The organism is Emergencia sp. 1XD21-10, assembly GCF_009936045.1.
Classification (GTDB): domain Bacteria; phylum Bacillota; class Clostridia; order Peptostreptococcales; family Anaerovoracaceae; genus Senimuribacter; species Senimuribacter intestinalis.
This window is the reverse complement of sequence record NZ_QWEQ01000026.1, coordinates 1-50,996: the sequence shown is the minus strand read 5'-3', so window position 1 is coordinate 50,996 and position 50,996 is coordinate 1. Positions and strand designations below refer to the sequence as shown.

General features: G+C 42.5%; 57 protein-coding genes, 1 tRNA gene and 1 pseudogene. 7 read left to right on the top strand and 52 right to left on the bottom strand.

The window, feature by feature from the left end:
• Positions 1 to 607: 607 nt before the first annotated feature.
• From D1151_RS14170 to D1151_RS14150, 5 genes are all read right to left on the bottom strand, one after another.
• The gene (locus D1151_RS14170) at positions 608 to 3,169 is read right to left on the bottom strand and encodes a BspA family leucine-rich repeat surface protein (protein WP_161909330.1); all 2,562 of its coding nucleotides are present in this window, start codon (positions 3,167 to 3,169) and stop codon (positions 608 to 610) included.
• Positions 3,170 to 3,224: 55 nt separating this feature from the next.
• Positions 3,225 to 3,698, bottom strand: a complete 474-nt coding sequence (locus D1151_RS14165) for a hypothetical protein (protein ID WP_160202790.1) — start codon at positions 3,696 to 3,698, stop codon at positions 3,225 to 3,227.
• Positions 3,699 to 3,730: 32 nt separating this feature from the next.
• Positions 3,731 to 4,243 (bottom strand): hypothetical protein, encoded by a 513-nt coding sequence (locus D1151_RS14160; protein ID WP_161909329.1) that lies wholly within the window; start codon positions 4,241 to 4,243, stop codon positions 3,731 to 3,733.
• A gap of 31 nt (positions 4,244 to 4,274) precedes the next feature.
• The gene (locus tag D1151_RS14155) at positions 4,275 to 4,778 is read right to left on the bottom strand and encodes a hypothetical protein (protein ID WP_160202788.1); all 504 of its coding nucleotides are present in this window, start codon (positions 4,776 to 4,778) and stop codon (positions 4,275 to 4,277) included.
• 701 nt (positions 4,779 to 5,479) lie between these two features.
• Entirely contained in the window at positions 5,480 to 5,869 is a 390-nt protein-coding gene (locus D1151_RS14150; RefSeq protein WP_161909328.1) for a thioesterase family protein, read from the bottom strand.
• A gap of 160 nt (positions 5,870 to 6,029) precedes the next feature.
• Here D1151_RS14150 and D1151_RS14145 point away from each other — a divergent pair, with 160 nt between their 5' ends.
• Positions 6,030 to 7,061, top strand: a complete 1,032-nt coding sequence (locus D1151_RS14145; protein ID WP_160202786.1) for a YeiH family protein — start codon at positions 6,030 to 6,032, stop codon at positions 7,059 to 7,061.
• A 63-nt stretch (positions 7,062 to 7,124) separates the two neighbouring features.
• Here the strand turns inward: D1151_RS14145 and D1151_RS14140 are convergent, their stop codons facing one another.
• The 5 genes from D1151_RS14140 to D1151_RS14120 all read right to left on the bottom strand — a co-directional run bounded on the left by D1151_RS14140 (position 7,125) and on the right by D1151_RS14120 (position 11,839).
• Positions 7,125 to 7,838, bottom strand: coding sequence for a B3/4 domain-containing protein (locus D1151_RS14140; RefSeq protein ID WP_161909327.1), 714 nt, complete (start codon positions 7,836 to 7,838; stop codon positions 7,125 to 7,127).
• A gap of 80 nt (positions 7,839 to 7,918) precedes the next feature.
• On the bottom strand, positions 7,919 to 8,803 hold the full coding sequence (locus tag D1151_RS14135) for a LysR family transcriptional regulator (RefSeq protein ID WP_161909326.1): 885 nt from the start codon (positions 8,801 to 8,803) through the stop codon (positions 7,919 to 7,921).
• A gap of 311 nt (positions 8,804 to 9,114) precedes the next feature.
• Positions 9,115 to 10,152, bottom strand: a complete 1,038-nt coding sequence (locus tag D1151_RS14130) for a hypothetical protein (protein ID WP_161909325.1) — start codon at positions 10,150 to 10,152, stop codon at positions 9,115 to 9,117.
• Positions 10,145 to 10,516, bottom strand: a complete 372-nt coding sequence (locus D1151_RS14125) for a hypothetical protein (RefSeq protein WP_161909324.1) — start codon at positions 10,514 to 10,516, stop codon at positions 10,145 to 10,147. The genes D1151_RS14130 and D1151_RS14125 overlap by 8 nt, the downstream gene beginning before the upstream one ends.
• 318 nt (positions 10,517 to 10,834) lie before the next feature.
• Positions 10,835 to 11,839, bottom strand: a complete 1,005-nt coding sequence (locus tag D1151_RS14120; RefSeq protein ID WP_161909323.1) for a hypothetical protein — start codon at positions 11,837 to 11,839, stop codon at positions 10,835 to 10,837.
• 138 nt (positions 11,840 to 11,977) lie between these two features.
• Between D1151_RS14120 and D1151_RS14115 the strand changes: the two genes are divergently transcribed.
• On the top strand, positions 11,978 to 12,700 hold the full coding sequence (locus D1151_RS14115) for a NifB/NifX family molybdenum-iron cluster-binding protein (RefSeq protein WP_161909322.1): 723 nt from the start codon (positions 11,978 to 11,980) through the stop codon (positions 12,698 to 12,700).
• Positions 12,701 to 12,762: 62 nt separating this feature from the next.
• Here the strand turns inward: D1151_RS14115 and D1151_RS14110 are convergent, their stop codons facing one another.
• The 32 genes from D1151_RS14110 to D1151_RS13960 all read right to left on the bottom strand — a co-directional run bounded on the left by D1151_RS14110 (position 12,763) and on the right by D1151_RS13960 (position 38,920).
• Complete coding sequence (locus tag D1151_RS14110) at positions 12,763 to 13,605, bottom strand: DUF5688 family protein (RefSeq protein ID WP_160202780.1); 843 nt, start codon at positions 13,603 to 13,605, stop codon at positions 12,763 to 12,765.
• A 99-nt stretch (positions 13,606 to 13,704) separates the two neighbouring features.
• Positions 13,705 to 14,199: a peptide deformylase gene (locus D1151_RS14105; protein WP_161909321.1), complete on the bottom strand. Its 495-nt coding sequence runs from the start codon at positions 14,197 to 14,199 to the stop codon at positions 13,705 to 13,707.
• 78 nt (positions 14,200 to 14,277) lie between these two features.
• The gene (locus D1151_RS14100) at positions 14,278 to 14,634 is read right to left on the bottom strand and encodes a hypothetical protein (RefSeq protein WP_160202778.1); all 357 of its coding nucleotides are present in this window, start codon (positions 14,632 to 14,634) and stop codon (positions 14,278 to 14,280) included.
• Positions 14,631 to 15,032 (bottom strand): hypothetical protein, encoded by a 402-nt coding sequence (locus tag D1151_RS14095; protein ID WP_161909320.1) that lies wholly within the window; start codon positions 15,030 to 15,032, stop codon positions 14,631 to 14,633. Before D1151_RS14095 ends, D1151_RS14100 begins: the two co-directional genes overlap by 4 nt.
• Positions 15,029 to 15,178 (bottom strand): hypothetical protein, encoded by a 150-nt coding sequence (locus tag D1151_RS16695; protein ID WP_201759595.1) that lies wholly within the window; start codon positions 15,176 to 15,178, stop codon positions 15,029 to 15,031. Before D1151_RS16695 ends, D1151_RS14095 begins: the two co-directional genes overlap by 4 nt.
• A 2-nt stretch (positions 15,179 to 15,180) precedes the next feature.
• Positions 15,181 to 15,339: a hypothetical protein gene (locus D1151_RS14090; protein ID WP_160202776.1), complete on the bottom strand. Its 159-nt coding sequence runs from the start codon at positions 15,337 to 15,339 to the stop codon at positions 15,181 to 15,183.
• Between the two features lie 30 nt (positions 15,340 to 15,369).
• Entirely contained in the window at positions 15,370 to 15,963 is a 594-nt protein-coding gene (locus D1151_RS14085) for a hypothetical protein (protein WP_160202775.1), read from the bottom strand.
• A 14-nt stretch (positions 15,964 to 15,977) separates the two neighbouring features.
• Positions 15,978 to 16,922 carry a hypothetical protein gene (locus D1151_RS14080; protein WP_160202774.1) on the bottom strand — a complete coding sequence of 315 codons (945 nt, stop codon included), beginning with the start codon at positions 16,920 to 16,922 and terminating at the stop codon, positions 15,978 to 15,980.
• Complete coding sequence (locus tag D1151_RS14075) at positions 16,915 to 18,366, bottom strand: ATPase, T2SS/T4P/T4SS family (RefSeq protein WP_160202773.1); 1,452 nt, start codon at positions 18,364 to 18,366, stop codon at positions 16,915 to 16,917. The genes D1151_RS14080 and D1151_RS14075 overlap by 8 nt, the downstream gene beginning before the upstream one ends.
• Positions 18,345 to 19,091, bottom strand: a complete 747-nt coding sequence (locus D1151_RS14070; RefSeq protein WP_160202772.1) for a hypothetical protein — start codon at positions 19,089 to 19,091, stop codon at positions 18,345 to 18,347. The genes D1151_RS14075 and D1151_RS14070 overlap by 22 nt, the downstream gene beginning before the upstream one ends.
• A gap of 12 nt (positions 19,092 to 19,103) precedes the next feature.
• The gene (locus D1151_RS14065) at positions 19,104 to 19,652 is read right to left on the bottom strand and encodes an SAF domain-containing protein (protein WP_161909319.1); all 549 of its coding nucleotides are present in this window, start codon (positions 19,650 to 19,652) and stop codon (positions 19,104 to 19,106) included.
• A gap of 172 nt (positions 19,653 to 19,824) precedes the next feature.
• On the bottom strand, positions 19,825 to 20,226 hold the full coding sequence (locus tag D1151_RS14060) for a hypothetical protein (RefSeq protein ID WP_160202770.1): 402 nt from the start codon (positions 20,224 to 20,226) through the stop codon (positions 19,825 to 19,827).
• Between the two features lie 148 nt (positions 20,227 to 20,374).
• Positions 20,375 to 21,283: a DMT family transporter gene (locus D1151_RS14055; RefSeq protein ID WP_160202769.1), complete on the bottom strand. Its 909-nt coding sequence runs from the start codon at positions 21,281 to 21,283 to the stop codon at positions 20,375 to 20,377.
• 21 nt (positions 21,284 to 21,304) lie between these two features.
• A complete protein-coding gene (locus tag D1151_RS14050) occupies positions 21,305 to 22,339 on the bottom strand; it encodes a hypothetical protein (RefSeq protein ID WP_161909318.1) in 1,035 nt (344 codons plus the stop codon).
• Positions 22,336 to 22,965, bottom strand: coding sequence for a uridine kinase (gene udk / locus D1151_RS14045; RefSeq protein WP_160202767.1), 630 nt, complete (start codon positions 22,963 to 22,965; stop codon positions 22,336 to 22,338). Before udk ends, D1151_RS14050 begins: the two co-directional genes overlap by 4 nt.
• Positions 22,966 to 23,013: 48 nt before the next feature.
• Entirely contained in the window at positions 23,014 to 24,699 is a 1,686-nt protein-coding gene (locus tag D1151_RS14040; RefSeq protein WP_161909317.1) for an MBL fold metallo-hydrolase RNA specificity domain-containing protein, read from the bottom strand.
• Between the two features lie 18 nt (positions 24,700 to 24,717).
• Positions 24,718 to 25,269, bottom strand: a complete 552-nt coding sequence (locus D1151_RS14035; protein ID WP_161909316.1) for a glycerol-3-phosphate responsive antiterminator — start codon at positions 25,267 to 25,269, stop codon at positions 24,718 to 24,720.
• Positions 25,270 to 25,493: 224 nt separating this feature from the next.
• Entirely contained in the window at positions 25,494 to 26,270 is a 777-nt protein-coding gene (locus D1151_RS14030; RefSeq protein WP_161909315.1) for a PHP domain-containing protein, read from the bottom strand.
• A 12-nt stretch (positions 26,271 to 26,282) separates the two neighbouring features.
• The gene (locus D1151_RS14025) at positions 26,283 to 26,825 is read right to left on the bottom strand and encodes a DJ-1 family glyoxalase III (RefSeq protein WP_160202763.1); all 543 of its coding nucleotides are present in this window, start codon (positions 26,823 to 26,825) and stop codon (positions 26,283 to 26,285) included.
• Positions 26,826 to 26,865: 40 nt separating this feature from the next.
• Positions 26,866 to 27,531 carry a DUF1461 domain-containing protein gene (locus D1151_RS14020; protein WP_160202762.1) on the bottom strand — a complete coding sequence of 222 codons (666 nt, stop codon included), beginning with the start codon at positions 27,529 to 27,531 and terminating at the stop codon, positions 26,866 to 26,868.
• A gap of 72 nt (positions 27,532 to 27,603) precedes the next feature.
• A complete protein-coding gene (pduL, locus tag D1151_RS14015) occupies positions 27,604 to 28,176 on the bottom strand; it encodes a phosphate propanoyltransferase (RefSeq protein ID WP_161909314.1) in 573 nt (190 codons plus the stop codon).
• A gap of 47 nt (positions 28,177 to 28,223) precedes the next feature.
• On the bottom strand, positions 28,224 to 28,754 hold the full coding sequence (gene hpt, locus D1151_RS14010; RefSeq protein ID WP_160202760.1) for a hypoxanthine phosphoribosyltransferase: 531 nt from the start codon (positions 28,752 to 28,754) through the stop codon (positions 28,224 to 28,226).
• 3 nt (positions 28,755 to 28,757) lie between these two features.
• Positions 28,758 to 29,081 carry a YkvA family protein gene (locus D1151_RS14005; protein ID WP_160202759.1) on the bottom strand — a complete coding sequence of 108 codons (324 nt, stop codon included), beginning with the start codon at positions 29,079 to 29,081 and terminating at the stop codon, positions 28,758 to 28,760.
• Positions 29,062 to 29,670 carry a ribosome biogenesis GTP-binding protein YihA/YsxC gene (gene yihA, locus D1151_RS14000; RefSeq protein WP_160202758.1) on the bottom strand — a complete coding sequence of 203 codons (609 nt, stop codon included), beginning with the start codon at positions 29,668 to 29,670 and terminating at the stop codon, positions 29,062 to 29,064. The genes D1151_RS14005 and yihA overlap by 20 nt, the downstream gene beginning before the upstream one ends.
• 12 nt (positions 29,671 to 29,682) lie before the next feature.
• Positions 29,683 to 32,007 (bottom strand): endopeptidase La, encoded by a 2,325-nt coding sequence (lon, locus tag D1151_RS13995; RefSeq protein ID WP_161909313.1) that lies wholly within the window; start codon positions 32,005 to 32,007, stop codon positions 29,683 to 29,685.
• Positions 32,008 to 32,321: 314 nt separating this feature from the next.
• Positions 32,322 to 33,602 carry an ATP-dependent Clp protease ATP-binding subunit ClpX gene (gene clpX / locus D1151_RS13990; protein ID WP_161909312.1) on the bottom strand — a complete coding sequence of 427 codons (1,281 nt, stop codon included), beginning with the start codon at positions 33,600 to 33,602 and terminating at the stop codon, positions 32,322 to 32,324.
• A gap of 20 nt (positions 33,603 to 33,622) precedes the next feature.
• Positions 33,623 to 34,204, bottom strand: a complete 582-nt coding sequence (clpP, locus tag D1151_RS13985) for an ATP-dependent Clp endopeptidase proteolytic subunit ClpP (RefSeq protein ID WP_161909311.1) — start codon at positions 34,202 to 34,204, stop codon at positions 33,623 to 33,625.
• A 36-nt stretch (positions 34,205 to 34,240) separates the two neighbouring features.
• Entirely contained in the window at positions 34,241 to 35,551 is a 1,311-nt protein-coding gene (gene tig, locus D1151_RS13980) for a trigger factor (RefSeq protein WP_160202754.1), read from the bottom strand.
• A gap of 142 nt (positions 35,552 to 35,693) precedes the next feature.
• Positions 35,694 to 36,311 (bottom strand): CYTH domain-containing protein, encoded by a 618-nt coding sequence (locus D1151_RS13975; protein WP_161909310.1) that lies wholly within the window; start codon positions 36,309 to 36,311, stop codon positions 35,694 to 35,696.
• Positions 36,312 to 36,373: 62 nt separating this feature from the next.
• The gene (dapB, locus tag D1151_RS13970) at positions 36,374 to 37,087 is read right to left on the bottom strand and encodes a 4-hydroxy-tetrahydrodipicolinate reductase (protein WP_161909309.1); all 714 of its coding nucleotides are present in this window, start codon (positions 37,085 to 37,087) and stop codon (positions 36,374 to 36,376) included.
• Between the two features lie 32 nt (positions 37,088 to 37,119).
• Positions 37,120 to 38,436 carry a Na+/H+ antiporter NhaC family protein gene (locus D1151_RS13965; protein ID WP_161909308.1) on the bottom strand — a complete coding sequence of 439 codons (1,317 nt, stop codon included), beginning with the start codon at positions 38,434 to 38,436 and terminating at the stop codon, positions 37,120 to 37,122.
• 1 nt (position 38,437) lies between these two features.
• Positions 38,438 to 38,920 (bottom strand): hypothetical protein, encoded by a 483-nt coding sequence (locus D1151_RS13960; RefSeq protein WP_161909307.1) that lies wholly within the window; start codon positions 38,918 to 38,920, stop codon positions 38,438 to 38,440.
• Between the two features lie 171 nt (positions 38,921 to 39,091).
• Here D1151_RS13960 and deoC point away from each other — a divergent pair, with 171 nt between their 5' ends.
• Entirely contained in the window at positions 39,092 to 39,757 is a 666-nt protein-coding gene (gene deoC / locus D1151_RS13955; RefSeq protein WP_161909306.1) for a deoxyribose-phosphate aldolase, read from the top strand.
• 59 nt (positions 39,758 to 39,816) lie between these two features.
• Here the strand turns inward: deoC and D1151_RS13950 are convergent, their stop codons facing one another.
• The 10 genes from D1151_RS13950 to D1151_RS13905 all read right to left on the bottom strand — a co-directional run bounded on the left by D1151_RS13950 (position 39,817) and on the right by D1151_RS13905 (position 46,723).
• Positions 39,817 to 40,914: a hypothetical protein gene (locus D1151_RS13950; RefSeq protein ID WP_161909305.1), complete on the bottom strand. Its 1,098-nt coding sequence runs from the start codon at positions 40,912 to 40,914 to the stop codon at positions 39,817 to 39,819.
• A 587-nt stretch (positions 40,915 to 41,501) separates the two neighbouring features.
• Positions 41,502 to 41,577 (bottom strand) — tRNA-Pro (locus D1151_RS13945).
• Between the two features lie 178 nt (positions 41,578 to 41,755).
• On the bottom strand, positions 41,756 to 42,196 hold the full coding sequence (locus D1151_RS13940) for a LytTR family DNA-binding domain-containing protein (RefSeq protein ID WP_160202746.1): 441 nt from the start codon (positions 42,194 to 42,196) through the stop codon (positions 41,756 to 41,758).
• 104 nt (positions 42,197 to 42,300) lie between these two features.
• Positions 42,301 to 42,993: a GNAT family N-acetyltransferase gene (locus D1151_RS13935; protein WP_161909304.1), complete on the bottom strand. Its 693-nt coding sequence runs from the start codon at positions 42,991 to 42,993 to the stop codon at positions 42,301 to 42,303.
• 39 nt (positions 42,994 to 43,032) lie between these two features.
• Positions 43,033 to 43,527, bottom strand: a complete 495-nt coding sequence (locus D1151_RS13930; RefSeq protein WP_160202744.1) for a GNAT family N-acetyltransferase — start codon at positions 43,525 to 43,527, stop codon at positions 43,033 to 43,035.
• A 137-nt stretch (positions 43,528 to 43,664) separates the two neighbouring features.
• Positions 43,665 to 44,156: a flavodoxin gene (locus D1151_RS13925; RefSeq protein ID WP_160202743.1), complete on the bottom strand. Its 492-nt coding sequence runs from the start codon at positions 44,154 to 44,156 to the stop codon at positions 43,665 to 43,667.
• A 25-nt stretch (positions 44,157 to 44,181) separates the two neighbouring features.
• Positions 44,182 to 44,868: a carboxymuconolactone decarboxylase family protein gene (locus D1151_RS13920; protein WP_161909303.1), complete on the bottom strand. Its 687-nt coding sequence runs from the start codon at positions 44,866 to 44,868 to the stop codon at positions 44,182 to 44,184.
• Positions 44,869 to 44,878: 10 nt separating this feature from the next.
• Positions 44,879 to 45,289, bottom strand: a complete 411-nt coding sequence (locus D1151_RS13915) for a cupin domain-containing protein (RefSeq protein ID WP_251632181.1) — start codon at positions 45,287 to 45,289, stop codon at positions 44,879 to 44,881.
• A 47-nt stretch (positions 45,290 to 45,336) separates the two neighbouring features.
• A complete protein-coding gene (locus tag D1151_RS13910; RefSeq protein WP_161909302.1) occupies positions 45,337 to 46,482 on the bottom strand; it encodes an aldo/keto reductase in 1,146 nt (381 codons plus the stop codon).
• Positions 46,472 to 46,723 (bottom strand): hypothetical protein, encoded by a 252-nt coding sequence (locus D1151_RS13905; protein ID WP_160202740.1) that lies wholly within the window; start codon positions 46,721 to 46,723, stop codon positions 46,472 to 46,474. The genes D1151_RS13910 and D1151_RS13905 overlap by 11 nt, the downstream gene beginning before the upstream one ends.
• Positions 46,724 to 46,872: 149 nt before the next feature.
• On the opposite strand from D1151_RS13905, the gene D1151_RS13900 reads away from it, so the two are divergent.
• From D1151_RS13900 to D1151_RS13885, 4 genes and pseudogenes are all read left to right on the top strand, one after another.
• Positions 46,873 to 47,775: a LysR family transcriptional regulator gene (locus tag D1151_RS13900; protein WP_160202739.1), complete on the top strand. Its 903-nt coding sequence runs from the start codon at positions 46,873 to 46,875 to the stop codon at positions 47,773 to 47,775.
• 201 nt (positions 47,776 to 47,976) lie between these two features.
• Positions 47,977 to 48,735 (top strand): hypothetical protein, encoded by a 759-nt coding sequence (locus D1151_RS17075; RefSeq protein WP_306770907.1) that lies wholly within the window; start codon positions 47,977 to 47,979, stop codon positions 48,733 to 48,735.
• Positions 48,736 to 48,754: 19 nt separating this feature from the next.
• Positions 48,755 to 49,828 carry a glycosyltransferase gene (locus D1151_RS13890; RefSeq protein ID WP_161909301.1) on the top strand — a complete coding sequence of 358 codons (1,074 nt, stop codon included), beginning with the start codon at positions 48,755 to 48,757 and terminating at the stop codon, positions 49,826 to 49,828.
• 143 nt (positions 49,829 to 49,971) lie between these two features.
• Positions 49,972 to 50,996: pseudogene (locus D1151_RS13885) on the top strand (hypothetical protein); the annotation flags it as partial.

Below are 50,996 nucleotides of genomic sequence, written 5' to 3'. Positions count from 1 at the left end.
TAAAGTGGCTTTCTCCTAAAGATACTTTATTTAATTTTTTGCATGACGGTGTAACATATGTTTGACAAACCTTCAAAATTATTTCCTACAGTCTTCTGCTTTTTTTTCAAAGTATATTTTGACATTTTATCAAATAATATTTTTTGATAAAATATAGAATGACATAGTGCACGATTTCCGATAAAATCGTATTCTTTATTTTCTACACGACGCATATATCTTTATTTACTTTATGTCTCATGTTTTCTTTGCACGACAAAAAAGAGGGTTCTAATATCTTTATACTACTGCTGAAATATAAACTTCAAAAAATACTACAAGTGCTATGTGGATCCTTCCACACAACCAAGTATTTTCATCACCTCCTTGCTGGTTCCTTTTGGTATATGGCGATGGACTAAATGATTAGCATTTTCATTCCCATGAACTATAGATGGAAATAAAATAGTTTCCACCGTTTTCTCGCACGATGAAGTATCTTTTCAATCACTTCCTAATTCTGAAACTCACTCCCATTATCCACTGTTACAGTTTTAAATATTTTGTAGAAAGAATTAGGGCTTCCGATATGATGAAATAGCTTACTTCTTGGCATCGTCTCCCCTCCTTACACCGCAGCTACGGTTACAATCAAATTTGCTATATGCTGCCTTTTAATTGCTGTGCTGACAACGCCAGTTTTACCAGTCAACTTAAATACCTTTTGCTTATCAGCCGAGATGTTGCCACCTGCAGTATATGGTCCTTTCGACAAGTCAAATTCGCCTATTGCAAACGAAAACTTCTTGCTGTCCTTTGCAAGTGCAGCAAAGTCTGTGGTGTTCGCCGTAAGCATCCACCCATTTACCACATCGTCCACCTGCACGCTGCTGACAGTAATTGTTTTTGATCCAAGATTATTTACGTTCAGGTCAGTGATGTCCAAATCTGTGGAACCCATGGAAGCAGTCATGTCGATAGATTCCGTCACAGTAAAATCAAGCATTTTACGTAGATAAACATGACCCTGCGTAACGCTACCATTGATACCATACTTACCCTCTATATCTTCCGCTTGGCTATATCCCATATCGTCTGGCACAAGATAGAGTGCACCCTTTTCCGGGTTTGTATTTCTGGCAAATCCAGTCCATTCTGTTTCATTGCAGGTCTGGATTCCGTTTATGACAACATCACCATAAATTTCCTCCACGTTGTCAAACATGGCACTGATGTCACACCCCTCTGGTATGATGATGCTTTGAAATTTCACCGCGCCACTGCTCATAAACATTCCCTTTAAATTTGCTCCACTCGAAAACTTCCAGTTTTCAATTCCGATCAGTTCTATTGGGGTTGTTGCACCCATGCAAAGCCAACCAAACATGTTATGTGCGTCCTTTACGTTTGACATATCCCAATTTCCCAATCCTGCAATTTCTTCTACAGTAGTTTCTCCAAACATTTCAACTGTAGCAATTACATTAGACATATCCAGAAGCGATACATTAATTGAAGATACATGCATTCCGAAAAACCAGCGCGAAGTGTTTACAGGCGAAATTTTGCTTCCAACTTCTACAGATGTTATATCATCGAGCCAGCTCCATGGTACGCCATTGCCGTTTATGTTGTAATCATTTTTTGCACCATCCCATGCTGGATATTCCTTTTTTATTGCGCCATGTGTAGCTTCATTAGCACCTTGGTCTTTTAAAAGTTCATTGATGATTAAGGTACCATCTGCGTAAAGAACTGTTCGACCGACAACTTGATTGTCGTTTAAATATATATGGCCCTGTGTCTGGTCGCCAGAAAGACCATACTTGTCAACAGTTTCCTGTGCCCAGGTCAATGTTGCTGTGTTAGTCGGTGCAAGATATAAGGCCCCTCCTGTTCTATTTGTACCCCATGCAAGGTTAATATCTCCTCCATATTCAGAAATAGGCATGCCATTAATTATTAGAGTGCCTTTTACATTATCCGCTGCATAAAACATACTATCGACAATACATCCACCCGGAACAGTTAAAATACCAATGTTATATTCAGAGATAGTTGGAGAAGTTCCGGACATTCCCATCATCTGAAACATACCGGACAGATTTGCATGATTATTGATTTTCCACTTATCAAAGCCTAAAAATGTGACTTTGCTTGCTGACATTCTAAAACAAGAAAACATATTATTCATATTTTCGATTTTGGATACATTCCACTTTGATACATCAAGAGCAAATTCGCATTTGTCTGCACTTGCGCAACTTTCAAACATACTTACTGCGGTTTTAACATTTTCAAAATTTAAGTTTTCTAAACCGGAAATCGTAACAGCTTCAGCTTCATATCCAAGCATATAGAACATTTTCTGTGTCGTTGTAACATTTCTTGTATCCCATCCATCCAAACCCGAAATCATAATAGATTCAGCACGATATCCGATTGAATCAAACATCTCTGACATATCTGTAACATTTGAAACATTCCAGTCTTCCATTCCTAAAATGGCTATGTTACCAGCGTTTTGTCCTACCCACTGGAATGTACCATGCATGTTTTTCACATTTGACATATCCCAAGTTTCAAGCCCGGAAATTGTTACGCTCAAAGTCTGACTTCCAAAGCTATAGAACATTCCGTCAGTAGAGGTTACGTTTGACATATCCAGATTTGAAAGTTCTGCTGAAGAAGCATTGGTGCAGTTAAAGAACCATTTTGAAGTATCTGTTGGCGAAATTTTACTGCCTATTTCAACACGTTTTATATTATATCTTGAATTAAACCATGGAACCCCGGTATCTCCAAAGGCATAGTCGTTTTCTGTCCCATCCCAAGCTGGAAATTCCTTGCTGGCCGCACCATGCTTTGCTTCGTTGTTCTCTTGATCTGAATCAAGTTCATTTAGAATGAGAGTACCATCTTCATATAAAACAGTCCTTGTTCCATCAACTACCACAACTTTCGCAACTGCCTTTTTCAGCTTCTCTATAGAAACTTGTTGAGAATTCTGAATCTCAGAATCCTCCAAACCAGAAGCATCTACACCTTCTATATCAGCTTCTCGCACTTCATCAATCGGAATTTGCTCAATAGAACTATCCGGTTCTTCTGCAAAAACCGGGACCGCCATAGTCAAAAGCATAGCCATTATTAGTAATATTGACAACCATCGCTTAGATCTCTTTTTCACATCTTCCTCCCTCATTTCTTTAAAAAAGAACGTCTCAATGGGGACGTCCTGCTCATTAGTCGTTCAGATAAAGGTCGATAATCGTGTTAGTCTGACCAATCAACTCATTATCCATGTCGTAATTGTAAATTTCAGCAATTGCTTGATTCTTCCCTTGTTTAAGGGTGGATGTATCTACAATATCCGCCTGTATTGCATCTCCGGATTTAACAAGTCCGGAATCATATACGTAGGAATCCCCTACTTTAATTCTACATTGTAGCTGCCTTCCTTCATTGAGATTTGCAAAAGCAAGATCCTGCATGGTATCCTCATAAATCTGCACCGCAGAATTGATGCGAATTCTCACCTGCCCGCCGCTTGTATCGCTTAGTTTTTCATCAGTATGCACGATAACAGCTGTTTTGCTGGTTTCAAGCCTGTTCGAGTTTAGGACATAAAACAGTCCTGCTCCCATGAAAGCAACTGCAATCAGTAAAATGATAATCAGTATTTTTTGCTTCTTGTTTTTTTCATTTTTAGTTTCCATTACGTCCTCCTATCTGTCTAAGTAATACTGAATTATATCAGACTTAAGGTAACCACGATACTAGCTGCCTGTTCATGGTTTACAGCTGTTGTTACAACGCCGGTTTTTCCTGTAAAGGTAATATTTTTTGATGCTCCAGCTGCAACACTACTTTCATCCTTTGCAAAGGTCGGACAGGTCTTGATAATATCCCAGGTGGAACTGCCCAATGTCGAAGTCAGCGACAACTTCTTCGCATTTGCATTTAATAACTTAAAGTTGGTAGTTTCGTCAACAAAAGACCATCCGGTTGCAGCAGTAGCAGTAACCTTGTCAATGTTAATAACTCCAGCTGTACCGTTATTGGTGATAGTTACTTTATCAACAATCAAATCAACAGAATTTGCAGAGCCAGTCATATCAATGGATTCTGTCACTGATACATCGATTGCCGTTGCCGGCACAGTCATATATGCTACCACATTGCTTTCATCAGCAAAGGCAGCGACAGAAGTGCTAACCATCATAAGCAGCACACATAGAATAGATAAAATCCTCTTTTTCATTTCATGTACCTCCTTGTGCTTTTACTTACGATTATTTCACTACAGAAACGGTTGTAACGAAGTTAGCAACCTTAGTCTTTTCCTGTGCAGTAGTTACTCTACCAGTCTTGCCTGATAAAGCTACTGTAACTTTTTCGGTTGGGTCAATATTTCCTGCACCAGTGTATGCGCTAGTGGACATATCGTGGTCTCCAGCGACCATAATGCTAATCTTTTTCGCATTAGCTCCCAATCTTGTAAAGTCAGTGGAATCTGCAACTACAGTCCATCCATTATCGCCAGTTACTTCAATGCTTGCTGTCAGCACACCAATTTTGCTATTGTTGATGACTTCCAGGTCATTTGCAACTAAATCAGCGGAATCTGCAGTACCAGTGAAGATGATTTCCTCAGTTACACTAAAATCGATTGCTGTAGCAGGTACATTGATGTAAGCCTGTGTTGTCTGCGGATTAGTTTCGACTGCAAAGCAGTTAACAGCGGTTCCGAGAGTTAACGTTAGTGCGCAAAGCGCAGTGATCATTTTCTTTTTCATTTTTGTTTTTCCTTTCGTTTTTTAAATTTTAATGGTTAAATATATTTTTTCGTGCCAGATTAAGCGACACGTAATGGACTTTCAGTATTGCCAAGAACGTTTTCCATTAGAAACAGATATGTCGTTGACGCCTTTTTCTCTAGTCTTTCTGGTTCTTTAATGAGGATGTTAATGCACTCAGCAAGCCATTCATCCGCATTACTCATATAGTACGAACCGAGCTGTAATCTCCCATTCTCTTTGATTAGCTATTCCAGTTTCTTAATGCTTTGTCCTGGCCATAAATGCCAACTTATACTCCAAATTATATGACGAAGTTTCTTTCACATAGATTGTTGCTTTTACTATGGTGGATGTGATATAGCCACCATTACCATTCGTTTAAAAAGCCCGTCTCACATATAGGATGGCAAGAGTGCGTATTCATATAAATTCTTGACTTCACCGATGGTGTAAACGCTTGTCTCGTTATTTCCTTCCTTTAAAAAACCAGCCACGCATCGAACACGTGGCTGGTTTTTACAAAAAAAGTATTTCGACAAGAGTTTATATCTCTTGTCGAAATACTTTCTACAATGAATCACTTCTGACATCAAAACGCGCTTCAACTCTTTGGGCAATCCTATCAAAGCGCCGCTCGATTTTCAAGCTTTCTCCAATGATAATAGCTGAAACATCTGTAACTACTACAATCATGTTTCTTATTTGGCCTTTTTGCTATTGGCTTTTGTCTGGAATTTCTCATTTTTTATGATAAATCTCTCGTGGGTGCCTTCTCCAATCAAACCCGCTTCATCATAAGCTGCCACTTTAAATACCAGTTTACGTCCATCAATTTCCACAAGTTCGCTTTCGCAGCGAACCACCATATTAAGTGGTGTTGCGGAAAGATGTGCTACGTTAAGCAGGGTTCCGACAGTGCCTTCGTCTTCTCCGAGGTATGGTGCCACACTCTCCCATGCAGTTTTTTCCATCAGTGCAATCATAGACGGTGTTGCAAAAACCTCCAACGTGCCGCTTCCCATAGTAAGTGCTGTATTTTCAGCAGTTACCTTTATTTCCTGCGAGCCTTTAATTCCCTTTTCCAGCATGTTTAATATCCTCCTATTATTTGGTACAAGTCCCTATTTATTTCTATTAGTATATCTTAATTGCTTGCTGACTGCAACAATATACCAAAGATTCTCATTTACATTTTTTCGCTTTTAAGGTATAATTGCTTAGCTAATGACATCTACAAGGAGGATTTATATGAACTTCTATACAAAGAACGGAAAAGGTTTACTACTGTGTATTGCACTCGCTATCCCATCTTGGTTTGCCGGCAAAGCATTCCCGATTATTGGCGGTGCAGTAATTGCTATTTTAGCCGGCATGGTCGTCACACTTTTCTTCAAAGAAAAAGGCAGCTTCGAACCCGGTATTAAGTTCACCTCTAAAAAAATTCTGCAGTGGGCAGTAATTCTTTTAGGCTTCGGGCTGAATCTTAACGTAATTGTTGAAACTGGCAAGCAGTCTTTGCCAATTATCGTATGCACCATTGCAACCTCGTTAATTATCTCCTATACTTTGCACAAGATCATGAAAACGCCAGCTAATATTTCTACTTTAGTCGGCGTTGGCTCTTCAATCTGCGGCGGATCTGCCATTGCAGCAACCGCTCCAGTTATTGAAGCAGATGACGAAGAGGTTGCTCAGGCTATTTCCATCATATTCTTTTTTAATGTCCTTGCTGCAATTATTTTCCCTACTTTCGGAAATGCTATTGGCTTTGATACTACTTCAGGAGAAGCTTTTGGCATTTTTGCAGGAACTGCAGTCAATGACACCTCCTCAGTTACAGCCTGTGCTGCAACCTGGGACAGCATGTGGAGCCTCGGTTCTGCTACTCTCGACAAAGCTGTCACCGTAAAACTGACGCGTACTCTTGCAATCATCCCAATCACTTTAGTACTTGCCTTTATGCGCACGAAAAGGGGACAATCTGCCGATGGAAAAAGTGTTAGCATCAAGAGCATCTTCCCGTTCTTTATCCTTTATTTTATCGGCGCGTCCATCATTACTACGCTTGCAATATCCGCGGGTATCTCCGCAGAGTTCTTTGCTCCAATCAAAGAACTTTCTAAGTTCTTTATTGTCCTTGCCATGGCAGCAATCGGGCTGAATACTGATATCGTAAAGCTCATCAAAACCGGTGGTAAACCACTGATTATGGGACTTTGCTGCTGGGTTAGTATTACCGGAGTCAGCTTGATTTTACAGCATATGATGGGTATTTGGTAAATATATAAAAAGTAAAAGCACGCCTACATGCAGCCAATCTGCAAAGACGTGCTTTTTTAATACTCATTCTTCCAGAATTGCCTCCGGATGCTCTCTATCTAAAATCATAATTTCACATACGCCTCCCAGTCTTGACTCTACTTCTCGTTTCAAGTCAGTCAACACTTCCATCAATTCTTCATACCGTTCTAAATCTATAAGTTCGCAGCATAGCATCGCATTCTTTGTTTTTTCTGTCAGCATGGTGCGCTCAGCCTCTCTCCAGGTCCAGCATCTGCAAACAGCACCAGCGTCGTCTTTGTAGATTAGTTCTTCTGTAAGCGGAGGTTCATTGTTTTCGCCACCGATGACATAAAACATTTCATCGCCATCAGCTTTCGTCAGCAGCAAATTTCCTTCCAAGCAGTCTATGTCCTCGCCGCCACAAGGCATCGCATGGCTCAGAGATACACTGTTATAAATATCCACAATCGGATTAATTGTTCCGAGATGATTTTCCTTGGAAATACGTTTCATCAAAGCTTCGATGGCACATCTTGCGCCCTTCTTGGTCTTAAACTTCATGTAAGCTTCTCTCCAGACTTTAATCACTCTGTTATCTGTGAAGTTAGGTTCTGTCAAAAACGTCAAAGCTTTCCGTTCTCCTTCTCGAATCAGCTCCTCATACTTTACCTCATCATTATGATATTCGTTGGTAATGCCCTTACAGATTACAATTCCAATTTTACAGTCCGGAAATAATCCCCAGAAATCATCTTTACAAATTAGCTTTTTCATCGTTGGTAAACCTTCCTTTCATTCTGTTGATTCAAGTATATTTTACCTGAACCGACCTGTCAAGACTCCCAGTTGCGAACTTACTGCACCATCCATTCCTCAAGCCAAGCTTCTGCAGTTTCCTGAAAACTTTTTATTGCACTGGATGCTGGACCTGCCGCCCTAATCGCAAATCCGATTTTACGGCTTTCCGGTGGATTAAAAGACTTCGCCAAAATGGGAAAATTTAAGTGTCTAAGCAACAGCTCTGGAAAAATCGCAAATCCAAACCCGCTACTAATCATAGACAACATAGTAAAGTCGTTATCTACTCGATATGCAACATCTGCTTTCTTGCCATAACGTTCAAAGATGTCATCTACTTCTCGCTCCGAACTTACCAAAGACTGAATATATGGATACTGATCCAGCTTGCTGGCAGGAAAGCAAGGCTCATCTGCTAAAGGATGATTCTCTCCGACGACTGCAACCACCGGGTCTTCATAAAATTCCGTCACTTTCATCTTTTTCTTTGCAGGAAGGACTACAAAGCCACAATCTACTTCACCTGAGCAAATCATTTCCTCCAGTCTATCATAATCGTCACAGCATTTCATCTCGACCTCTACTCCCGGATAGTGCTTCTGATACTCTTTTACCATGGCAGGCAGCCAATTAGTATGAACACTGCTGAAGCTCCCAATTCGCAGCAACCCAGAACTCAAATTCTTTATCTCATGGACCTTGTTCATCAGAAGGTTTTCACAATTGCATACACTGCGAATATATGGTAGCAGCAGTTTTCCTTCTGCAGTAAGCACTGTACCTCCATAATTGCGAACAAACAACTCTACACCAAGTTCTTCCTCCAAAGAATTAATCAGATAGCTGACACCGGTTTGTGTGTAGCCTAAACTCTCAGCTGCCTTTTTCAAACTGCCCATTTCTACTACAGCTAAAGCCGCTTCATATTTCGGATTCGGCATGTTCGTCCTCCTTTCTCCCCACAAGCAAAAGAGGGGGGGTATAAGTTTTTCTTCAAATTCAGTGAACAATTTCTCGTTTTACATTTACCCTATTTTCGATTATACTATTCTCGAAGAACAAGTGCAAGAGAAAATCCAAGCTCTCTATGTGCTTTAATCGTCATAGCAAGTCAAACACTTCTGTCATGTTTTACTATGCCGACGATGTCTACCCATAAGCGAGATCAAAATAGGGAAGTTGGTCTCGTTTTTTCTTTTTAAATATTTTAATCCTCTCCTCGTATGTCTAGGCTTCAATATTATTTCTGCCTTTATTTTTTACAAATAGAATCAATATAAGCATAGCTGCGCGGGGCGGCAATTGACAGCCAGTCCGGCTTCATCATATAAATCGCAAAGAGTTCTGCTGCATACTCTGTCTGCGTCTGATAGTGTTCTCCCAAATTCAGTCTTCTTCTCTCTGAGAAACAAGAGAAAAATGATTTACCTGTACCATCTAACAGCTCTGGCTGCAGTCTCGTCATGACATGTCCCACCTCATGAAAAAAACTGCCTTCCAACAAATAAGGTCTCTCTGTTTCCTTCAAATAAATTCTTGGTCTTTTTTGTCGACTAGTTGTATACCCACTATAACCAGCTTCTTCAAAAGCATCATTTGGTAATTTCTGTGTTATGGTAATTTGTAACCTTCGCAGATTGCAATGTTTCCTCACTTTCTGCGGAAGCATTGCATATTGATACCTCACACGATTTCTAACATTTTTTTCTTTCTCCATAGGCTGCTTTATTTTCAAAGGAAATTCCACAGCTCGTACATCAATAATAGCTTTCTCTGCCTTAGAAATAAAACCTGTCTTTCCATTCACAAATACTTTATACCAGTTCTTCGTTTGCCCAATAGTACAAATGGCATTTTCTTGATATTCTCTGCCACTACTGTTTCTACAGGGGCTATCATAAACCATCACCCCATCATCAAAGATTAGTTCTTTAAAATATGTACTGCTTGTATAACTCAGTTCTGGCTTTATATTGGTTAAAAATTTCCCGTCAATATATGTTTTTTCTCCAAAAAAGCGGGTTTCATAATAGGTGCGTATCTTTCCATCTTTATCTTTGTGCCTGCTTCTCCCATATACTGCCACACCTTCACCTTCTCCATAAACACCCAGGATATTGCTATACTGGGTACCTTTGTAATAACTACTAAAGCCTGCTTTCTTGAAATACATCTTCTCTGCTGTTCCTGCATAGCTTATCTTGGCCTGCAGACAGAATAAAACACATATAGTAAGTACTATGATAACTACTCTGACACCTAAATTTTTCTGTAATGCACCTTTAATCATCCTGCTCTTTTCTCCTTTTGTAAATCGTTACGAAAACATCACCTGCCCCAAACAAAACCAAAAGGTAAATTCCCAAGGACTGTAAGTCTCCTGTTTCTGGAATTATTATTCTACCTAATTGCTTTGTTCTTTGTTCTGAGTTAATCATGCTTTCTTCTTTTTCAGATTCATTCTTTGGAATCTCTTCCGGCTGAATTTCCACCGTATCCTGTATATAAACACTTTTACTTTCCGGAAGATTAAGATATCCTCCGGTCTCTGTCTGCATATTTTTTTCTACTGCACAAACCGGGGCAGCCATCGTTAAAATAAACAACAGTATACTAAACAGGAAGCAATCCATTCTTAAGATTTTTATTCTCACTCTATCCTCCTACTCTGCCTCCACAGTTACAGCCAAACTTGCAACATGTTTCCTGCTAAGCGGCACACTGACCATACCAGTTTTCCCTTTAGTTTAAACTTTCTCTGCTGTCTCTTTACCCTCCCTTCTCTGCTTGTATAGTTTTTTCTAGCTAAGTTTATGTACTCTGCACGCTTCCTTCCGTCACAAAACTGCTTGAAGTAGCCCCCATCGTTAATACAAGTGCGCAAAGCGCAGTCATCATTTTCTTTTCCTTTCATTATTTAAAATTATATATAGCTTTCGTGTCTCCCGTTTCTTAGGCAACATGCAACGGATTTAATATACGTTCAGCACCTGTCGCATTAAAAACAAATAGGATCTAGGGGCCTTTTCTTTCAATTCTTTTGGAGATTTCACCAGTACTCGCAAAATTTCAGCCGCCCATTCTGACATGGACTTTGCATAATATGGCTCTAACTTCAATTTCCTTTGCTCCAGCAGCAGTTTATCCAAGTCCTTATCTTCATTCAATAAATACCTGGTGACAGCATGTCCTACTTCATGGATAAAGCTGAACTCAATCCCTTCATCTTTCAAATAGATTACAGCCTTGTGAGGTCGACTTTCTGTATATCCCAAACTTCCGTTTCCTTCAAAAGGCTCTATAAAATGTTCCCTGCAATAAATTTCCACATTTCGCTGCATCAATCTCTCGCGAATTTTCTGAGATAATTGTGCATACTGCAAATAAATTCTTTCTTTCATATTGGTTCGCTCTGCTGTATCAGGATACTCTTTGTCAGAAATCCTAATCGGAATATAATCAGGTTTTCTGACATTTTTGATGGAATCCGAATTTTTTCGAATATAACCGATTTTTCCTTCAATATAAACAACATACCAATTTCCAGCCTGTCCGATAGTATAAATGCTGCGGTCCTTTGTCTTTAAAACTTTGCCTAAAATGCTTGGTCTGTCATGAATTTTTATTTTATCGTCTACTTTCAATTCTTTAAAAAGATATCGAATTGATACAGGTTTAGCTGGTTTTCTGGAACTCACCTTAGATCGAGGAATATAAAGAATTTGTCCCAAACATTCCACCTCATAATAGTAGACCTTTCTACCGCCAGATAAAATCGCCTTTACAAGACCTTTTGTGGCTACTTTTTGGTTTTTTCCAATGGGCACTACCGCATATCTTGCAGTTTCATGCCCACTACTATATAGCCAGGTCTGTTCTTTGGCATACATGATTTTTTCTGTGTCTCCAAAAGAAACTCTGCTGTTTCCCAAAAGCAACAATCCAATAAAAAATACACTGATTACTTTTCTTTTCATATCTTCCCTCTTATTTCATTTGAATTTAAACTAATACCAACTGCTAACAGGTTCGCATTTTATTGACATATGTTCAAAACCCTGTTATAATACTTTTATAAATAACATATGCTAATAATGATGACAGAAGGAGCTTCCATGCCGAGACCCAGAAAAAACAGAATGGTAAACACCATGCCGACAAGCGAAGGCTTTATTCCGGCAGGCTATGAACCAGAATGCTGCAGCAGTCTTTCCTGCGTTACCATGACCGTAGATGAATACGAAACCATTAGACTCATCGATTATCTGGGTATGACCCAGGAAGAGTGCGCCGCTTCTATGCAGGTATCAAGACCTACGGTGACTAACATTTACGAGTCCGCACGATACAAGCTAGCAGATGCGCTGATTCATGAAAAACCACTGCTCATCAGCGGAGGCAACTATGATATCTGTCATAAAAACAAAAAAACAGCAACTATTACAAAGGAGACTACCACGATGAAAATTGCAATTACTTACGAAAACGGGGAAATCTATCAGCACTTCGGTCACTGCGAAAACTTCAAAATCTATCAAGTCGAAGACGGCAAAATCCTCTCTTCTTCCATTGAAAATGCTGCTGGGAGCGGTCACGGCGCTCTGGCTGGATTTTTGAAAAATCTCGGTGTCGATGTACTGATTTGCGGCGGCATCGGCGGTGGCGCACAAAATGCGCTGGCACAAGCTGGAATCAGACTTTACGGCGGCGTATCTGGCTCTGCTGACGAAGCTGTCCAGGCACTGGTCGACGGTACTTTGGTATATAATGCCAACGTACAGTGTAGCCATCACGGCGAAGGTCACACCTGCGGCGGCGGAAATTCCTGCCATCACTAAGGTTTACTTATTACAATTCACACAAAAGGACTGCTTTCGGCATAATACCCCAAAGCAGTCCTTTATTCTTCTGCAATATCTAATTTTCCTTCCTCCCTACGATAAATATAAACCGAATCAGACAAGTATTCATCCCTGTCTACAAATCTTCCATTAACCCTCAAAACCGTTTCTTTCAGGTCATCGACTTTCTGTCCCATGTCCCTAACAAGCATCACTTCGTGAATAGAAGAAGGTAGCACATAAATATCTGACTGAAATCCCTCCGCCATGCTTTCCAAAACACCTGGATACAAAATCACAGAAGCGCCCATGGTCTTCTTATGATTGGTCAGCATATAAAGTATATCCGGAATACCTGAAATCCGAAGTTCCATTCGATATTTTGTATTTTCTGAAGCTATTTTGTATAGTTCCTCTTCGCATAGCCGCATGTTCTGCGCCAAATTATTCGTAATAACTGCGCTGTTAAAAGTACCGTCAGGTAAATCCACCATAAGCCTGTAAATAACAGAAAGGTTTAAAAAGTGTCTGTGAGGCACACGAGCCAAAAGTTCCGCGTTCTTCTCCGTATTAATCAGCTCGTAAATGATATTTTCCTTTTTTTCTCCTTCGTCTACAAAAGAGCTCATTTCATCTACATGGGCAAGCCCGTTAAGATATTCAAGTGCAATCATTCTAAGAACACTGTCAAAGGGCTGTCCGCTTTGATAGTATTTGTAAAATCTGTACAGATACAGCATGGTCGATGCGCCTTTCTCTCCTCTTGGGAAAATCATCAGTGCTTCCAAAGGCTCGTTGACTTTATAAACCATCTCTGTTTTAAGCTCCCATTCGCAGTATTTTTCCGGTAAATATCCTTTAATATTTTTGATAACTTCTTCTTTAAATTGCATATAATTCATTTTTATTCTCCTTTTCCACGAAAAAACTGCCCGAATTCAAATGAATTTCAAGGCAGTTACTCGTCTCATAAACTGTGTATTGCTGTATATTGCTATACCTTATCTGTAATTGTTAATATTCCCATAAAAGAAGGATTTTTCATCTATGGCTCGCATCGTTGCAAGAACTCCGTCGAGATGATCAAACTCGTGCTGAATCAGTTCTGATAAATCTCCTTTCAAGTGCATTTCCTGTCTTTTCCAGTTCATATCGTAATATGAAATGATACACTCTTTATGCCGTTCAACTTTGACTAAAAGACCCGGAAATGACATACAGTCGTCCATAACTGTCATCTTTTCCTCTGTAGGAAAATGCAATACTGGATTGATGAACACCTGTGGGTTATCCACATACATATATAAAAGTCTTTTCTGTATGCCAATCTGCGGCGCCGCAATGGCACGTCCGGCTCCATGGGTTCTCTTGTACTCCATCATCGTGTCATGCAAGTCGGAAACGACAGTTTCGATGTCTTTCAAGTTCTCTTTTCGATACTCTGTACAGGTCACATAAAGCCGCGGATCACCCAAAAGCAAAATATCTTTTATCATGTTCTTCACCTCTTTTACATTATTTTCAGATTTCTTTGATACATATTTTACCATACTGCATCTGTAAATGCAATCTGCCTACTCTGCCCCACCTGCAGAGCTGGCACTCCTTCTAACCGCGCTGACACGCAAATCCTCAAACTGAAGTAAAACTATCACCCTGCATTCTCCGGCTGCAGTTTTACTGCATTCGATATGCCACTTTGCCTGTTCAGACTTCTGCCGCAGATTCTTCTCAATGACACTCACCGCTGCAGACTTCGCCGAAATCTTTGATGCGCCCTGCTTCAAAGCGTATTGCCCCGCAAAAGCCGCCTCTGCTGAGACTTCACTTAAATATGCCTTGGTTCTCAGAATGTGGTTACACTGCTGCTGATATCCGAGGATCGTGAAAACAAAGAGTAAAATCGACATGGTTATCATCATATTTTTCATGGACTATCGACCTCACGCTCGCTTACTACCGTTCTATCAAGCCGATATTCAAAATAATTTCTTTCACTGTCAATATTCCAAAATTTTGCCATGATGATAACAGGTTTCACTTTCACCTCCACCTGATACGAAGTCAGCTGTCCTCTTCCTACAGGTGTTCTTGTCCCCCTAAGTGTAATTTCTTCCTGCGCGCAGTGAAAAACCTTTGCCAGCTCTTGACGCAGCCAGCTTTCACTGGTATCAGTAATGCAGCCGTCCACCTTCACCATATCCCGAAAAGCGGCGGCTGCCTGATCTGCTGCAGTCATCTTGACATAGAGAAGCTGGCTTTGTGTAAATTCCATGAGAACTGCCAGAAGCAACAGCATACTCGCCACCGATGTTATTAAATTCTTCACACGCCGCACTCCTCTTGATACAATTCTATGTTCCTTTCCATAACCGCACTGCCGGCGCTTTTCAAACTGTCCTTATCCCCTGCAATCATTGAAAAAAGGAAGAATCCCAGCACCATAGTTCCTACAATAATCAGTAAATCCTTCATTGCTATTCTCCGATTTCCATGGACTCAATGCTTTCAACACCCTGCTCCACCACTCCTTGGGCTGCTTCCTTCAAAGACACTTCGCCTTCGCCTAAAACCATAGTGTTGACAATGATAACACCCAATAAAATTGTTCCAATAATAATAATTAAATTTTTCATCTCTCTCCTTTCTGACTAACTTGCTCTTCCTCAATAAAACATCTGGTCGATCATCTGCAGCGTATTCATAAACACAACTACAATAGTAAAATTCAACAAAATCGAAAAAATGGTCGCAGTCGCTGCCATGGTGGTAATCAGACTTTTTCTTTCTGCCTTGCTCATACCTTTGGTCATACGCTCTCCCATCAGGGCTTCCTCAAAAGCGGTCATATGCACAATCAGTTCCGCCGGATTGATTTTATCGATTTTAGAAAGAACAGCAGCAAAGTTTGCTGCAATTTTTAGCGGCACCTGCTCAGTAAGAATACGAAAGGCTTCCTCCCCCTGTCCAAGACGATATGCCGACAGAATATCCGCATAAGTATTTTGAAGCGCTCCGCTGCACTCCATTAATTGTTCCAAAATAAAATCAGCAGACATGGGAAGATCCTTATGCACCATAGCCAGGTTTTTCAGTACAATGCAGCTGCTATAAATCTCTCGCTCCATCTTCTGGCTCTGAAACAGTCGCCACCTGGCTAAAATTTGCTGTTTTCCCTTGGTTTCTAGCTCCGGCAACATCTTGCTTGTATATGCTGCCAGTCTTCGCGCCTTAAATAAAGGCGTTGTCTTTATCTTCATCGTAACCGCCTTTCCTAAATGTCCATCTTCTCTCTAGACAAAAATACATTGAGTAGCAGGCTAGCCAAATACATCATGGTCATAATTAAAAACCACTGCAGTCCCAACACTGTGCCAAACTGATACCGGATAAATTTTGTCGGCGTAAAGCCAAAATACCTGCACGCACCCACCACGGTCAAAAGAAAGCTAACCGGTGCTAAGTACTTCAAAATCAGCTTAGCCTCATTATTTTCCCTTTTTCCATGCTCGATTACCTTACGGCTTTTTATCATCGAGGCGAGCAAATCCTCCAATGCGTTATCGACTCGAACACCGTATAGATAGGCGAAGAAGATATTGGTAGAAAGGGCATTACCCCATGCCGTATCAATTCCATAGCGGAAAGCTGTAAGATGTTGATCCACTTCCTCCTTAGTGACAGACTTCTGCAATCCCTTTGCCAGCTGCAGCAAAAGCTTTCTGGACTCTGGCGCTTTATCCAGCTCCGCCGCTGTCACTTCGATGGCTTCTTTGATATTAAAATCATGAATTTTGTAGTTGTTGAGAAGTTCCTGCAAAAGTACGTCTCCTTCCTTTGAGCGGGAAACCCGACGCCCGTAAAGCCTTGCCATGAGAATAGTATAGGGTAGCAGCCCCATAAAAATCCCACAAAGCAGCGCCATAAAAGGACCTGTTGCAAGATAAGCAGCTAATCCGCTCCCTGCCCCAAGAATAAGGCTAATCAGATAGAAATTTTCTAAACTTGTGAAAAATTTTTCTGTCTCCGCTCCTTCAATGACCAGCGCAAGATGCTGTCCCAAAGGGCTTCTTTTCAGAAAAAGATTTTCGCTTGTAACTTTCTTTAGATTTCTCCTAATATATACTCTGCTGCGAAAAGTCATGTACAGGCTATGTAATGCTGGCAGCTGCCAAATACAAATCCCTGTTAAGAACAGCACATACAAAATCTTATCCACAGGTGCCTCCTTCTGTCTGGTAATAAGCAGGAAACAGCGTTTCTGCCTCCGATTCTGCCATCGGCATATTCGCTGCCAGCTGCGCCAGCAAAAGGTTCATCTCTTTGATTTCTTTTGCAAGCTGTGGATATTTCTCTGCTTTCTCAAGACAAGGATTTGGATTCCAACGCCATACTTTCTCAAAAAAATCGTAGCTACACAGCTTTTTTGCAGCAACTTTATCCTGTTTCACATCATAGGAATATTGCCAAATTCCCTTCAGCACCTTCTTCGATTTGTCCTCAGGCACCTGAGAAAGTTCCAACACATAGTCAAAATTTTTGTATACCTGCGCAATCACCTCTCTCATATCGCCGCCATAACTTTGACAAATCTTGGATGCCATTTTATACGGTACATTGACTGCGTCGTTATCGTGAATGGTTCCCTTACTTCTGGTCGTTCCCGTCGATGTAATATCCAGTGCCAAATAAAAGGCTGGCCCATCGCGCATTTCCTCCAGCAATATATAATCATTGTCACCACGAAGAAGTGATTTTGTAATGGAAGAAAGGCGCTCTCCATCAGCAACCAGCTGCATAATCGGCGCCTTCGGCATAATCTCATGCCACGGTGTTTCCGGATCAGTGGCGATAGCAAGTCCCTCCAAATTCGGATCTTCATACTTCTGCCAAACCTGCATAAAAGTAGTCTTCCCCGACCTGACCTGTCCGGAAAACAGCACATTAAATCCAATTTCTATCATCTTGTAAAACAGTGAAATTGCTGCTTTGGGGATGGTGCCAATCTTTGCTAAATGTTCAAAGGAAAGCTCCGGCAGAATATATTTACGAAAGACCATAATATCCTGCCCCTCCTTGGTTCTATCTCCGGAATAAATGGTAATCCTGATTCCGTTGTTCAAGTACACCTCATGAAAGCCGTATTCCAGTCTCTCATAAGGAGTCGCTAAAAGCAGAGTTCTTTTTAGCTGCTCTCTTCTCCTTCCGGGAATCCTTTGAGGCTGCAGCTGGGATTTTCCGTCAATGAGGCAGTAAAGTCTATCTCCAATCAGTTTTGCTGATGAAGACTGCCTGTACTTTTCATCCATGTCGTAAGCCCAAGGCGCAAGACCGGAAAGACCATAAGTTTCTGCAAAAATCCCTTCCGCCAAATCCGGATACCACGGCGGATACCAGCTATCTGTCAGTTTTTTCTCTCTCAAAATCTCCTTAATTTTTTCCTTATAAAAAGCAGTCTCTGCTGAAAATCCCATCATAGCCCGTTTCTCCCTCTCCAGCTTTCTGTTCTTTGCCATATCGTCAGTTTCGTCCCATTCCTTGTCAAATTCTGCCTCCACAATGGAACAAATTTGACGAAATCGCGCTAGCGGCTCTATCTCATCCGACTCCTCCTTGTGCAAAACTTTGCTCAAATACGCTTCTAAAGAAAATGCTTTTTCCATATCCCCTCCTTCTTCCCTGCCGGTTCAAAGACATCCGCTAAAGTTTCAACTCCTCGTGCAAACTTTCCATAGCGCAGCAGGCTTTTATTTTCCATCTCTGCTTGCCAGCCGTATTCCACATAAGGCACCGTAAAAGCCTCCTCTATTTCACACAGCGACAAAATATCGTTTTTCAAAAGTAGCGCCGGATCTTTCAAATATTTATTGATTACTAAATCTCCTCCCTTCCCGAGAGGCTGCACGATATTCTTCTGTAGCAGAATCAGTCTACGAATAGATTTGGACTGCTGGGTTGTCATAAAAAATCTGTGGTCCGCTGTATTTAGAGCTGAAATGGTAATACCAAGATTTGCGTCACTGCCACCATCGATAACTGTATAATCAAAATCATCTCCTATCTCAGAGAGGAGTACTTCGAAGGTGTTCTCAGTAAAATACCCGGCAGCGAGCTGGTTTCTCACGCCGGGCAGTACCCATAATCCTCTGACCTCTTCCAAATTCTGATACATATCCTCTGCAGTCACCTTTCCACTTCGAATCGAAGCTTTTAAATCATCGATGGAATGCCTGCTGCTCAATGGCAAAAATTCCTCGCCAAACTTGCCGCTTCCCATCAGATAGAGCACTTTGTTTCCCCTCTGCTGCAGCACTTCTGCAAAAGACTGCGCAATCATGGTCGTTCCCACCTGATTATCACCGCCAAAAAATCCAATTATTTTTTTCATCTGTCCTCCTTTCTAATGATATACCAGTACCATCTTTTCCCCGCTTTCTGCCGCTTTAGACAGCTGCTGCGCCTGTTTATCAGTGACTACAATTTCTACACTGTGATTCTCTTTATCGACAAGGCGCACCGGTGCAGATGTTACAAGTCCGTTGCCAAGAAAAAAATACGCATCGTCTCCTCGTCGAAGTGATGAAGGTAATGCATAAAGCCACTCTTCGGGTACTGTCAAAACGTATTTTCCTTCTTTTGCGCCGGACACAAGTTCTACCTGAATAAAATATTCCTGAAACAGGGGCAGACCTTTATGAATAAAGGCTGCCGCCTCTTTTCCAACCAGCGAATTCTTCTCCCCCGGTGTTATAAAATCTTTTTCTGATACTTTCATCTTCACAGTCTGAAACATATCCTCTCGCAAAATGGTGCCTTTTGCCACATTCTTACTGCACACTAGCACCTCATCGTAAAGAAACTGCGCTTTGCCCCACTTTTCCCAGGTAACCAGCGCTGCTATGCTAACCGCAATAAGCACGATACCGATGATTCGTTTTCCTCTGTCCAAAGGAAACCTCCTTTCTTTTCAAAATAAAAAAGGATAGAAAAAGGACCGCCCTATGGGCGGCCCTCGGTCTATTTCCATTCACCTCTATCTATCCGTAATATCATAATAGCACATTTTTTCTCCCCTTACAATACTTTTTATTAACATTTTTTAAATTTTTTTCCAAAACATCTTACATCATAGATAAATTCTTTGCGACCGTATACAGAAACCTCTGTTTCCAGTACCTCCACAGTTTGTTCGGAAATGCCTTTCCGGTATTTTTGAGAATCAGATTGCTCAGAATAAACGAACGATATTCCTCTGGCACCATGCTCAGCGCCGCATGAATGCCGCGAATCCTTTCTCGCAGCACAGCCCTCTCTACGGCTTTTTCCTCCGTTGGCCGATATAAAACAAAATTGCTTGTTCTATCACTGACAATACTTCTGCCTCCGGCTATTTCCTCCTGTTCAAGCTCTGCCAATCTGTTTTCCATTCTCTCCAAATCTCTGACTGCCCAAACGCTCTGATAATACACTGCATCAGGCATAACATACTCCTTATACTTTGTCTGTTGCCATTCTCTTGACATAATCACCTCTTTCCGAAACCTCTGCTTATTTTTTACCATAATTTACAGATTATGTCAATACATTTCCATCAAAAATGACAAAGAAAAAGACACCCTGCATCAAAAACTGACAAAGTGTCTTACCATTATAAAATTGATAAATTGTTTTCTAATCCGGATTACCTGTAGAAGCAAGACACACGCCTGTAATGGTCAGGGCTACCCCCACAACAGTATACCAGCCAAAAGGATCGCCTGCAAAAAGACAACCCGACAGCACACCTACTGCAGTGACTGAATTAGCAACTAAATTGGTGCCGATTGTTGCCGGCAGCTTTCCAAGGACGTAGTTAAAAATCAAATAGCTCAGACAAGAACAGCAAATACCAAGAAACAATACGCCACCTAAGACAGTCATATCGTTTAAGCAAAGTGCATATCCGCGTACACCATTGCCCATAGCAAAACTAATTGCATTAAAACAGATTGCGCCCATAACAGAAATAGAAAAAGTAACCTCCAGTGCGTCGAACTCTTCCGAAGCTTTGCTGCTGCTAAGAGAATATAGCGCACCAGAAATAATCGCTGCCAGAAGGAATAGGTAACCGATTCCTTTTCCACCTACAGAAAACTCCGGTGAAAAATATACGCAAACAACCACACCGACGAAAGCCAGAATAATAGCACCAATAATTTTCTTACTGGTTTTCTGATGCAAGACAATTGCACTGATAAGGAGAACCATCAATGGAATCGTCGCAATGAAGATTGAAGATTCCGATGTACTGGTATATTTTACCCCCAGCGTTTCAAACGTTGCATAAATACAGGGCTGTAAAATTCCAACCAATATCAACAGCTTAATATTTTTCCCTTTAAATTTCACCTTCACTATGCGAAGTGCAATCAAAACCAGAAATACCACAGTTGATACTGTCCAGCGAAGTGCCAAAAGTTCCATCACTTCCAGATGATTTAATGTAACCGATGTACCTAAATAAGACATTCCCCACATCAGCGCACAAACAGGCACCAGTGCATACAGGAACCATTTCTTTTCTGTAATCTTTTCTTTCAAATCAATCGCATCCTTTTTTGTTTATTTCTCTGTATCCAATACCCTTATCACATCACCGAAAATACCGTATGCAGTCTGCTCGATTTCAGGTGCATGCTCAATCACAGACAGTTTACCCATCAAATCTGTTGTAATCGATATCACGGAAGTAGTACTGTCGATAGTTGCAAGCATATCCTGCATCTCAACCTCCACCGGTTTTACGCTGGCATACACCCTGCCGTCTTTCCGCCAGCCTCTGCAAAGAAGTTTAATGACCCTTCCCCGTGACGCCGCTTCTTTGATATCGGAAACAGTAATATTCTCAATTCCGGTCCGATCTACCTCCGAAGGTGTAAGCCCTGCATCCATCAGAACATTTAAAAGCGCCGTAATCTTTGCTGCTGCATCATATCCCTCGATATCCATAGCCGGATTTGCTTCAATAAATCCTTTTTTCTTGCCCGCAACAATAACATCATCGTAAGGCTTTCCCTGTGCCAGTCCCTCCAAAATATAATTAGTGGTACTGTTTAGAATTCCGGAAACCTCTGTCACCTGACAGAATTTCAGTGTATGCTCCACCAGATTAAATACTGGTGTTCCATCCATTACCGTCGTTTCATAGAAAAAGCACAGACCTTTCTCTTTTGCCAGCGATTTCAGCTCGTCAAAAGCCCATGCAACCGGTCCTTTATTAGCCGTAATCACATGCTTACCACACGCAAAAGCCATTTTGATATGATCGATAGCAGGCTGTCCTGTAAAAATCTCCAGCGGCGTCAGCTCACACACTACATCACAGTCAGCTTCTTCAATAACTGCCAGCGCATCCTTATGACAAAGTCCAAGTCTATCATCTGCAAACTTTCCAAAATGCTCTATATCTGCACAGACCTGTAAAAGATCAATACCACCTGAATCGATAATCGTTCCCTTGGAGGCTGTTGCAATGGCGGTAACCTTTACACTTCTGCCATAAATCCTTTGAATCTCCGGAAGTTTCTCTGAAAGCATCTTTACAAATGCCTGTCCGGCATTTCCAAAGCCCAATAAAGCCAGCTTCAGATCGTTCATACTTTATCTTCCTCCTGCAATAACGCCCGGATCCTGTGATTGAGCATATCCAGCGCCACCACATTGAATCCTCCTTCTGGAACAATAATATCTGCTTTTTTCTTACTCGGCTCTACAAACTGCTCATGCATCAGCTTTACTGTCGTCAGATACTGAGCTACCACTGAATCCAGTGTTCTTCCCCGCTCCTTCACATCGCGCAGAATCCTTCTGATGATCCGCACATCTGCATCGGTATCTACGAAAACTTTAATATCACAAAGATCTAAAAGCGCCTGATTTTCAAAGATTAAAATACCTTCCACTACGACGACTTTAGAAGGAGTAACCGGCACAGTTTCAGCTACCCTGTTATGAATAGTAAAATCATACACTGGTCTCTCAATTTTTTTCCACTGTTTCAGCATTTTCACATGATCAACCATCATATCTGTATCAAATGCGTCCGGATGGTCGTAATTCAGCTGGCACCGCTCTTCATAGGTCATATCATCATGGGCTTTATAGTAAAAATCATGACTGAGAATGGTGATCTCATCACTGAACTGTTCTTTAATCTTGTGAATCAGCGTGCTCTTTCCTGATCCGGTACCGCCTGCAATTCCTATTACGATTACATTCTTCATCTATTTTCTGCAAACCTTTCTTCTATGAACTAAGCTCTCTGCTATGCTTTATTTCGGATCTACAACAGGTTCTTCTCTTGAGCGATCCTCTTCGGTCACAGCAGAACCCAGCACCATTGTCGCCTTTGCAAGTTCCTGGACAATATTATTAATCTTTACCAATTTTTCCTGGGAAATATTTCTTCCCATTGCCAGGTCTGTATTGTATAAAATGCTTTCAATTCCACTATGAATATCTGAAATTTTCCGTCTGACTGCCTGAATTTCCTCATCTTCCACTGCTTCTTGCTCTGCCTGCTCATAGTTGAGTATCTGTGCAGTATTCATGTCCAGTTCAAATTCTGAATTTCCCAGCACCACCACGGGTTCATAGCCCAGTTTATCGTGAATCAGTTTGCCAAAATCTTTCTTGGAATCTTCTTCACCGTGTACCAAAAATATCTGTTTCGGCTTCTGTCTAAAGCCTGCAAGCCAGGAGAAAAGGCCATTCTGATCGGCATGACCAGAGAATCCTTCCAAGTTATAAATCTCAGCATTAACGTGAACTTCTTCGCCAAAGAGAACGATATCTTTAACTCCTTCTACCAGCAGTTTTCCCAGCGTGCCTTCTGCCTGATAACCCACAAAGATTACGCTGGATCTTGCATCCCATAGATTATGCTTCAGGTGATGACGAATCCTGCCCGCCTCACACATCCCGCTGGCAGAAATAATAATTTTAGGATTTCGATCCAAGTTCAGCGCCTGAGACTCTGCCGTACTTCTTGTAAATTTCAGGTTCTTAAAGTCCAGCGGATTATCCCCACGCAAAATATAGTCTCTGGTTTCGTCATCAAACACTTGTGCATTCTTTCGGAAAACCTCTGTAGCTGTGGTCGCCATCGGACTATCCACATAGACCATCAACTGATCCAGTTCATCCTTATATTCGCTATCTTCTTCATAAAACTTGTTAAATTCGTAAACTAGTTCCTGAGTTCTGCCTACTGCAAAGGATGGAATCACCACCGTACCACCTCTTCTCGTTGTGTTCAGCACGATATCGAGAAGTTCTTTAATACTGGTGATGTTTGCCGGGTGATTTCTATTACCGTAGGTCGTTTCCATAATCACGTAATCCGCTTTTTTAATGATGGTCGGATCCTTCAAAATGGGACGGTTCACCATGCCAAGGTCACCAGAAAAGACAATTTTAGACTCCTTACTGTCCTCGCAAACCCAGATTTCTGTAATTGCCGAGCCCAAAATATGTCCGGCATCATTAAAGACGATTTTCATATGATCGTTAATCTTAATCTGCTGATCATAGAGTATTGGCTCCACATACTCCAAGGCCTTCAACGCATCATCATAGGTATAAAGCGGCTCTACTGGCGGTTTTCCCGCACGGGCTGCCCGCTTGCTTTTCCATTCCGCATCCTTTTCATGAATAAAACCGCTGTCCTTAAGCATGACATCAAGAAGATCTGCTGTCGCATCGGTGCAGTAGATTTTTCCTGTAAATCCTCGTTTAACAAGAAGCGGAATCCTGCCGCAGTGATCGATATGAGCATGGCTTAAAATGACACACTCTATCTCTTTTGGATCAAAAGGAAACGGCTCGTAGTTCAGCGCCTCCTGTGCTTTTCCCCCTTGAAACTGCCCGCAGTCAAGCAGTACCTTATGATTTGCTGTTGTTAACAAATGGCAAGATCCTGTCACGCCCGAAGACGCTCCACAAAATTTAATTTTCATATGTTCCCTCGCTTTCAGCTATACCTTCGTAGTCCAAAGCTGCGCCTCTCCAGTAGAAACGACGGTGGCGCCTGCCGCAAGTGCAGCCCTGACTTCTTCCATGGTTTCAACAATCCCTCCTGCAATGATGGGCATATCGACCTTCTCCGAAAATTCCCGGATCTTCTTGGTGATAATCCCCGGCATGATTTCTATGATATCAGGTTTTGATATCTTGATGGATTCAACCGATGTTCCCACCGAATGAGAATCTACCATAAAGAAACGCTGTACTGTAATCAGGTCGAACTCTTTTGCCAACTTGACAATGTTGGTTCTGGTGGTCAGCACGCCATCCACCCCCTGTTTTGCCAAAAACTCAAGTCCTGCTCTATCCTTTCCGATTCCTTCTGCAAAATCCACATGGATAAATGCCTTTTTTCCTGCACTATGTATTTCCTTTACACACTGATTTACTGTCATAATGTTGGAATGAAGTAAAAACACCATATCCACATCTGAGCGCAGAGCCTTACTGAAATCTTTCTCTGTACGAATCGCTGCAGCGATGGGCTTTTTCATGAAATCCATAACCATATTTCTCTCCTCTTCTCTCATGGTCAGACGCAAGAACGGTGAGACCCCCTATTCTTGTATATCCAATTATTACTATTATAATACGTTCCGCCCGGTTTTTGAATAGTTTTTTTGGAATTTGAAATTGTGTACAAAAGCTATAAGATTTTAGCTGAATTTAAAACAAAAAGACACCTCGGGACTTTCAACCCGAAAGTGTCTTCACTTTATAATAAATTTTATTCCTCATCTCCATGAAAATCCGAGCCCTCGGTAATATGCAGGTGATATTGGCCTGCCATGACTACCAGCTTCAACGCCTGCTCATGACTAGCAGAAGGATGATAGCATTCCATACCCTTTAAACCATGCTTTTTCAAATCCGCCACAATGAGGTCCAGATTCTTCCAAAATACTTCACTGCTCGAATCGCCGATTTTCTTTGTCTTCAGAGGATGCGCCAAAACCGCCATGCCGCCAGCCTCTTTGATGATATCGATGGCCTCATAGGCGCTAATCCGCTCCCGCGGCACTTCATCAAACAAATCCCACATGTTTTCCGGCGCGCAGCCCTTCCGTTTCAGGGCTCTGGCAAAATTAGGCTTTCCGATGTAGTCTTGTCCGGGACGCTCGATTAAATCCTCGTACACAAGATTATACCCTAAACCCTGCAGGTGCGCAAGCAGTCTTTCGTTGCGATCCCTGCGGGATATCCTCAACTTCTCGATACATGCTTTCAGCGCCGCGTTTTCCGTATCAATATGATAGCCAAGGATGTGCAGTTCTATTTCCTGCCCTTCAAAATCATAGCTACTGCCGATTTCAATGCCCGGTATCACCTTTAGTTCCAGCGCTTCTCCTGCGATAACCGCCTCATATACGCCGTCCACGCCGTCGTGGTCCGTCAGGGCAATCACATCGTAATCTCTTCCCTTGTACATTTTCACAAGCTCCGTCGGCTTCATGGTGCCGTCCGAAAACCAGGAATGCATATGATAATCAACCTTATAGTTCATCTCTCACCTCTATTACTTGTACAAAAGCTCCGCAGAAGTTTCCCTCGCAGCTTCCGCACCTTTCAGATAAGCAACCAGCGAAAGAGCAAAATCCATCGCCGTGCCGGGCCCCTTGGAGGTAATGATATTTTTTGAAACAACGACCCTGTCGCTGCGCACAACAGCACCGGCAAGTTCTTCCTCCATACCATCATAAATCGTGGCTTCGTGTCCGGAAAGAAGACCTGCTCGTCCCAGCACCATCGGCGCCGCACAGATTGCCGCAATTGGCTTTCCCGCTTCATAAAAAAGCTTTAGTTCCTCGTTCAGTTCCCCGTGATTGCACAGATTTATCGTTCCCGGCATACCGCCCGGCAAAATCAGCATCGCGCATCTGTCGTACAGTCCTTCCTTAAAAAGGATGTCCGCTTCTACGCCAATTCCATGAGAACCGTAAACCAATTTATCTTCCATAATAGAAACCGTTTTTACCTGAATATCCGCACGACGCAGTAAATCTACTGCAGTCAGAGCTTCCACTTCTTCAAAGCCGGTTGCTAAAAATACATAAACCATAATTCTTTCTTCCGCCTTTCCTTTCAAAGTCCATCTTCCGTCAATAAAATATCCGTTCCGGCTTTGTCAAATGATAGTTGATATACGTCAAAAGGGCCAAAATCGCTGCGCCAAAAATGGACGCAAAAATTACATACGTTTTAAAAAAGGGATCTCCCAAAATCGTTACCAGCGTTGTCGATTCTTTCGGCAGCTCAATTCCAACCAGAAAATTGTAAGTCCACAGTCGAAATCCCTTGCTGTACCAGCATACGCCCTGTCCTATTAACAGTAGTGCGCTGAGCACGGCCCCCGTTCGATACCTGTTTCTAAGTGCCTCCCTAAAGTCGTTTTTCCACAAATAGATATACACAGCTAACGCAATCGCAAAACAAAACAGTCCAAAGGCAAGCTCAATATTGAGAACCGTCTTTACTCGTCCCATAATCCTCTGCTCCGTCTTATCAAAGATTGGATCCTGGTAGACGCCGTTATCCTCATATACCTGAAAAGATTCTCCGCTAAAAGAAGACCAATAGGAAGATATGCCTGCCGCCATATCCCGTTCCGTCACATTATAGGGAATTTCTCTAATAACTTGACTGTCATTGAAATGAAATACGTAAATTTCCGATACGCGAAGTACCAAATTTGAAGTTAAAATCACAATCATCAGCGGTAGCAGTACCGCTAAAATCATGGAACATAAATAATTAAATTTGTGCATTTTGACTCCTAGCCTACATGAAAAGCGGGGATAGACACCTGTTTGCCTATCCCTGTTTTGCTTCTTATTGTGTTATTTAATGATTTCACACACTGCATCAGGTCCGCAGCCTGCTGCATTTCCTTCATCTGTGTCAAGATGAACTTCTTTCTCGTGTTTTGCGCCAGCTCTAACCAGTACGTTATCAAAGATCAGACCTCTTTCGCCTTCGATTTTGATGCTGACCCAGTCGCCGTCCTTTACGCCTGCTTCTTCTGCCTGCGCGTCGTTTAAGTGTACGTGTCTGAGCGCTGCGATTACACCGTGATCAAGTTCAACTTCACCGCAAGGTCCAACCAGCTTACATCCTGGTGTTCCTTCCAATTTACCGGATTCTCTGATCGGCGCCTTGATACCGATGGTTCTTGCATCAGTCAATGCCAGTTCGACCTGTGTTTCTGGACGAACTGGTCCCAGCACTCTAATTCCTGTTAAAGTCTTCTTAGGTCCTACAATATCAACCTTCTCTTCAGAAGCGAACTGACCCGGCTGTACCAAATCTTTGGTAGGAGTCAGCTGATGTCCTTCTCCAAAGAGAACGTCTAAATCCTTCTGACTTAAGTGTACATGTTTGTTGGATAAACCAATATTTACTTTGTAACCCATTTTTATATATCTCCTTTTTATGTAAAAATTATTATAAACAATTTATGTTACTCTTCCAAATAACTGATATATGGAAGATTTCGATACTTTTGATCAAAGTCCAGACCGTATCCTACAATAAACAGGTCAGGCACCTCAAACCCAATATAGTCCCCTTTAACATCTGCAGTTCTTCTGGACGGTTTGTCCAAAAGCGTGCAGATTTTTACACTGTTTGGCTTTTTGATGTAGAAATAGTCTTTAAGCGCCTTCAGGGTATTGCCAGTGTCGATAATATCTTCAATGATCAGTACTTCTTTTCCGGAAATCTCAAGTTCAATATCTTTTTTAATTTTCACTTCACCGCTGCTGATGGTTCCGCTTCCATAACTGGATGCCGATACAAAGTCAATTTCAAGATCCAAATCGATATGTTTCATAATATCTGCCATCCACGGAACTGCACCGCGTAAAGTTCCAATCAGAATCAGCTCTTTACCTGCATAATCACAGGTGATCTGCTCACCCAATTCTTTTGCTCTTTTCCAAATGTCTTCCTGGGTAAAAAGTATCTTTCCTTTGATTTCCTTTACTGCCATGTTTTACTCCTTATCTTCTACATCAAATTCTACACCCTCAACGATTGTTTTGTCACGAAATTTTTTAGATAAATCTTCAGTTTTTTCTCCCAGCCAGTAGGCATCCAGTTCATCTTTTAGAGTCCAAAGGATATAAATCCACAGAATCAAATCGTCTAAAAGAGCAAAAGGAAACAGAACTGCCGGAATAATATCAATCGGTGTGATCAAATATACAATACCGAAAATTACCAGAGCCTTTTTTCTCAGCGGAACAGTTTTGTCTCGCAGAAGGCTTGTAATGGCCGCAATTCTTCGCAGCAAAACTCTAATCGTGATAAACTGCATCTTCTTCCTCCAGAATCTTCTCTATTTCGCAAAGCAGTTCTTCATAGCCTGTCTTTTTCAGCGCCGAAACTGCAATAACCCTATCTTCTTTAGACAGCTGCAGCGTTTTACGAATTAGAGCAATATTCTTCTGCATTTCGTTTCTAGATACCTTGTCTGCCTTGGTCGCAACTACAATACCATCAAGCCCATAGTGGCGCAAATATTCATACATCTGCACATCTTGAGCGCTTGGTTTATGTCTGATATCGACAAGCTGCACCACCTTCCGCAGTCCATCTCTGTTTTTAAAATAGGTTTCCATCATGTCGCCCCAGTTTTCGGTCGTGCTCTTGGAAACCTTCGCATAGCCGTAGCCCGGCAAATCCACAATTCTGAATGCGTCGTTGACAATGTAAAAGTTGATGGTTCTCGTTTTACCCGGGCTCCCGCTGACTCTCGCCAGCTTCTTCCTGTTCGTCAGCAGATTCAAAAGAGAAGACTTGCCCACGTTAGATCGCCCTGCAAAGGCAATCTCCGGCATGTTGTCCGGCGGATACTGGCTCGGCTTTACCGCCACAGTATCCAAATCTGATTTAATAATTCTCATGATTTACCTGCTTTATTTTACCAGTGCTTCAGAAAGCGCACTGCTTACATGATCGATTAGTACAAATTCCATCTTTCTGCGAACGGTATTTGGAATTTCATCAATGTCCGGTGCATTATCCTTTGGAAGCAGCACTTTCTTAATGCCTGCTCTATGCGCCGCCAGCACCTTTTCTCTAATACCGCCAACCGGAAGAACTTTTCCGCGAAGGGTCACCTCACCGGTCATAGCAACGTCTCTTCTCACTGGTATGCCCGTCAAAGTGGAAATGACTGCGGTGCACATAGTTACACCTGCAGACGGACCGTCCTTCGGCACTGCTCCTTCCGGCACATGGACGTGCAAATCGTATTTCTTGTAAAAATCTTCTTCAATGCCCAGCTCATCTGCAACAGAGCGAATATAACTGATACCTGCCTTTGCGGATTCCTGCATCACATCGCCCAACTGACCGGTCAGAACCAGCTTGCCGCTGCCGGCAACTGCAGTGGTTTCAATCTGCAGGGTATCGCCTCCTACTGCAGTCCACGCAAGTCCTGTGGTAACACCTACCTGATTCTCACCTTCTACCATATCGAAGTGGAATCTGTGTTTTCCCAGATACTTTTCCAGATTGGACGGCGTAATGCTGTAGGATTTTGCCTTTGCAGAGACAATCTTACGGGCAACCTTTCGACAGAGGTTTGCAACCTCCCGTTCCAGATTTCTGACACCGGACTCTCTGGTGTAATAATTAATCAAATCGTGGACTGCTTTCTCGGAAATCTTGAAGTTATCCTTCTTCAGTCCGTGTTCCTTCACCTTCTTTGGAATCAGATATCTCTGAGCAATCTTTACCTTTTCTTCCTCGGTGTAGCCAGGTACTTCTACGATTTCCATTCTGTCAAGAAGCGGTCTTGGAATAGTATCGGTTGAATTTGCCGTCGTAATAAACATAACCTTAGAAAGATCAAAAGGTACTTCCAGGAAATGATCTGTAAAAGTGTTGTTCTGTTCCGGATCCAGCACTTCAAGCAGCGCAGACGCCGGATCACCTTTAAAATCAGCACCGATTTTGTCTACTTCGTCGAAAAGGAATACCGGATTGTTAGTACCTGCGTCTTTCAGGCAGGAAATCACTCTGCCCGGAATTGCACCGATATAGGTTCTTCTGTGGCCTCTAATCTCAGCTTCATCGCGCACACCGCCCAGGGACATTCTGACAAATTCTCTGCCGGATGCCTTTGCAATGGACCTTGCAATAGAAGTTTTTCCTACTCCCGGAGGTCCCACAAGGCACAGGATCGGTCCTTTTATTGCTTTGGACAAATGAATAACAGCCAGATACTCCAGCACTCTTTCTTTCACCTTGTCCAGCCCATAGTGATCTTCATTGAGAATTTTTTCAGCCTTTTTCAAGTTTACATTTACCTTAGATGCTTTATTCCAAGGTAACGCCAAAATAGTCTCCACATAGTTTCTGATTACCGTTGCCTCAGCAGAAGACGGCATCATCTTGGAAAACTTGTTAATTTCTTTTTTAATTTTTTCTTCAACCTTTTCAGACAGATGTAGCTCCTCCAGTTCTTTCAGCCAGTCTGCGGCTTCCAAACCTGCGTCCTCGTTGACGCCCAGTTCTTCTTGAATCGCCTTCATCTTTTCTCTGAGGAAGTACTCTTTCTGATTGTGGTCGATATTTTCCTTTACTTTCTTAGAAAGTTCTTTTTCAATTACTGCTATTTCATTTTCCTCAGCAATGATTGTAGTCAGCACCCGGATTCTCTCTGAGAAATCCATGGTCTCCAGTACTTTCTGTTTACGGCTTGTGCGAATCAAAAGTTCGTTTGCAATTTTATCTGCTACAACGATAGGATTCTCACTGGAAATCGCCTTATCAACCAGATCATCACTGACCTGACCGGTCAAAGCTGCATACTCAATAAATGCCTCCGTCAGTATTTTCATTGCCGCTTTATCTTCCGGCGACATCTGCTGCAGGTCAAGTTCTTCTGCAATCTGCTTTACCGTACAGGACATGAAGTCTTCTTCCTCAAGAGGCTGTATCAGCTGTGCTCTGCAGACGCCTTCCACCAGCACTCTGACAGCATCACCCTGAATTTTCAGCATCTGTTTGATTCTGACAATCGTACCGAGGGTATAAATATCGTCAAATGTAGGAATCAAGACATTATCATCTTTCTGTGTTGATACAAAGAGCAGTTTATCATCCGCCATTGCCTTTTCTAGTGCATGAATGGACTTTTCCCTTCCCACATCGAAATGAATTACAGTATTTGGAAAAATAGATACACCCCTAAGCGGAATACAAGGGAAAATCACTTTGTTTTCTTCTATCATCTGTTTCCTCCTAATGGTTCGTTCCTAGAACGCAAGTGATTGGCTAAACGAACCTTATGCTTTAGCGTCCCAAGAGCAAATGCGATTGGCTAGACGCTAGTCGTATAATGGTTCGTTCCTAGAACGCAAGTGATTGGTTAAACGAACCTTATGCTTTGGGAGACCTAACTCAATAAGCGAAGCGAATTGTAGTAGGTCCCCTGTCAGGAGTGCAGTGCTTTAGCACGTGGCACTCTACGACCAGTTCCCAAGAGCAAATGCGATTGGCTAGGCTGGTCGTATCACTATACGAAAGGCGGCCGTCGCCGCCTGTTTTATGAGGCATCAGCCTCGTTATTCGCATCTTTACTTTCGTCAACAATCAGCGTCGGTTCCTGACCGTTTTCGATGGTCTCCTTGGTTATGATACACTTTACGATATCATCTCTTGAAGGAATTTCAAACATGATATCATTCATCGCTTTCTCAAAAATGCTGCGCAGACCTCTTGCGCCAGTTTTTCTCTCGATTGCTTTCCTGGCAATTGCACTGACAGCCGCATCTTCAATTTCCAGTTCTACCTGATCCATTTCAAACAGCTTCTTGTACTGCTTAATCAGTGCATTCTTAGGTTCACGCATAATCCGTACGAGAGCTTCCTCGTCCAACTCCTGCAAAGCAACCAGCACAGGCAGTCTTCCAATAAATTCCGGAATCAAACCAAATTTCAAAAGATCCTCCGGCTGAATTTCGGAAAGCAGCTTGCTGTCTTCTTTCTTTACAGAAGTCGTCGTCTGGTTAAATCCAATGACTCTCTCGCCCATTCTTCTCTGAATAATATTGCTGAGACCGTCAAAAGCGCCGCCGCAAATAAAGAGTACGTTACTGGTATCAAACTGAATAAACTCCTGATGCGGATGCTTACGTCCACCCTGAGGCGGTACATTAGCAACAGTGCCTTCCAGAATTTTCAACAACGCCTGCTGCACGCCCTCGCCGCTGACATCTCTAGTAATCGACGGATTGTCTGATTTTCTGGCAATCTTATCAATTTCGTCAACATAAATAATGCCCTTTTGAGCCTTTTCTATATCAAAATCTGCCGCCTGCAACAGGCGAAGCAGGATGTTTTCTACATCTTCACCAACATATCCAGCTTCCGTCAATGCTGTTGCATCAGCAATGGCAAAAGGTACGTTTAGCAGCTTTGCCAATGTCTGGGCAAGCAGTGTCTTACCAGAACCTGTCGGTCCTATCATGACGATATTACTCTTCTGCAGGTCAATATCCCTATCTCTATCGTCAGTTCTGTTAATTCTCTTATAATGATTGTATACTGCTACGGCCAGAGTCTTCTTTGCAGAATCCTGTCCAATGACATAATCAGACAGGGTATCAAAGATTTCTTTTGGTTTTGGCAGCCGATATCCCACGTGCTGGACTGGCGTCGTCATCTGTTCCTCACGCTCAGCTTGTTCTATAATGCCCAGACACATATCTACGCATTCATCACATATATAAAGACCCGGTCCTGCCACAAGACGTCTGACCTGGCTCTGCGGCTTTCCGCAAAAAGAACATCTCGCTTCTTTTTTTTCGCCAAATATTTCTGACATAAATATCCCCCTCTACTTATTTATTTGGATGAAATTACTTTATCAATCAATCCATAGGAGGCAGCGTCCTCTGCACTCATAAAGTTGTCTCTGTCGGTATCTCTTTCAATGATAGCTAAATCCTGACCTGTATTCTCGCTGAGAATTCTGTTAAGTTTCTCCCTTGTCTTCAAAATCCAATCAGCATGAATCTTGATATCAGAAGCCTGCCCTTTTGCTCCGCCCAGCGGCTGATGAATCATCACCTCCGCATTAGGAAGCGCAAATCTCTTACCTTTTTTCCCTGAGGACAGAAGGAATGCACCCATGCTGGCTGCAAGACCCACACAAATGGTGGAAACGTCGCATTTAATATACTGCATGGTGTCATAAATAGCCATGCCGGCGGTTACAGAACCGCCGGGGCTATTAATGTAAATACAAATATCTTTCTCAGGGTCCTCTGCTTCTAAGAACAGCAGCTGTGCTACCACCAGACTGGCGATTTGGTCGTTAATCTCGTCTGCCAGAAAAATAATTCTGTCCTTTAACAGTCTTGAATAAATGTCGTAAGAGCGCTCTCCTCTACCAGTCTGTTCAATTACATATGGTACTAAAGCCATTCTTTTGTGTCCCCCTTATTTCTGTTTGTTTATATTTTAAGCTTCTTCAGCTTTCTTCTCAACCTTGTTTACTTTTGCCTTATCATACAGCATGTCGATCACTTTTTTCAACTGGATGTCCTTTTTGAAGAAGGTCAGGTTATCAGTGCCGATCATCTCTCTGATCTGCGCTACATCTACATTGTATGCGTTAGCCATGTCTTTCAGTTCAGTTTCCATTTCTTCTTCGGAAACTTCTACCTTTTCGGCTTCAACGATAGACATCAGAACTAATCTGGTTCCAACCTTCTTAGCTGCGTCTTCTCTCAATTCTTCTCTGAAATCCTTAGGCTCTTTCTGTAAGAACTGCAGATACTGTTCTAAAGAAAGTCCCTGATATCTCAGCTGGTGATCCAGTTCCTGCGCCATTCTGTCGATTTCGTCCTCTACCATAACAGCCGGCACTTCCGGTTTGTTTGCTTCGTAAACTTTTTCGATGACAGCGTCTTTTGCAGCGTTCAGAGCCATTGCATCAGCGTTTGTCTGTAGTCTTTCCTCAGTTGCTTTCTTTAATTCATCCAAAGTATCATATTCACTGACATCTTTTGCGAACTCATCATCAAGCTCAGGAAGTTCTTCCACTTTGATTTCGTGGATATGGCAGTGGAAGACTGCTTCTTTTCCTGCAAGATCAGGCGCGTGATACTCTTCAGGGAACGTTACTGTTACATCCTTGTCCTCTCCTGCGTTAACGCCAACCAGCTGTTCTTCAAATCCCGGAATAAACATACCGGAGCCAATCTTCAGTTCCTGTCTTTCTGCAGTGCCGCCTTCAAACTGTTCTTCGCCTACAAAGCCAGAGTAATCTAAAATTACAGTGTCACCATCTTCAACGGGTCTTTCAGCTACGACCATTCTTGCGTTTCTCTTCTGCAGCATTTCGATTTCTCTATCCACATCTTCTGCTGCAACAGTCTGAATGACTTCTTCTACCTCTACACCCAGATAATCTTTTACATCTACTACTGGATATACTGCTACAGTAATAGTGATAGTGAGCGGCTTTCCTTTTCCGATTTCGGAAAATTCAGCAGCAGGACTGTCGATGACTTCCAGCTGCAGCTCACGGATCGCTTCTGGATAGTTTTCCTGGAACATGTTGTTAATTGCATCCTCAAAGAATACGCCTTCGCCATAGTGCTTCTCGATGATACTTCTAGGCGCTTTGCCCTTTCTGAAACCATCTATCATAAACTGATTTTTAGATGCCTGATAAGCCTTAACGACTGCAGCCTCAAATTCTTCCGCAGTAAAATCCATAGTAAACTTTACCTGGTTATTCTCTTTGGAAATAAAAGTTGTTTTCATTGATATATATCCTCCTAAAATTATAGCAAGTTCATTAGCTCTATATTCAATTCTGAACATAGAATGCATATTATTATACACTTTTTGGCGCATAAAGTAAAGGATTCTAACAAAAATGACTGCTAAAAACAGTCATTTTTCTTTAAATGAGGTCTAATCCTCTCTTATATTTGCTTCTATCTTCCGCCAAAAGGTCATATTTTGCAGAAATTCTTTCTCCCAAAGCAATCATATCCTCTTCATCACCGGAATAAAGCTCAATTTCCATTTCAGAAATCGGTGCAGTGTTTTCTCCACAAATAATCTTACCTACATCGATGGAAAGCTCGCTGATAGATCTTCCAGTATCAATTCTCACCTGTCTGCGCACAAAGTATATATCCATCAATGGAACCAGAGTTCTCTTTCCAACCAAATCTACCAGCACCTGACACATCTCGCTCTGATCGAAAATCTGAATATCCGGTATAGTCAGCTTAGACTCATCATCTACCGGCACGTTGATTTCTTCTCTCTTGTGCATACCTTCATCACTGGAACCGTTCCATTTCAATGTCGCAATCAGCTTGCTTCCTTCTTTTCTAACGCGAAAAGCGATTCCTTCCCTGAAAAGCCTTCTATCTTCAGTATCGAAATATACTGCATGCATTTCAAGTTCTTCTTCTGTATCCTTATCTTTAATGCTTTCCAGATAAGGGTCATGCAAAATTTTTTTAATGACTTCCTCATCTTTTACCGCATATTTCAGTTCAATTTCCATAGTTTCCTCTCATCTCACGGATTTTGTCACAACCTATGTTCTACCACAAATCTCATCGAAAGTCAATAGAATACCTCTTCGATAAAATACAGACCCGGCTTTCTGCCTGTCAGCCACTGTGCCGCTTCAATAGCACCTTTGGCAAAAATCGTTTTTGAAAAAGCAGTATGTTTAATCTCTATCACTTCGTCTTTCATAGCAAAAATAACGGTATGTTCTCCAAAAATTGTACCGCCGCGAACGCTGTGAATACCTATTTCGTTTCTTCTCTTCTCCTCGCCGCAGCGACCGTATTTGCGTTCCCGTTCTCCCAAGGGATCGCAGACCTCAGCTAGCGCAAGCGCCGTGCCGCTGGGCGAATCCACTTTCTGATTGTGATGTTTCTCGATGATCTCCATATCGGAACAGTCCGACAAAAGCGGCACCGCATAGCCTACAATCTTTTTTAAAGAATTGATGCCATAAGAAAAGTTAGAACTTTTAATAATCGGCGCAGATTCTGCCAAACGCCGAATTTTCTCCTCTTCTTCCTCTGTATAGCCTGTTGTTGCAAAAACTGCACCAACACGACCTTGTCGCTCTTCAATATAACGGTAAATTCCATCCAAAGCACCAGGGTGACTAAAATCAATGACAACATCTGGTTCTTTAATATCCTCTAGTCTCTCTCCCAATGCAGGTTCAATATTATACACCTTATCGATACCAGGATTCTGCAGTGCCATATCTCTGACGATACGCCCCATAGTACCGGTTCCTACGATTGCAAGATTCATAGGTTCATCTCCTTTCACGTATAATATCCAGTTTATTCTTTTGTGAAAGGATTTGATACTTTTTTCTGGATTCCATAACAAATCGGCACCAGATACAAATAAAAGCTAAAGGTAATTGCTCCAATCCCCACCTGCATAAATCCAAGAGGTACGGTACAGGCAATCGCCCATGGAACAGTCCCCGCCAGCAAAATCACCGAATTTTCAAGGTCGATGGCAAGTTCTTCTTTTGTTGCAGAAAGCGCCTCATATGGTTTCTTCAAAAAATCGCAGCACATCATCGATGCGATAGTTTGATTGCAGAAAATCCCAAGAAAGCCATAAGAAATCAGCACCATAGTAGGAAATCTTCCAATTTTCTTTGCAACGAAGAGAATTTTCTCCTGCAGCACACCCAGCATGTCCGTTCCCGTAAAGATACCCGAATAGGTACTGGAAAGCGACACGATACACACAATCTCTATCATGGAAAGCATGCCACCGCCATCTAATATTTTTCCAAGGCCGCCTTCGCCGGTATATCCAAAAATCAACGTGTGAAGCAGAGTCTGCAAAGACATATCCTCACAAAACAGACTGACCACACTGCCGCTTGCAATACTGACAAGCATAGCATAAATGACTGGAACCTTCAAAAGTGGCAGTACCAACATACAAAGCGCCGGCACTACAGCCCATATGGAAAGGCTAAATTCACTTTCCATATTATGTAAAAAACTTTGATCCACTGTCTGAATCGGATTTGTAAAGGAAAGCACGCTATAAATCCCCAAAGTTAGAACCAGCGGCATCCATGCGGTCTTTGCCATCCTCTTTACATTAGCAAGCAACTCCGTTTCCGTGATGGTAGCCACCAGAATTGCACTGGACGATACAGGAGAACCTCTGTCCCCAAAGTAAATACCGCTCATCACCGCTCCAGCAGTCAAAAACTCGTCGACACCGCCCGCCCTTGCCAAAGCAATAAAAATGACGCCAACCGTGCCTGCCACGCCAAAAGATGTGCCCAAAGCATAGGAAAGCAGACAGCACAATGCAAAGGTGATAATCAAAAAAATCGCCGGCGTAATCATCTTAATTCCATAATAAACAAAAAAGGAAATAGTTCCTGCTGAGCGCCAGACCGCCGTAATAAAGCCGATGATAAACATAATCTCAATAACTATCAGCGCATCCTTCAAACCATCCGCTCCCATCTTAGCGATTTCGCTAAGAGCAAAGCCCTTCCTTTTTCCTACAATCGTAAAAGCAATCAGCCCAATAAAAAGAGCAATTACCATGGTGTACCCCGTAATGATACACCAGACCATCGCTCCAATAAATACGATAAAGCCAATCAGTAAATCCATCCTAGTCTCTATCTCCTTTGCGTCTTCTTAGCAGTTCATCGATAAGCTGTTCGTTGAGTTTCTTTTGCATTTCGCGAAGAGAAGCAGCCTCCGGCATATCTGTCATTTGCATAACCCATAGGTACTTCTTCAAATCACACTGCTCAATACGTCTTGCAATAGCGCTGTGAATTGCCATCGCTCTTTCCTTCGCATTGATTAAATAAACTCGCGCAATAATACCGCCGCGCATTCTCTTAATCTCAATAAAACTGTCTACATTTCCCGCTGTGGAAATTGCCTCTTTGATTTCTCTCGCAATAGTCTGCCCAATAATCCTGGACTGTTCCTTTTGCATGAGTACCCAAAAAGACACTGCCGCAATGGTACCCAAGCAAATACCCGCTATGTCTCCAAAGCTTTCCCTGGTCGCAAAGAGCATAATATATCCGAGCGGAAGGCCAAGCCATTTCATCATTCCAATTATTTTAACTGCTTTTTCCATACTAACCCTCTTGTCTTTTCATTTTCAATTTCCTCATTATTATATGCCCTATCGACATCAATGTCAAAGAAAAATACAAAAGTTATCATATCCAGTTTTTTTGTCTTAATGTAAGAGAAAAAATGTGGTAAAATAAGGACATAGAAAATCGAAATTTTGGAGGCTCCCTGTATGAAACTTAATCAATATTTTGACCATACACAACTAAAACCGGATGCAACTGAAGATCTGATTGCTGCCCTTTGCCGTGAAGCAAAAGACTACGGCTTTTATTCCGTCTGCGTCAACTCTTCTTACGTTTCCTTTGCTGCCAGCCAGCTTTCTGACAGCGATGTAAAAATCGCAGCTGTCGTAGGGTTTCCGCTCGGCGCCTGCACCACTGCTTCTAAGGTCTTTGAAACGGAAGAATCCTGCAAAGCTGGTGCAAAGGAAATTGATATGGTCCTCCATGTAGGCATGCTAAAATCAGGAAAATACGATTACGTCAGAGATGATATAGCCGCAGTGGTTTCTGCCGCTGCCGCATATGAGGCTGCCGTAAAAGTAATTTTAGAAACCTGCCTTCTAACCGACGAAAAAATCATCACAGCCTGCCATCTGGCGCAAGCTGCCGGTGCAGCCTTTGTAAAAACGTCGACGGGATTTGCAGGCGGCGGCGCTACCCCGTATCACGTGAGGCTGATGAAAAAAACCGTAGGTGATACGATGCAGGTCAAAGCCTCCGGCGGTATCAGAACCTATACTGATGTGCAAAAAATGATTGCTGCCGGCGCAGATAGAATCGGCGCAAGTGCCAGTGTTTCTATTATGAAAGAGGCTGCCTTAGAAACAAAATAACCCCATACGATTTCGCCGATTTCGTACGGATTGACCGCGTATAGACAAAAACAGGAGCCTTACGACTCCTGTTCTTCTTTGTAATAACGGTTTAAATATAACAAATATCCGGTTCTATTTTTAATACTTTTTCCCGTATACGGGTTGATATATCCGATTACTTCGTTCACAGACGGAAACTGATAATACTCTAGTACCGCCTCAACCTGAGAAAATATGTCATCGCTGTCGCTTACATAAAATGAGTCGACTCTCCCATACAAATTCCTGCACAAATCCGCTATCGTACTGTAATCTGTGTAGCGCTCTGCAAACTTATCTGCTGCTTTCTGCAGTCTCTCCTCATCATCGTCAACCTCTACGATGTCATCAGTAATTTCCAAGTCGTAAAAGATAACACTGCGTACACTTTCTGCAATACTCTGTACTTCCCAGTCTTCGTCACTGTAATCTGATGTCGAATAGACCGTATCCCAGTTATCATCGTAGTAGTTTGTATCGCTTCCATCACACATACTGAATAATGAAACTGCGATGATTAAAAGGATACCTGCGATTACTTTCAGTCCGGAGCCGTCAAAGTTACCTTCAGCATGCCCGCTGCTATTCTGACTCCTGGCAGCCGCATCTCCAAGAGACGGCGGCTGCGTCGCATCTTCCTGCGATGCATTTGCTTCTCCGAAGTTTTCTTTTAGATTTTCTTTTATACTATCTCGAAATTCCTCCGCCTTTGTCTTGAAAGCAGATAAGTCCGGCGTCTTAAATTCTCGCTTTTCACTACTGTTAGAGTTTACCTCTTCCCGTTCCAGTCTCAGCTTCTGCAGCGGATGAAATTCTTCCCCTTCCATCTCCTGCCATCTTTTCTCATACTGCTGTTCCTTTGCTTTTCTGCGGTCTCTTCGCGCTTTATCTTCGTCCGCCTCCCGCATTCTGGTCAGCGTTCTTTCCGAAAGATCAGTGCCCCCTGGACTTCCACCGGCTCTTTGATATGCTCTGGCATACGCTTCGTTCAGTTCCGCAATCTTTCTTCTGACATACTCCGGATCGTCCTCATAATCAGCGCTTTTATATTTTGTCAGCCGCTTCGCGTAGGCCGCCTTTACCTGCTCCTTCGTAGCGTCCTCTCTCAGTCCTAATAATGCAAAATTTCTATCCATCACTTACCTCTTTTGCTTCTGGGAAAACTTGCTTCGTTTAGTCGTATTATATAATAATTTCTTCATCGCTGCAATAGCTTTCACCGTTCATTGCACGGCAAACACACGAAAAATATAACATTGACAAAATCCTTATTATTGCAACATACTGTTGAGCGCCAACTTCAACATTTTTTATCTAAATTCTTGCGTTCGCTCTCATGAAAATGCCAACTCCGCCAAGAAAATTTTTGATTCTTGCGTTAATCGGGCGGTTTGCTTCTTTTCATTTTGAAAAAACGCCAACCGTATTTCAATTTTTGCGAAATATTGCGTGCAAACGCAAGAATCTCGAAAAAAAACTTTGATGTTGGCGCTACGCTTCCGCATTCCGGTCAGCCAGGGATTTCGCTAACAAAAGCTGGTACACTTTGACCTTGCTGCGTGAGTTCAGATGGTGGATTTTTGACAGCTAACGCAATCTTTCATGCGTTTGCAATGCCGCAGTCAAGGATAAAAATATGCGAATGATAGATTTGCACAACGCATTTCCGACATAAAAAAACTGCCGACCATACTGATTACTCAATATCTTCGGCAGTTTACATTGGTCGGAGTAGTCAGGCTCGAACTGACGGCCTCTGCGTCCCGAACACAGCGCGCTACCAACTGCGCCATACCCCGTCGCCAACATATAATATTATAACATAGTTTTTCAAAAAGAAAAGAGGGAAATTTATAATTCTCATAAATTTCCCCGTTCACGTCTGCACCATTATCAGCATTTTTGCCCTAAATGGTGCAATCTATTATTTCATTTTGCAGTAGCCTCTTTGCATTTTCGATATCTTCTGGCATGAATCTAAATACCCAAAATTCGTTTAATATGCGCTACATTGCGCCTCGACGCGAAAACATTTTCTCCATTGGTCAGCGTCATGCAAATGGTGCCGCTAAAGCTTAAATCCAGCTTTGCGATATGCTTTAGGTTTACAATTTCTGAATTGGAAATACGCAGAAACAACTTCTGATCCAGCCTTCCCTCAAGTTCATAAAGTCTCAGCCTGATTACAAATTCCCCCTCCAAAGTCTGCGCGAAGACCTTTTGTTCCAGTGCGTAAAATCTAACGATATCTTTCGGATCAAGCAAATAAACCATGTCGTCCAAAAATCCCGCCAGCAGATTCTGCTTTGCACTGGACAACCTTTGAATCAGTTCGTGAATTTCTTCCGTCATACAGCTGGTTCTAATGGTGACTTCTGATTCGGTGCAAACTTCGTCTATTTCTATTTTAATCTCCACCTGTGCAACCTCCTTATTCTGCTAATCGGTATATTTTAGCATTTTCTCTATCAAAGCTCTCCCGATTTTTGATAAGTGGTCGCTTTTCCCCTACAATTGGCATTTTATAGTAGCCAAGTGATAGTCTCCTTTGAAATTTCAAATCCTAGCTTTCTTTGCAATGCTTCAGAAGCTTCATTGCCGATGACGATTTCTCCATAAGGGATGTCGCCTTTGTCAATCATGTAGTTGATCATAAACCGTTCCAGCGCCTCGCCATAGCCGCGTCTCTGATATGTCGGAAAAATATCCAAAAGGCCCAGACTGCCATCCAGGTGATTTCCCGAAAATCCTACAAAGTCCTCGCCTGCAAAGGCGCAGAATAAATTGCCGCGGCGGCTGATTTCGTCTACTTCTTCCGGTGGAATGGTATGATAAACTTCTTTAATTTTCGCAATATATTCCGCGTTTGCGCGCTCAATACGCAGGTCTGTCTCAAGTTCCACTTTTTCCTTAGAAAAGCGCACGACCTTCTTGCATGGAAAAAAAGTGTACAATCCAAACTTCTCTGAAGCGTAAGGTACCAGTTCCTCCTGGCACAAAACAAGCTGATAGCAGTCTGTAATGCAGTCTATCAGGTCTTTCCCCTTTTCTAAACTTGCGGCTGCCAGCATGTGAACATTACTACTTTGATCCAAAAGCAGCACCCCATCCTCTGAGGCGTCTAAAAACTCAGCTGTACCCCTGCGAATGGATTCTAGCATGGCAATATGCAGCAATCTATTTTTTTCCAAATATTGAATCGCTTTATCCTTCATAGTTTTACCTCTCTTATATATTGTTACCACAAACTAAGGTTACTGCAGTCTATATCGATATCGAATTTCGCGCAGGTTTTTACCGCCAATACAATCCTCAAAAACATCATCCGTCTGCTGAAAACCGAACTTCTCATAAAAACGCCTCGCACTGACATTTTCCTCAAGAACCCACAAAAATGCTTCTTCATATCCCTGTGCCTTCAACTCCATAACAACGGATTCTAAAAGAATCTTTCCATAACCCTTTCCCATATAATCGGGCAACAGATAGATTGAGATGATCTCTCCCTGCTCTGCAAACTGTTCAAAACGAGACTTACAGAAGCTACTGGTTCCCATAATTTCTCCATATTCTATTAAAACCATTGTCTCCCATCCCTCACAATCCAGATTTTGCGCCCACTTTCCTGTAGGAATCGAATCCAAATAGTCCTGCGGGATTATGCCGCGATAGGTATACTTCCAGCTTTCCTCGTATACTTTACTGATTGCCACTCTGTCATCGTCTGCTTTGATGTAGCGTACTTCCATACAATTCCTCCTCTGTTTTTTTATTTTATCATAAACAGATTCCTGATTCAAGCAGGATACCGTACCTATTCACAGCGAAGCAATATAAAATCCCTATCTGCACACTCTTTCCGCATCGATAGGGATTTCTTTTTCAATTACTTTTTTTCGAGATTGATCTCAGAAAGCCACGCTGCGACCTCTGCTTCTCTTACTCTGCCCGGCAAAAGCCTGCCTGGCAGCCATTTTGCAGAGCCTTTGCAAACAGCTTGTAAATCAGCCTCAGTTCCGCCCAGACCACTGCCGCCGGATGTAGCAAATACAGCAATCTGCTTTCCTGAAAAGTCATAACTTTCCAAAAATGTTTCGATAATTCTTGGCGCTGTATACCACCAAATTGGAAAGCCTATCAGCACTGTATCGTAGCCTTCCATGCCGCTGACCATGTCCGCAATGGCAGGTCTTGCAGCTTTGTCGTTCATTTCCACGGTACTGCGGGATTTTTTATCCATCCAGTTTAAATCTGCAGAGGTGTACGGCACTTCCGGCTTAATTTCATATAAATCACCGCCGCAAGCTTCTGCAGTCTTCTTTGCAACGCCTGCAGTCACTCCACTGGCAGAAAAATACGCAACTAAAGTTTTACTCATTATTAATTACTCCTTTTATCTTCTTTTATTTACATACCTCTTCAATGCATGTAAGAGCATTGAGGGTTCTCGGATAGCCGATATACGGCAGACATGTGGTTACCGTCTCAATCAAAAGCTTCTTAGTATTTCCCACAGATAAATTTCCTGCGGCATGGGCTTTTGCCTGAGGATCGCAGCCACCGATAGAAATGATTGCCGTAAAAGTAAGGAGCTCGCGAACCTTTAAATCCAAATATCCCCGCGTATAATAGTCACCAAAGCAGTTAGCAGACAGGCAGTCCTGTATATGTTTTGTTTCTGCAGGAGCACTTTCTCTCATCCTACGAATTTGATCGCCGAAAATACTAATCTGCACAGCCAGCCCTTTCTCAAATCGTGTATCTGCCGTTGTCTCAGACATATCTTCCCCCTGCGGCTCTATACCAAGCGCGCAAAGAGTCTCATTGACTACTGCAAGGGCTGCACTGACTCTTGGATATCCGATGTACGGCGCTGCCTGATACATCGCCTCTTTGATTTCTGTCACAGATACTCCTGCAGCAATACACGCCTGCACCTTTTCGGGAGTCTCCTGTAAGGTCTGAATTGCTGTCAAACAAACCAACCCAACCATGCCTCGGAGTTTGCCATCCGCTAAACCATACTCTGCAATTTCATTTTCTAAAAAAGCTTTTTGTATTTCATAAAAGCTGCTATCGTACTCCTTCATAATGCGTCTCCTATTTCAGTTTTCCATACTCCTCATCGGAAACCGGTTCCAGCCACTCATTGCTACCGTTTTCAGCAGGCACCTCGATAGCAAGATGCGCAAACCAGCTGTCCTTTGCCGCACCGTGCCAATGTTTTACACCCCTTGGAATATTCACCACATCGCCGGGATGAAGCTCTCTTGCTTCTTCGCCCCACGCCTGATAATAACCGCGCCCTGCCGTTACCAGCAAAATCTGTCCGCCTCCTTTATCGGCATGGTGAATATGCCAGTTGTTGCGGCAACCCGGCTCAAAGGTCACATTACCGATGACAACCTGCTTCAACGACAGCATATTCAAATAGCTCTGTCCCGTAAAATACTGTGCAAAACCATCATTTGTATTTCCCATAGGAAATATGGATAACTCTTTTCTTTCCACTTTCTTAACCTCCGTCTATTCTTTTCAGCCCAATCTTCTGCCTGCTCTTACATGCCCAAAGCGCCTACGAATTCTTTCATTGCCTGGGAAATTTTGATCTGCTGCGGACATACAGCCTCGCAGCTTCCGCATCCGATACATGCACTCGGCTGTTTTTCCTTTTCCACAGCAGAAAGCGCCATCGGCGCGATGAAACTCATACCTCCTGCCAAAGTGGTTGAACGATGCTCATTATACAGAGAAAGCAGATACGGAATATCAAGACCCTGCGGGCAGTGAGTCGTACAGTAACGACATTCAGTGCAAGGTAGCGCCACCTTTGCCGCCATCTCATCTGCAATTTTCTGCAGTACTCTCTGCTCATTCTGATTCAAAGACTTTTCAGTCTCAAAAGTTTCGATATTTGCAAGAAGCTGCTCCATGTTTGACATGCCGGAAAGGATCATCGTAACCTCCGGAATGGATTGCAGGAATCTGAAAGCCCAAGATACCGCAGTTTCGTCAGGACGAAGTGCAGCTAATTTGGCAATTTCCTCTTCGGTGAGGTTTGCAAGTCTACCACCGCGCAGAGGTTCCATCACCCATACGGGAATTTCATATTCTTTCAAAAGTTCCAGCTTTGCCTGCGCATCCTGGAACTTCAAATCCAGATAGTTCAGCTGAATCTGACAAAACTCCATCTCTTTGCCGTACTTTTCCAAAAATCGTCTCATTACAGGAGCTTCTCCGTGAGCAGAAAATCCCAGATGTTTAATTCGTCCATTTTTCTTCTGCTCCATCAAATATTCAAAGATGCCATGACTTTCGTCCAAATATGCGTCAATATTCATCTCGCACACATTGTGGAATAAATAAAAATCGAAATGGTCAGCCCTGCACTTTTCCAGCTGCTTCTCAAAAATCTCTTCGACTTTATCCATGTTAGAAAGGTCGTAGCCGGGAAACTTTGTCGCAAGGTAGAAGCTGTCTCTCGGATATTCTGAAAGAATTTCTCCCATAATCAGTTCAGAGTTTCCCTCGTGATAGCCCCATGCTGTATCGTAATAGTTGATTCCTTTTTTCATCGCCTCGCTGACCATAGCAGATGCTGCCTGTTTGTCAATTTCAGCATCCTTTCCGTCCACGGTCGGAAGCCGCATAGCGCCAAAGCCTAAAGCTGACAATTTTAAGTCCTGAAAATCTTTATAAATCATGTTCCTTCTCCTTTTTCTGTTTTTTTATGGTGTAAATGAGATAATCGAGGCAATCCAATTTCTTCTGCTCTTCATGAACCTGCTCTAAAAGCTGGCACCTGTATCTGCATAAAATCTGCAGCCGTCTGTCGTATTCTCTTTCTCCACAGCATGCCAAAACCTGTTCGATGGTCGCATTGCTACATCCTGCATCTTCCAGATTTTGAAGCAGCCCTGTATCACATGCCCTCTGCTCTTTCATTTGTTCGCCTCCTTCATTTCCATTATACTTACGCATCTTTCTAATAACAAATACTTATAAAGAATACTCTCATATAGACAAAAAGCATGGTTGACAATATAGTAAATGTCTGCTTATAATAGATTCAACATGAAAAAGGAGGTTCTTCAATGGAATTAAGAGTGTTACGGTATTTTCTGGCAGTTGCCAGAGAAGAAAGTATTACAGCCGCCGCCCAGCAGCTTCATGTGACGCAGCCCACCTTATCACGACAACTAATGGATTTAGAAGAAGAACTTGGAAGTCCTCTCTTTATTCGTGGTAATCGAAAAATCACCTTAACGGAAGAAGGTCGTTTTCTGCGTAAACGAGCCCAGGAAATTATCGATTTGACTGATAAGACACAAGCTGAGTTTAACAGTGTAGAAGATATGATTACAGGTAATGTCCATATCGGTGCAGGAGAGACCCAGGCGATTCGTCTCTTAGCAAAAGCTGCCTGTCGCCTTGGCGATGAGCAGCCGCATATACATTATCAATTGTTCAGCGGCAATGCCGATGATGTCATGGAAAAACTGGATAAGGGACTTTTAGATTTTGGTATTGTCATTCAGCCTGTGGATATCAGCAAATATGACAGTTTACAGCTACCTTATCAAGATGTCTGGGGTGTCCTAATGCGGCGTGATGCCCCTTTAGCAAACAAGGATTATATAGAACCTGCAGATTTAAAAGATTTGCCGCTTCTGTGTTCCAGACAGAGTCTGCTCAAATCAGATCTGAGCGACTGGTATGGTTCAGACTTTGAACAACTAAATATCATTATTCGCTATAATCTCATCTACAACGCAGCTCTGATGGTAGAGGAAGGTCTCGGCTATGCCATCACCCTTGATGGTCTCATCAATACCACAGGCGACAGCACATTGTGTTTCAGACCACTTGCACCAAAACTGACTGCAAACCTTTATCTCATTTGGAAAAAATATCAGGTATTTTCTAAAGCCTCGGAAAAATTTTTAGCGTATTTGAAAGACGATCTTTCTACAGCAATGCCTCCGCCCCTTTATTAGCGTAGGCTAACTGCATTATCAATCTATACTTTCGTCTTCATTTTGTCAAAATATACTACGATAAATTTGACAAAGCAGTGACAAGCTTTTTATCTTTACGCAGTATGATTCATCTTTTATATCTTAAATGTATCCCCAAACCAGTTTTACTGCATATAATGTATCATAATACAACAAAAAATAATAACGAGGTGGTTTCAATTGGATAACCATAACCATAATCTGTGGTTTCATTCGCACGACTTATTTTGTATGAAAAGTCGTCCCAGCAAAGAAAATCGTCAAAATATATTACAAAACTCACCAGATTTTAAGCCCGAAGAAAACACATCTAAACCCGATGCTTCTCAGTATACAAACATGCCATCCCCTTACTATTGCGAACCTGGACCAATGGGTCAAAGAGGCGAGCCCGGCCCTTGCGGTCCTCAGGGAGAACGCGGTAAAACCGGTCCACAAGGCGTTACCGGTCCGCAAGGGCCGCAAGGTGCAACCGGACCGATGGGACCAAAAGGCGATCCTGGAGCACAAGGTCCGCAAGGTCCTCCCGGCTATCCACAAAACAGTGTGTTTGCATCATTCATTAATGCAGAAACTCTTTTACCAGAAGAGATTCTCCTTCCATTAAATACACACATACCAGATCCAAGTGGAAATATTTCTCTCCATGACTCCTGTTCCATTATTTTAAAACCAGGATATTACACAATTTATTATCATCTATCTACAACAGCAAAATCGTCTGGCGCCATAGAATTGATGCCGTTTTTTAATGACTCTAATCAGTCGTTATATGCAGAATGCATCAATGTTGAAAAACGAAATGAATTGGTAAAATTGTCAAGATATTTTATCGTTGAAACTCATGATGACACTTCTTTGCAATTTACATGGTCTTCTTCTGTCAATACCGCCAGAACGACTATGAATATCATTATACAAAAACTCAACAGACAATAAAACTATAGGAGGACCAAATATGATCACAATAAGTCTTTGTATGATTGTTAAAAATGAGGAAAAACACCTTGCCCGCTGCCTTGATCATATCGCAAATCTTGTAGACGAAATAATTATTGTAGATACTGGTTCAACTGACCAGACATTAGAAATAGCATCCCAGTACACATCGAAGATTTATACCCATCCTTGGATAGACGATTTTTCTGATGCCCGCAACTACGCTTTTTCCAAAGCATCTATGGACTATTGCATGTGGATAGATGCAGACGATGTTCTGGAAAAAACAGAATCCCCAAAATTCCTACAGCTCAAACAGACACTAACATTAGATACCGATATCGTAATGATGAAATATCATACAGCCTTTGATGAAGCTGGCAATCCTTCTTTTTCCTATTTTAGAGAACGTTGGATAAAAAACTCTCCAGACCACCGTTGGGTCGGTGCCGTTCACGAAGTAATTCCGCTAAATGGCAAGATAATTTATTCTAACATTGCAGTCTGTCACAGAAAGATCGGTACAGGAGACCCTGATCGCAACTTGAAAATATACCAAAAACAACTGTCCACAGGAAGGCCTATGGATCCAAGGCAACAATATTATTATGGAAGAGAACTATACTATCATCAAAAATATGAAGAAGCAATTTCAGTTTTTGAACGTTTTATGTCATCATCGGAAGGATGGATTGAAAATAAAATAGAAGCATGTTCTATCTGTGCCGACTGCTATTACCAATTAAATCAAGAGACCTCTGCTCTTCTGACTCTATTTCGCAGTCTCTCTTTCGATTTACCAAGAGCTGAATTATGCTGCCAGATTGGGAAACATTTCTTAGAGCGCAAAAACTACCAAAATGCTATCTATTGGTATAAAAATGCACTGCAGGCAAATCGAAATGAGTATGCTGGTGGTTTTATTTTGCCTGATTGCTATGATTACGTTCCTTTTTTACAGTTATGCGTGTGCTATGACAAATTAGGAGATAGACAAAAAGCAAAAGAATATAATGAGCGTGCTGGAATTTGTAAGCCTCATTCAAAAGCATACCTTTATAATAAACAGTATTTTGATGACCTGAACGTATAACCTGTGCCTTCTATGATTAATGAGAAAAACTTTGCGCTGCGTATTGTAACCAACATATAAAAATATCATATAATATATATGTCAAAAGTTTTTCGATTTTCAAGAAAACCTTTTGTTAATAATATAGAAAGGATATGTTTGATATGAATTCAAATAATTCATATAATTATAATACAAATCAGTACGACAACCCATATTTTTCTCCTTGCTGTAATCATGAACAGGATTGTCCAAAAGGTGATCAGGGACCGCAAGGTCCTCAGGGAGAAAAAGGTGACCCTGGCTGCCCTGGTCCAAAAGGTGACAGAGGAGAACAGGGACCGATGGGACCACAGGGTATTCCTGGCGCACCTGGTGCAAGAGGACCCAGGGGAAACACGGGACCGGTTGGACCTACTGGCAATACCGGACCAAGAGGTCTTGAAGGTCCAAGAGGATACGCAGGGCCACAGGGTATCCAGGGGATTCAGGGAGTTCGCGGTGATGTCGGACCAAAAGGTGATCCCGGCTGCGAAGGACCGAAAGGTGATATTGGACCACAAGGTCCAGTAGGAAATACCGGACCAACTGGTCCCATCGGTCCACAGGGCGATATAGGGCCGCAGGGTCCAAGAGGCATCCCTGGCATCACAGGACCAACTGGTCCTACTGGTCCAATGGGACCACAAGGTGTTACTGGTGCACAAGGTATTCAAGGTGTTACTGGTCCAATGGGACCACAAGGTCCAAAAGGCTGCCCAGGAGATGACGGACCAACCGGACCAACTGGCTCTATCGGTCCAACTGGCGCTAACGGTGTAACTGGTCCTACCGGTCCTACTGGCGCTGACGGTGCAACTGGCCCTACCGGTCCTGGTGGCGCTGACGGCATTACTGGCCCTACCGGTCCTACTGGCGCTGACGGTGCTACTGGTCCTACCGGTCCTGCTGGTGCAGATGGTATTACTGGTCCTACCGGTCCTGCTGGCGCTGACGGCATTACTGGCCCTACCGGTCCTGCTGGCGCTGACGGTGTTACTGGTCCTACTGGCCCTGCCGGTCCTGCTGGTGCCGACGGCGTTACTGGTCCCGCCGGCCCTGCTGGTGCAGACGGTGCTACTGGTCCCGCTGGCCCTACCGGTCCTGCTGGTGCAGATGGCGTTACTGGTCCTACCGGTCCTGCTGGCGC

What these genes read in the sequence shown, in the direction of transcription:
- D1151_RS13920 (WP_161909303.1), bottom strand. Translation starts at nt 44,868, where the DNA reads ATGAAGGAGTACGATAGCAGCTTTTATGAAATACAAAAAGCTTTTTTA.
- D1151_RS14020 (WP_160202762.1), bottom strand. Translation starts at nt 27,531, where the DNA reads ATGCACAAATTTAATTATTTATGTTCCATGATTTTAGCGGTACTGCTA.
- tig (WP_160202754.1), bottom strand. Translation starts at nt 35,551, where the DNA reads ATGAAAACAACTTTTATTTCCAAAGAGAATAACCAGGTAAAGTTTACT.
- D1151_RS14110 (WP_160202780.1), bottom strand. Translation starts at nt 13,605, where the DNA reads ATGAATTATATGCAATTTAAAGAAGAAGTTATCAAAAATATTAAAGGA.
- D1151_RS14100 (WP_160202778.1), bottom strand. Translation starts at nt 14,634, where the DNA reads ATGAAAAATATGATGATAACCATGTCGATTTTACTCTTTGTTTTCACG.
- D1151_RS13935 (WP_161909304.1), bottom strand. Translation starts at nt 42,993, where the DNA reads ATGAAGGATAAAGCGATTCAATATTTGGAAAAAAATAGATTGCTGCAT.
- D1151_RS13965 (WP_161909308.1), bottom strand. Translation starts at nt 38,436, where the DNA reads ATGGATTTACTGATTGGCTTTATCGTATTTATTGGAGCGATGGTCTGG.
- D1151_RS14150 (WP_161909328.1), bottom strand. Translation starts at nt 5,869, where the DNA reads ATGCTGGAAAAGGGAATTAAAGGCTCGCAGGAAATAAAGGTAACTGCT.
- D1151_RS14165 (WP_160202790.1), bottom strand. Translation starts at nt 3,698, where the DNA reads ATGGAAACTAAAAATGAAAAAAACAAGAAGCAAAAAATACTGATTATC.
- D1151_RS13930 (WP_160202744.1), bottom strand. Translation starts at nt 43,527, where the DNA reads ATGGAAGTACGCTACATCAAAGCAGACGATGACAGAGTGGCAATCAGT.
- D1151_RS14035 (WP_161909316.1), bottom strand. Translation starts at nt 25,269, where the DNA reads ATGGATTTCATGAAAAAGCCCATCGCTGCAGCGATTCGTACAGAGAAA.
- D1151_RS14120 (WP_161909323.1), bottom strand. Translation starts at nt 11,839, where the DNA reads ATGAAAAGAAAAGTAATCAGTGTATTTTTTATTGGATTGTTGCTTTTG.
- D1151_RS14060 (WP_160202770.1), bottom strand. Translation starts at nt 20,226, where the DNA reads ATGTCAAGAGAATGGCAACAGACAAAGTATAAGGAGTATGTTATGCCT.
- yihA (WP_160202758.1), bottom strand. Translation starts at nt 29,670, where the DNA reads ATGAGAATTATTAAATCAGATTTGGATACTGTGGCGGTAAAGCCGAGC.
- D1151_RS14090 (WP_160202776.1), bottom strand. Translation starts at nt 15,339, where the DNA reads ATGAAAAATTTAATTATTATTATTGGAACAATTTTATTGGGTGTTATC.
- clpX (WP_161909312.1), bottom strand. Translation starts at nt 33,602, where the DNA reads ATGTCAGAAATATTTGGCGAAAAAAAAGAAGCGAGATGTTCTTTTTGC.
- D1151_RS13950 (WP_161909305.1), bottom strand. Translation starts at nt 40,914, where the DNA reads ATGGATAGAAATTTTGCATTATTAGGACTGAGAGAGGACGCTACGAAG.
- D1151_RS14115 (WP_161909322.1), top strand. Translation starts at nt 11,978, where the DNA reads ATGCCGAGACCCAGAAAAAACAGAATGGTAAACACCATGCCGACAAGC.
- deoC (WP_161909306.1), top strand. Translation starts at nt 39,092, where the DNA reads ATGAAACTTAATCAATATTTTGACCATACACAACTAAAACCGGATGCA.
- udk (WP_160202767.1), bottom strand. Translation starts at nt 22,965, where the DNA reads ATGAAGAATGTAATCGTAATAGGAATTGCAGGCGGTACCGGATCAGGA.
- D1151_RS14025 (WP_160202763.1), bottom strand. Translation starts at nt 26,825, where the DNA reads ATGGTTTATGTATTTTTAGCAACCGGCTTTGAAGAAGTGGAAGCTCTG.
- D1151_RS13905 (WP_160202740.1), bottom strand. Translation starts at nt 46,723, where the DNA reads ATGAAAGAGCAGAGGGCATGTGATACAGGGCTGCTTCAAAATCTGGAA.
- D1151_RS14040 (WP_161909317.1), bottom strand. Translation starts at nt 24,699, where the DNA reads ATGAAAATTAAATTTTGTGGAGCGTCTTCGGGCGTGACAGGATCTTGC.
- D1151_RS13960 (WP_161909307.1), bottom strand. Translation starts at nt 38,920, where the DNA reads ATGGAAAAAGCAGTTAAAATAATTGGAATGATGAAATGGCTTGGCCTT.
- D1151_RS14075 (WP_160202773.1), bottom strand. Translation starts at nt 18,366, where the DNA reads ATGGAAAAAGCATTTTCTTTAGAAGCGTATTTGAGCAAAGTTTTGCAC.
- D1151_RS14160 (WP_161909329.1), bottom strand. Translation starts at nt 4,243, where the DNA reads ATGAAAAAGAGGATTTTATCTATTCTATGTGTGCTGCTTATGATGGTT.
- D1151_RS14030 (WP_161909315.1), bottom strand. Translation starts at nt 26,270, where the DNA reads ATGAACTATAAGGTTGATTATCATATGCATTCCTGGTTTTCGGACGGC.
- D1151_RS14135 (WP_161909326.1), bottom strand. Translation starts at nt 8,803, where the DNA reads ATGCCGAATCCGAAATATGAAGCGGCTTTAGCTGTAGTAGAAATGGGC.
- D1151_RS14085 (WP_160202775.1), bottom strand. Translation starts at nt 15,963, where the DNA reads ATGAAGATAAAGACAACGCCTTTATTTAAGGCGCGAAGACTGGCAGCA.
- D1151_RS13925 (WP_160202743.1), bottom strand. Translation starts at nt 44,156, where the DNA reads ATGAGTAAAACTTTAGTTGCGTATTTTTCTGCCAGTGGAGTGACTGCA.
- D1151_RS13910 (WP_161909302.1), bottom strand. Translation starts at nt 46,482, where the DNA reads ATGATTTATAAAGATTTTCAGGACTTAAAATTGTCAGCTTTAGGCTTT.
- D1151_RS13900 (WP_160202739.1), top strand. Translation starts at nt 46,873, where the DNA reads ATGGAATTAAGAGTGTTACGGTATTTTCTGGCAGTTGCCAGAGAAGAA.
- clpP (WP_161909311.1), bottom strand. Translation starts at nt 34,204, where the DNA reads ATGGCTTTAGTACCATATGTAATTGAACAGACTGGTAGAGGAGAGCGC.
- pduL (WP_161909314.1), bottom strand. Translation starts at nt 28,176, where the DNA reads ATGGGTTACAAAGTAAATATTGGTTTATCCAACAAACATGTACACTTA.
- D1151_RS16695 (WP_201759595.1), bottom strand. Translation starts at nt 15,178, where the DNA reads ATGAAGGATTTACTGATTATTGTAGGAACTATGGTGCTGGGATTCTTC.
- D1151_RS14155 (WP_160202788.1), bottom strand. Translation starts at nt 4,778, where the DNA reads ATGAAAAAGAAAATGATCACTGCGCTTTGCGCACTAACGTTAACTCTC.
- D1151_RS14005 (WP_160202759.1), bottom strand. Translation starts at nt 29,081, where the DNA reads ATGCAGTTTATCACGATTAGAGTTTTGCTGCGAAGAATTGCGGCCATT.
- D1151_RS14145 (WP_160202786.1), top strand. Translation starts at nt 6,030, where the DNA reads ATGAACTTCTATACAAAGAACGGAAAAGGTTTACTACTGTGTATTGCA.
- D1151_RS14130 (WP_161909325.1), bottom strand. Translation starts at nt 10,152, where the DNA reads ATGATTAAAGGTGCATTACAGAAAAATTTAGGTGTCAGAGTAGTTATC.
- hpt (WP_160202760.1), bottom strand. Translation starts at nt 28,754, where the DNA reads ATGGCAGTAAAGGAAATCAAAGGAAAGATACTTTTTACCCAGGAAGAC.
- dapB (WP_161909309.1), bottom strand. Translation starts at nt 37,087, where the DNA reads ATGAATCTTGCAATCGTAGGAACCGGTACTATGGGGCGTATCGTCAGA.
- lon (WP_161909313.1), bottom strand. Translation starts at nt 32,007, where the DNA reads ATGATAGAAGAAAACAAAGTGATTTTCCCTTGTATTCCGCTTAGGGGT.
- D1151_RS14050 (WP_161909318.1), bottom strand. Translation starts at nt 22,339, where the DNA reads ATGAACGATCTGAAGCTGGCTTTATTGGGCTTTGGAAATGCCGGACAG.
- D1151_RS14140 (WP_161909327.1), bottom strand. Translation starts at nt 7,838, where the DNA reads ATGAAAAAGCTAATTTGTAAAGATGATTTCTGGGGATTATTTCCGGAC.
- D1151_RS14070 (WP_160202772.1), bottom strand. Translation starts at nt 19,091, where the DNA reads ATGAAAAAAATAATTGGATTTTTTGGCGGTGATAATCAGGTGGGAACG.
- D1151_RS14105 (WP_161909321.1), bottom strand. Translation starts at nt 14,199, where the DNA reads ATGATAAAAGATATTTTGCTTTTGGGTGATCCGCGGCTTTATGTGACC.
- D1151_RS13890 (WP_161909301.1), top strand. Translation starts at nt 48,755, where the DNA reads ATGATCACAATAAGTCTTTGTATGATTGTTAAAAATGAGGAAAAACAC.
- D1151_RS13975 (WP_161909310.1), bottom strand. Translation starts at nt 36,311, where the DNA reads ATGGAAATTGAACTGAAATATGCGGTAAAAGATGAGGAAGTCATTAAA.